Below are 57,671 nucleotides of genomic sequence, written 5' to 3'. Positions count from 1 at the left end.
GTCTCGAAGTAGTTGGTCCGCTCGAAGCTGGTCGTGCCGTTGAGCGAGCCGCCCGCGCCCTGGACCAGCTCGAAGTGGCCGTTGCCCTTGACCTGGGCGGATCCCTGGAACATCAAGTGCTCGAAAAGGTGAGCCAGGCCGGTACGCCCCTTGACTTCGTGGCGTGAGCCGACGTCGTACCAGAGGCACACCGCCGCGACCGGGGTCAGGTGATCCTCGGAGAGCACCACGCGCAGGCCGTTGGCCAGGCGGTGCTCGGTCGCTGTCAGGCCTCCGGAGCCTGCCTGGGCTGTGGCCGTGTGACCCATGGGCATGTACGTCCCTTCGCTCGCTGAGCGGTTGTTCAGACCGCGGATTCCTGCCGGTCCTGCCACTGTATGCAAGCGCGCGAAGCCCTGGTGAAGTTCCCGGCGGCGACCTGGGGCCCGACAGCCCGGGAGGCGTCCTGGACCGGGCCCTGGTCCCGGTTGTCAGTGCGGCGGTCCACAATGGTCGGCGTCAGATCCGGATCGCAGCAGCATGAGCGAGCCGCAGGGGCGGCCGGTGACGAGAGGGCGAGCGCGCACAGGCCCGAAGGGCTGAGTACGGTCGACGTCGCGACACCGACATGAACGCCCCACAGGCGAGCGACCAGTAACAGGAGGAGCCGGCAGCGATGGCCCGCCGCAGCACGAAGACCCCGCCGCCCGACGACTCGTACGAGGAGCGGATCCTCGACATCGACGTCGTCGACGAGATGCAGGGCTCCTTCCTCGAGTACGCGTACTCGGTGATCTACTCCCGCGCCCTGCCGGACGCACGCGACGGCCTCAAGCCGGTGCACCGCCGCATCGTTTACCAGATGAGCGAGATGGGTCTGCGTCCCGAGCGCGGATACGTCAAGTGCGCTCGTGTCGTCGGCGAGGTGATGGGCAAGCTGCACCCGCACGGCGACGCGTCGATCTACGACGCCCTCGTGCGCATGGCCCAGCCCTTCTCGATGCGGGTCCCCCTGGTCGACGGCCACGGCAACTTCGGCTCGCTGGGCAACGACGACCCGCCGGCCGCCATGCGGTACACCGAGTGCCGGATGGCCGAGGCGACGAGCCTGATGACGGAGTCGATCGACGAGGACACCGTCGACTTCAACCCCAATTACGACGGCCAGGAGCGGGAACCGGTGGCCCTGCCCGCCGCCTTCCCGAACCTGCTGGTCAACGGCGCCTCGGGCATCGCGGTCGGCATGGCCACGAACATGGCTCCGCACAACCTGCGCGAGGTCATCGCCGCCGCCCGCCACCTGATCAGGTATCCGGGCGCTGATCTCGACGCCCTGATGAAGCACGTCCCCGGCCCCGACCTGCCCACCGGCGGCCGCATCGTCGGCCTGTCCGGCATCCGGGACGCCTACGAGTCCGGCCGCGGCACGTTCAAGATCCGGGCGACGGTGTCCGTGGAGCCGGTGACGGCCCGCCGCAAGGGCCTCGTCGTCACGGAGCTGCCCTTCACGGTCGGCCCCGAGAAGGTCATCGCCAAGATCAAGGACCTGGTCGGTTCGAAGAAGCTCCAGGGCATCGCCGACGTCAAGGACCTCACCGACCGCGAGCACGGCCTGCGTCTGGTCATCGAGATCAAGAACGGCTTCGTGCCGGAGGCGGTCCTGGAGCAGCTCTACAAGCTGACGCCGATGGAGGAGTCCTTCGGCATCAACAACGTGGCCCTGGTCGACGGCCAGCCGCTCACGCTGGGGCTGAAGGAGCTCCTGGAGGTCTACCTCGACCACCGCTTCAACGTCGTACGGCGGCGCTCGGAGTTCCGTCGCGGCAAGAAGCGCGACCGGCTGCACCTGGTCGAGGGTCTGCTGACGGCCCTGCTCGACATCGACGAGGTCATCCGCCTCATCCGCTCCAGCGAGAACTCCGCCCAGGCCAAGCAGCGCCTCATGGAGCAGTTCTCGCTGAGCGAGGTGCAGACGCAGTACATCCTCGACACGCCGCTGCGCCGCCTGACCAAGTACGACCGCATCGAGCTGGAGTCGGAGAAGGACCGCCTCAGCGCGGAGATCGAGGAACTCACCCGGATCCTCGACTCGGACACGGAGCTGCGCAAGCTGGTCTCCTCCGAACTGGCCACGGTGGCCAAGAAGTTCGGCACCGACCGGCGCACGTTGCTGCTGGAGTCGGGCGGTGCCCACGTCGCGGCCGTGCCGCTCCAGGTGGCCGACGACCCGTGCCGGGTGCTGCTGTCCTCCACGGGTCTGCTGGCCCGCACGGCGAACGGCGAGCCGTTCGCGGAGGACGCCGGCGCCAAGCGCGTGAAGCACGACGTGATCGTCTCGGCGGTGCCGGCCACCGCCCGCGGTGAGGTGGGCGTGGTCACCTCGGCGGGCCGGCTGCTCCGGCTGAACGTGATCGACCTGCCCCAGCTCCCCGAGACCCCGGCGGCGCCGAACCTCGCGGGGGGCGCGCCGCTGGCGGAGTTCGTCTCCCTGGAGGACGACGAGACGGTGGTCTGCCTGACCACGCTCGACGAGTCGTCGCCGGGCCTGGCGCTCGGCACGGCGCAGGGTGTCGTCAAGCGCGTGGTGCCGGACTATCCGGCCAGCAAGGAAGAGCTCGAGGTGATCACCCTCAAGGAGGGCGACCGGATCGTCGGCGCCGTCGAGCTGCGTACCGGCGAGGAGGACCTGGTCTTCATCACCGACGATGCGCAGTTGCTGCGCTTCCAGGCGTCCCAGGTCCGCCCGCAGGGCCGCCCGGCAGGCGGTGTGGCGGGCGTCAAGCTCACCGAGGGCGCGAAGGTCATCTCCTTCACGGCGGTGGACCCGGCCGTGGACGCCGTCGTCTTCACCGTCGCGGGCTCCCGGGGCACACTGGACGACTCCGTCCAGACCACGGCCAAGCTGACACCGTTCGACCAGTACCCGCGCAAGGGCCGCGCCACCGGCGGCGTCCGCTGCCAGCGGTTCCTGAAGGGCGAGGACTGCCTGTCCCTGGCCTGGGCGGGCCCCGTCCCGGCCCTCGCCGCGCAGAAGAACGGCACCCCGGCCGAGCTCCCGGAGATCGACCCGCGCCGCGACGGCTCGGGGGTGTCCCTGGCGAAGACGGTGTCGGTGGTGGCCGGGCCGGTCTAGGCCGGATCGGCGAGATCCTCCTCGGGCCCGCGGACGTACCGCAGGACGCCCCACATGCCGTGTTCGTCGGCGTGTGGGGCCTCGCTCCCGCACGCCTCCAGCTCCTTGCCGAGGGCGGGGACGTCGATCCCGGAGCCGATGAGGACCAGCTGGGTGAGGCGTTCGCCGCCGGCCGGCCAGGGCTCCGGGTAGAAGCGCAGGAACCGCCCGACGGCATGGACGGTGTAGCGGTTGCGGACGTCGTACGGCCCGAAGTCGACGTAGCCCTTGATCCGGTACAGCCCCTCGGGTCGACTGTCCAGGAAGGCCATCAGGCGACGCGGGTCGAGGGGGTCCGGGGAGACGAACGACAGGCTGTCGTAGGCGGCGTGCAGGTGACCGGCGTGATGGTGCGGATGGTCGCCGGGGTGGCCTTCGGTGCGGCCGTCGGCTCGGCCGCATTCGGCTCCACCGCATTCCGTGCGGCCGCGGCCGCCTGCACAGGGGGCGTCTTCACAAAGGACGTCGCCGCAAAGGGCGTCCTTGCAAGGGTCGTCCTCGCAAGGGTCGTCTTCGTGCAGGTCGTCGAAGGACAGCTGCCCGATGCGCTCCTCGGCGGGCCGGCAGTCGAAGAGGAACTCGGGGTCGATCCGGCCGTAGGTGGCCGGGACGACGGCGGCGCGGTCGACGAGGGACCGGACCAGCCCGAGGACGCGTTCGCCGTCGGCCGCGCGGTCGAGCTTGTTGACCACGACGAGGTCGGCCAGGGCGAGATGACGGTCGATCTCGGGGTGCCTGGCCCGGGTGTCGTCGAACTCGGCGGCGTCGACGACCTCGACGAGCCCGCCGTACACGACCCCGGGATGCTCGCTGGCGAGCAGCATCCGTACGAGTTCCTGCGGCTCGGCGAGGCCACTGGCCTCGATGACGATGACGTCGATGCCGAGGGAGGGCTGGGCGAGCCGCTCCAGGTACTGGTCCAGTTCGCTCGCGTCGACGGCGCAGCACAGGCAGCCGTTGCCGAGGGAGACCGTCGAGTCGCCGAGCGCCCCCGCCACCGCCATCGCGTCGATCTCGATCGCCCCGAAGTCGTTGACGAGGGCGCCGATCCTGCTGCCGCCGCTGCGGTGCAGGAGGTGGTTGAGCAGGGTGGTCTTTCCCGAGCCGAGGAATCCGGCCAGGACGACCACCGGGATCTGCTGCGGTTTCGGACTCGGCTGGCTCACCGTGCGACCTCTCTCGCGCCGACGCGTGCACCGGCTCGCGTTCCCGGCACACAGGGGAAATGGGGATGCGGACCCAGGATACGAGCCGTGAGATCCAGACCTGAGTGAACGATTGTTAGCACCACTCGCGGGGCAGACGTTGGGCATGGCGCCGGTTTGTGCGACCCTCGCTTCCCTCCGTGCGCCTCCTCTCCGCCTCCCTGCCGATCAGAGCCGCTCGGCACTCTGGGAGACGGCAAGCGCCGCCCACCGCTCGCCGGTCCCCTCCCGTCGACCCGCACCCCGACGACCGGCGGACGGCCGCCTGAACCGGGGGTTGACATGGCCACACAGAAGTTTGGGTTTCGAGGGCTGAGGGCCACCGCCTCGGCAGGAATGGGCCTGGCGGCGGGTGCCGCCGTCGCCCTGACCCTGCAATGGACCGCGTTCCATGCTTTGCGTGCCCGGATCGAGCACCTGGAACAGGCCGCGCAGGCGCAGCGCCGGACCAACTTCGCGCACCAGCAGCGCCTGCACTGGGAGTTGCTCAGCAAGGCGATGGACGACCCCGAGCTGGCCGAGGTGCTCGACGCCTACGACGGCACCGTCTCCCCCGCCAAGCAACGCCAGTTCCTCTTCGCCAACGCCCTCTACACCAACGCCCTGTGCTACTACCGCATGGGCAACATGACCAGAGAGGAGTTCTTCGGCTTCGCCCGCAGCATGCTGCAGAACCCCCTCTTCCGGGAGTACTGGTACGCCACCCGCCCGCACCGGGCGACTCTCGTCGACACCTCCGACGAGGCCGGGCTCGGACGCATGGTCGACGACCTCCTCGTCCAACTCGAGGAGACTGACCTCGACGAGTGGTGGGTGGTCGGGGAGCCGCCGGGCGAGTAGCTCCACGCTCCGGCCGTAAGCACGGCTCCGCTCGGATCACTCTCCGGAACGCATCACACGGCTGGGCGGTAACGAACCCGTAAACCGGCGCGTTTCCCCAGGTGCCAACAAGGTTGACTACTGCGCATCCCGCGAACCGGGTCGACCACCGCCGAACCGCCGCTCCACGCCGCCCGGTTGTCGAGGCCGCGGCCCCACAGGGCCGCATCGCACCGCAGGCGCAGTGCGCACACGCCTCGAGATCAGAAGGAACGCAAGAACAGTGAGCCACATCATCCGTCGGATCGGCACCCCTCCCAGCGCCCGGGGCAGTGCGACTGGTGCCAACTGCCCCGATATCTTCGAGCTGTCCGACGGCAGGTTCGCTGTGATCGGCACGGACCTCACCGAAGAACTGGACGGGAAGCTCCCCGCCGACGCGTCCAGAGCGGACTACGAGCGCATCGTCGTGGTTTCCCGCAGGACCCTCATCGACGCGAAGGCAGACATTCCCGACGCCTGATCCCGCCGACCCTCCACCGGCCCGGCGCCTGAGGCCCGGCACCTTTCGCTGTCGGGCCTTGTCAGGCTCCCGCGACGCCGTCGCCGGCTTCGCCGCCTGCCGATTGTCGTCACTGCCGTCGCCGGCTTCGCTGCGTAACTGCCGCCGCCGTCGCCGTCGCCGTCGCCGCTCAGACGGGTACCGGCGCCGGTGCCTCCGGGCCCACGTACCGTGCCACCGGCCTGATGATCTTCGTGTCCTCCGCCTGCTCCAGGATGTTGGCGCTCCAGCCCACCGCCCGGGCGGCGGCGAAGGTCGGGGTGAACATCTCGCGGGGCAGGCCGCAGAGTTCCATGACCACGCCCGCGTAGTACTCGACGTTGGTGTGCAGCTCCCGGCCGGGCTTCAGCTCCGCGAGGATCGCCTCGATGTGTCGCTCCACCTCGACGGCGAAATCCACCCGCGGTCCACCGAATCCTTGCGCGACCTCGCGCAGCATCCGGGACCGCGGGTCCTCCGTGCGGTAGATCGCGTGCCCGAAGCCCATGATGCGCTCACCGCCCAGTACCCGCTGACGCACCCAGGAGTCGATGCGGTCCGGGGTGCCGATGGCGTCGAGGGTGTCCAGCGCACGGCTGGGCGCGCCCCCGTGCAACGGCCCCGACAGCGCCGCCACGGCGCCGGCGAGGCACGCCGCCACGTCCGCGCCCGTCGAGGCGATGACCCTGGCCGTGAAGGTTGACGCATTGAATCCGTGATCAATGGTTGAGATGAGGTAATGCTCCATCGCCCGTGCGTGCCGCTCGGCCGGTACCTCACCCGTCAGCATGTACAGGTAGTTCGCCGCGTAGGACAGATCCTCGCGCGGCTCCACCGGTTCGAGCCCTTCGCCCAGCCGGTGCAGCGCGGTGAGGAGCGTGGGCACGGCCGCCGCCGCCTCGATCGCGTCCTGCCGCCGCCGGCCGGGGTCGATGTCGTACACGGGACGGAACCCCTTCGCCGCGCCCAGCAGCGACAGTGCCGTGCGCATCCCCGCGAGCGGGCCGGAATGCCCGCCGGCCGCCGCGATGGCCGGCAGCGCCGCCCGCACTTCGTCCGGCAACCGCCGCAGCGCGGCGGTCTCGGCCGTGAAGGCCGCGCCCTGTGCGGCGTCCGGTAGTTCGCCGTGCACGAGCAGGTGCCAGACGTCCTCGAAGCTGCGGGTCCGGGCGAGGTCGACGGCCGAGTACTGCCGATAGTGGTAGAAGCCCTCCAGGCCGCGGACATCACCGATCCGGGTATCGGTGACCACCACACCGGCGAGTCCCCGAGGTACTTCGACACGAGTGGTCGCTGACCTGTTGTCGGACATGACTTCCTCCTTCGACTTGATTTGACTGTCCATGATTGACTTAACGCGTGTCAATATTGATTAAATCAATGCTTCAGTCAATGGACCACCGACGGATACGGTGACCCCCATGCGCGATCAAGCACCCGCCCCCAGGGACGCGGAACGGCGACTGAGCACCAAGGAGGCCGCCGAGCTGCTCGGCGTGAAGCCGGAGACCGTCTACGCGTACGTGAGCCGCGGCCAGCTCAGCAGCCGACGGGTGAGCGGCGGCCGGGGCAGCACCTTCGACGCCGGGGAGGTCGAGGCGCTCGCCCGGCGCAACCGCCGGGAGAACGCGGGCGGATCCGGCTCCGGCGGCGACCTGTCCGTACGCACCCGCATCACGCTCATCGAGAGCGACCGCTACTACTTCCGCGGCGTCGACGCGGTCGACCTGGCCACCCGGCACACCTACGAGGAAGTGGCCGAGTGGCTGTGGACCGGCCGGATGCGGCCGGGAAGCACCTTCACCGCGCCCGCCGCCTCCGTCACCGTCGCCCGCCGTGCCGTCGACGCACTGCCCGAGCACGCCGCCCCGACCGACCAGTTGCGGGTCGCGACGATTGCCGCCGCGACCGCCGACCCGCTGCGGTTCGACCTGTCCGAGGACGCCGTGCTCGGCACCGCGCGCACCCTCATCCCCACGCTCGTGGCCGCTCTCCCGCCGGCGGGACACCACCGCCGCGACGAAGGCCCCCTGGCCCACCGCCTGTGGACGAGGCTGTCGGTGCACCAGCACCCGGACGAGGCGTCCCTGCGCGCCCTGGACACCGCCCTCGCCCTCCTGGTCGATCACGACCTGGCCGCGTCGACGCTCGCGGTGCGCGTCGCCGCGTCGGCCCGTGCCCACCCCTACGCGGCGGTCTCCGCCGGGCTCGGCGTGACCGAGGGCCCGCTGCACGGCGCGGCCAGCGGGCTCGCCCACCGGCTGCTGCACGACGTCCTCGACCAGGGCAACCCGGCACCCGTGATCGCGGGCGAACTGCGCGCCGGCCGTCGCATCCCGGGCCTCGGCCACCGGCTCTACCCCGGCGAGGACCCACGCGCGCGTGCCCTGTTCGCCCTCCTGGAGCAGATCCCGCGCGCGGAACCCGCCCTTCTCGCGGCGCGCGACATCGTCGAGACCGCGGCTCGCCACGCGCCCCTGCACGCCAACGTGGACCTGGCGCTCGCCGTCCTCACCGCGTCCTGCGGCATGGACCCGGCCGCGGGCGAGACCATCTTCGCCGTGGCCCGGGCAGCGGGCTGGATCGCCCACGCGCTGGAGGAGTACGGCGAACGCCCGCTGCGGATGCGTCCGAGCGGTCTCTACGCAGGTCCGAAGCCGCCACAGCCACTGCCGGAGTAGAGCAGTGCGGGGCCGGAAGTCGCTGTGGCCGAAGTCAGGTTAGGCTCACCTCTGTGAGTACGTGCTCAAGCGTCTCCCGGGACACCGACGAGCCCGTTTCGGGAACCGCCGCCACCGCGAGGACCTGGCTGTTGCTGGAACAGTCCGGTCCGTGGGGTGCCAAGGCGCTCACTTCGAGCCACCTGGACCCCGCTCTGGGGCGTGCCCTGGAGGCGGCCTCGAAGGACACGGGCGTCCGGATCGCGCTCATCCGCCGCCCCGGGCGCCACGCGGACCGCCGCATGCCCGCCACCCGCCGGGTGTACGCCGCCCACGTGGTCCCGGGCAACGTGTGGCTGCGCAGCGCCTCGACCTCGGACCCCGCCGACCTGCTCGATCTCGACTTCGCCGCACTCGGCCGGGGCGACCACCGCGTCTTCGACGCGCGGCTCGGCGGTCGGGCCCACGACGGCGCCCCGCTCGCCCTCGTCTGCACCAACGGCAAGCGCGACCGCTGTTGCGCCCTCCTCGGCCGGCCCCTCGCGGCCGAACTGGCGACGTCCGGAGTCGAGGGCGTCTGGGAGGTCACCCATCTGGGTGGTCACCGCTTCTCCCCGACGGTGCTCGTGCTGCCGTACGGATACGCCTACGGCCGGGCCGAGGCGCACTCCCTCAAGGAGGTCCTGCACGGCGCGCGGGAGGGGCGGATCGTCGTGGAGGGCTGCCGGGGCAGTTCGGCCTGGGAACGGCCCGGTCAGGCGGCCGAACTGGCCGTGCGCACCGCGACCGGCGAGTACACCGCCGAGGCGCTGAGCGTCGTCCGGACCGCCGGCACGGGATCCGGCTGGGAGGTGACCGTCGCCCATGCCGACGGCCGCCGCTGGCAGGTCGACGTGGCCCAAGGCGCGGCGCTCCCGCCCCGCCCGGAGAGCTGCGGGGCGTCCGTCCTGGGCTCACCTGCGCGGATGGACGTGGTGGCGGTGCGCGAGGTGAGGATGACGACGGCGCTGGCCGGCTGACCGCCCGGCTGCCTCTCCGGGCGGCGCGACCGTCCGGCACGGACGCCTCGCCCGGTGTCGTCGCCGCCGCTCCGGACATTGATCACACCCCCCGCGCATTGATCACCCTGTGCGGACATCGATCACGCCTGCGCGGACATTGAATTCGGAGATCCACGCCACACCCGTCTACGGCAGCCGGTCGGCCGCACGTACCGTCTGGGGTATGAGCCGCACTCCCCCCGCACGCCGCCTGCGCCTCGGCCTGCCCCGGCGGGTGTTCTCGCAGGTGCTGCTGATGCAGGTGGCGATCGCCGCGGGAGTCGCGGTCCTCGCGACCGGGCTGTTCCTCGCGCCCCTCAGCAAGCAGCTGGACGACCAGGCGATGCGCCGCGCGCTCGCGATCGCGCAGACGACGGCGCAGCAGCCCGGGCTGGCTGAAGAGGTCCGGGACACTCCGCCGTCGCCGAACGGCCCGGTGCAGAAGGAGGCGGAGCGGATCAGGAAGGCCACCAAGGCCGAGTACGTCGTGGTGATGGACTGGCGGGGCGTGCGTTGGTCGCACACGGACCGCAGGCAGATCGGCGGCATCGTCTCGACCGACCCCGGCCGGGTCCTGGCCGGCGAGGAGGTCATGGAGATCGACAGCGGCACCCTGGGGCGCTCCGCCCGGGGCAAGGTGCCGCTGCGCGACAGCGACGGCACCGTGGTCGGCGCGGTCTCGGTCGGCATCGCCTACGACAACGTCCGGGCCCGCTTGATCCACGCGATCCCGGGACTGTTCGCCTACGCCGGCGGCGCCCTGGCTGTGGGCGCGCTGGCCGCGTGGCTCATCTCCCGGCGGGTCCAGCGCCAGACGCGGGACCTGGCCTTCTCGGACATCGCGGCGCTGCTGGCGGAACGCGAGGCGATGCTGCACGGCATCCGCGAAGGTGTCGTCGCCCTGGACCGCACCGGCCGCATCCGCCTCGTGAACGACGAGGCACAGCGGCTGCTGGGACTCGGCGAAACGGTGGTGGGCCGCTCCCCCGACGAGGCGCTCGGCGCGGGCCGTACGGCCGATGTGCTGGCCGGACGCGTCACCGGCACCGATCTGCTCACCGTGCGTGGACAGCGGGTGCTGGTCGCCAACCGCATGCCCACCGACGACGGCGGTGCGGTGGCCACCCTGCGCGACCGCACCGAGCTGGAGCAGCTGGGCCGTGAACTGGACTCCACCCGCGGTCTGATCGACGCCCTGCGCGCCCAGGACCACGAGCACGCCAACCGCATGCACACGCTTCTGGGCCTGCTCGAGCTGGAGATGTACGACGACGCCGTCGAGTTCGTCGGCGAGGTGGTCGGTGACCACCGGGCCACCGCGGAACAGGTCACCGAGCGGATCGAGGACCCGCTGCTCGCCGCCCTGCTCGTCGGCAAGGCGACCGTCGCGGCCGAGCGGGGTGTCGCCCTGTGGGTGTCGGACCGGACCCGGCTGCCCGACCGGCTGGTCGACCCGCAGGGGCTCGTCACCGTGGTGGGGAACCTGGTCGACAACGCGCTCGACGCCGTCGCCGGCAGGCCGCACGCGCGCGTGGAGGTCGAACTGCGCTCCGAGGGCCGTACGGCGATCCTCAGGGTGCGTGATACGGGGCCCGGGATCCCACCGGAGCACCGGGAGTTGATCTTCACCACGGGTTGGTCCACGAAGGAGCCTCCGGCCCATCGGGAGCGGGGTATCGGACTCTCCCTGGTGCGCAGGCTGGCCGAGCGGCAGGGTGGCAGCGCGACCGTCGGGGACGCGCACGGTGGGGGCGCGGAGTTCACCGTCGTCCTGCCCGAGGCGCTGACCGAGCCGGGCCCGGGACCGGCCGCGCTGACCGTGCCGTCAGCTCCGCAGAACGCCGAGGAGGAGTCGTGTTGATCGAGGTCCTGGTCGTGGACGACGACACAAGGGTGGCGCGGGTCAACGCCGCCTACGTCGAGAAGGTGCCGGGCTTCCATGTGGCCGGGGAGGCCCACAGCGCCGCGGAAGCGCTGAGCCTGATGGAGACGTCGCCGCGGCTGGACCTGGTGCTCCTGGACCACCATCTGCCGGACGCCACAGGGCTGGCGGTCGTCCAGGAGATGCGTCGGCGCGGCCACCAGGCCGACGTGATCATGGTGACGGCGGCCCGGGACGTGTCCACTGTGCAGGCGGCGATGCGGCAGGGCGCGCTGCAGTACCTGGTCAAGCCGTTCGCCTTCGCCGGCCTGCGCGCCAAGCTGGAGGCCTATGCGGAGCTGCGCCGCACCCTCGACGGCGGCGGGGAGGCCGAGCAGGCCGAGGTGGACCGCATCTTCGGGGCCCTGTCGGCGTCTTCGGAACCCGACTTGCCCAAAGGCCACTCCCCCACCACCGCTGAGCTGGTCCGCCAGTCCCTGATGAGCGCGGACGGGCCGCTGTCCGCCCTGGAGATCGCAGAGCGGACCGGGGTGAGCCGCCAGACCGCGCAGCGCTATCTGAAGCTCCTGGAACGCACGGGGCGGGCCAGGCTGACCCTCAGGTACGGCGACGCGGGCCGCCCGGAACACCGCTACGTCTGGGCGACCCGCGGGTAGGACGTCCGTCCGCCGGTCTCCGCGCGACCTCGGAGACGGTGGCCGTCCCGCTCGTGGACCGACGGCACCGACCCTACGCCGCTCCCGCCCCGGTCAGCGACCGCACCTCGGTCTCCGCGTGCTTGGCCTCGTCCGGGACCTCCGTCGAGGTGACGGTGCCCAGCCAGCCCGCGAGGAAGCCGAGCGGGATGGAAACCAGGCCCGGGTTCTGCAGGGGGAAGTACTGGAGGTCGATGCCCGGGAAGAGCGCGTCGGGGCTGCCCGAGACCACCGGGGACAGCACCACGAGGACCACGGCCGGGACCAGACCGCCGTAGACGGCCCACACAGCGCCCCGGGTGGTGAAGCCGCGCCAGAACAGGGAGTACAGCAGCACCGGCAGGTTCGCCGACGCGGCGACGGCGAAGGCCAGGCCCACCAGGAACGCCACGTTGAGATCCCGCGCCAGCAGGCCCAGCGCGATCGCCACCGCACCGACCCCGACGGCCGCCACGCGGGCCACGGCCACCTCACTGCGCGGCTTCCCGCCCCGGCGCCGCAGGGACGCGTACAGGTCGTGGGCCACGGACGCCGAGGACGCGAGCGTGATGCCGGCGACCACCGCGAGAATCGTGGCGAAGGCGACCGCGGCGACGATCGCGAAGAGCACCGTCCCCCCGGTGGATCCCGCCCCGCCGCCCAGATCGAGCGCCAGCAGCGGAACCGCCGTGTTCCCCGCCGCGTTCGACCCCCGTATCGCGTCCGGCCCCAGGATGGCGGCCGCACCGAACCCGAGCACGATCGTCATCAGGTAGAAGCCGCCGATGAGCCCGACGGCCCACACGACCGACCTGCGGGCGGCGCGCGCGGTGGGCACCGTGTAGAAGCGGGACAGGATGTGCGGCAGCCCGGCCGTACCCAGTACCAGAGCCAGCCCCAGGCTGATGAAGTCGAAACGGGCGGTCCAGTCCCCGCCGTACTTCAGTCCGGGCGCCAGGAACGCCGCCCCGTGCCCGCTCCGCTCGGCCGCCGTGAGCAGCAGCCGGTCCACGTCGCCGTGGAAGCGCAGCAGGACGAGCACCGTCAGCACGACGGTGCCGCCGAGCAGCAGGACGGCCTTGACGATCTGGATCCAGGTGGTCGCCCGCATCCCTCCCAACGACACGTAGATCACCATGAGCGCGCCGACCCCGATGACCGTCCAGGCGCGCGCCGCGTCGCTCGTGCCTCCGAGCAGCAGCGCCACCAGGCTGCCCGCGCCGACCATCTGCGCCACCAGATACAGAACGGACACGGTGACCGAGGACGTCCCCGCCGCGATCCGCACCGGCCGTTCCCTCATCCGCGCCGCCACGACATCGGCGAGCGTGAACCGTCCGCAGTTGCGGACCAGTTCGGCGACCAAGAACAGCACCACCAGCCACGCCACGAGGAATCCGACGACATACAGCAGCCCGTCGTAGCCGAACAACGCGATGAGCCCGGTGACCCCGAGGAAGGAGGCGGCCGACATGTAGTCGCCCGCGATGGCAAAACCATTCTCCATGGGCGAGAAGAGCCGCCCACCCGCATAGAACTCCTCCGCCGAGCCACGCCGGTTGCGGCTGACCCACGTCGTGATTCCCAGCGTGACCGCGACGAACACGCTGAAGAGGAGCAGCGCCAGCGTCTGGTGTTCCCCCGTCACGACCCACCCCCGTTCACGCCACGCGTCAGTTCCTGTGTGTCCCAGCGCAGTTCGAGCGCCGCACGGTCCCTGCGCAGCCGCGCGTGCCGTGCGTATGCCCAGGTGAGCAGGAACGTGGACAGGAACTGCCCGAGCCCCGCGACCATCGCGACGTTCACCGCTCCCGCCACGGGCCGCGCCATCAGCTCCGGCGCCGTCGTGGCAGCCACGACGAAGCCCACGTACCAGGCGAAGAAGGCCGTGCACGCCGGCACCACGAACCTCCGGTAACGCCTCCTCACCTCCTGGAAGGCCGCACTGCGCTGCACTTCCAGATACACATCGGCCGCCGCGGCCCCCGTGTCGCCCTCCGCCCGCGCCGACGGAAGCACCACCGGGGCGGGCACCCCGGCATCGGCCGACTCGCCCCAGCCGGAGGCGAGGGCGTCGTACCAGGGATCCTCGTACGTCGGCTGTCCGGCCTCCTCGGCCTGGACCGGGTCATGACCGTCGAGGGGGTCGGCCCAACTCTCCCGACCGGCCCCGCCGCCGCGGGGACGGCCCTTGCTTGGCTGCATGCCCAAGGATGGGCAGAACGGGAAGGTCCCCGACTCTTCTTCCCCTCGCTCTTCACTCCATCAGGTGACCGACCCGCTGGTGGCCGCACACTCCCGCCGCGTGGGCGTAACGCACCGCCCGTGCACGGTCCGTGGCCTCTTCTTGGTCAAGAGGTTGTCGATGCGGTCTCCGGAGCAGCCCCGGGCGAGCAGTGCCGCCGATCGGTCTCCTGCAGCGCCGCACGCACACCGGAGCGTCACGGACGACGGCCGGGACGCACACGCCCCGGCCGTCCCCGACCACAACCCGCCGGACACATGCGCCCTGGCCCGGCTGATGTCACCGCACCGGGCGGCGACCGAGCAGCCGCTGGTGCTGACGGCTACGCGTCGATCCGCGACCGGTCGAGCGTCGCCGCCGAGTTGGAGATGAACTCCTTGCGCGGCGCCACGTCGTTGCCCATCAGCAGGTCGAAGACCTGCTCGGCCGCCTCCAGGTCGGACAGGTTGATGCGGCGCAGGGTGCGGTGGCGCGGGTCCATCGTCGTCTCGGCCAGCTGGTCGGCGTCCATCTCACCGAGACCCTTGTAACGCTGGATCGAGTCCTTGTAGCGAATGCCCTTGCTCTGGAACTCCATGAGCGTGTCGCGCAGTTCACGGTCCGAGTAGGTGTAGACGTACTTGTCCTGGCCCTTCTTCGGCTGGACGATCTCGATGCGGTGCAGCGGAGGCACCGCCGCGAAGACCCGGCCCGCCTCGACCATGGGCCGCATGTAGCGGTGGAACAACGTCAGCAGCAGGGTGCGGATGTGGGAGCCGTCGACGTCGGCGTCGGTCATCATGATGATCTTGCCGTAGCGGGCGGTGTCGATGTCGAAGGTCCGGCCCGAGCCGGCTCCTATGACCTGGATGATCGCACCGCACTCGACGTTCTTCAGCATGTCCGTCACGGAGGACTTCTGCACGTTGAGGATCTTGCCGCGGATCGGCAGCAGCGCCTGGAACTCGGAGTTCCGGGCGAGCTTGGCCGTGCCGAGCGCGGAGTCGCCCTCGACGATGAACAGCTCGCTGCGGTCGACGTCGTCGCTGCGGCAGTCGGCGAGCTTGGCGGGCAGCGAGGACGACTCCAGGGCCGTCTTGCGGCGCTGCGCGTCCTTGTGCTGCCGGGCGGCGATGCGCGTACGGGCCGCGGCGACGGCCTTCTCCATGACGACGCGGGCCTGCTGGGCGGCGTCCCGCTTCGTGGACGTCAGGAACGCCTTGAGTTCCTTCGTGACCACGTTGTTCACGATGCGGCGGGCCGCCGAGGTCCCGAGGACCTCCTTGGTCTGCCCCTCGAACTGCGGCTCGGCGAGACGCACGGTGACCACCGCGGTCAGGCCCTCCAGGGCGTCGTCCTTGACGATGTCGTCCTCGGCGACGCGCAGCATCTTCTTGGCGCGCAGCACCTCGTTCATCGTCTTGGCGACGGCCTGCTCGAAGCCCGCGACGTGGGTGCCGCCCTTGGGCGTGGCGATGATGTTGACGAACGACCGGAGCGTCGTGTCGTAACCCGTCCCCCAGCGCAGCGCGACGTCGACGCCGAGCTCGCGGGTGACCTCGGTGGGCGTCATCTGCCCGTGGTCGTCGAGGACGGGGACGGTCTCCTTGAAGGTGCCCTGCCCGGAGAAGCGGAGGACGTCGCAGACCGGCTTGTCGTTCGCCAGGTACTCGCAGAACTCGCTGATGCCACCGTCGAAGCGGAAGGATTCCTCGCCCTTGCTGCCGCCCTCGCCGAGCCCGTACTCGTCGCGCACGACGATGGTCAGGCCGGGCACCAGAAACGCGGTCTGGCGGGCGCGCTGGTGCAGCGTGTCCAGGTTGAGCTTGGCGTCCTTGAGGAAGATCTGGCGATCGGCCCAGTACCGCACGCGGGTGCCGGTGCGGTTCTTCGGGATCTTCTTGGCCTTGCGCAGGCCGCTCTTGGCCTCGAACTTGGCCTCGGGGCCGTTACCGGCGAAGGCGCCGGGGGCACCGCGCCGGAAGCTGATGGCGTGGGTGTGCCCGTTCCGGTCCACCTCGACGTCGAGTCGGGCGGACAGGGCGTTCACCACGGAGGCGCCGACGCCGTGCAGACCGCCGGAGGCGGCATAGGAGCCGCCGCCGAACTTGCCGCCCGCGTGCAGCTTGGTCATCACGACCTCGACACCGGAGAGACCGGTCTTGGGCTCGACGTCGATCGGGATGCCCCGGCCGTTGTCCCGGACCTCGACCGAGCCGTCGTCGTGGAGGATCACCTCGATGTGGTCGCAGTACCCGCCCAGGGCCTCGTCGACGGAGTTGTCGATGATCTCCCAGACGCAGTGCACCAAGCCACGGCTGTCGGTCGACCCGATGTACATACCCGGGCGCTTGCGTACGGCCTCGAGCCCCTCGAGGACGAGCAGGTGCCGCGCGGTGTAGTTGGAACCGTCCCGGTCTGCTCCTGCCAGCAGAGCTGTGGACGGCACGGACGTCTCGGCGGTCACGCGGTTCGCTCCTCGCTGAATTTCAGATGGGGCCCTCATGGGTAAGGGCGCGGCTTCAGTCACCGGTGAGAGGGTACCGAGGCCTGGTAGAGCCGTTGTAACGCCACCCTCGTCGGAAACTCACACTAGTCCACACTCGCATGTACGTTCGATCCCTCGATGGAGTGAAGTACACATCACGTTCCCTTCCAGGCATGAACCATTTAGGCTCCGGGCACGTCCTCATGAACAACCGGCAACCCAGCCGGGAGGACCGACCACCGATACGACGCGAAGCCCCGTAAGACACATAGACACGCAATACGGCACATTCGCCGCCAACCGGCAGCAGACAGCCGCCTCGCAAAGATTCTTTCGAGGAAAAGCCACGAGCGGGAACGTTTTGGGGCTGGTTGGATGTTGACCCTGGTACGACAGCTCGTCGAGCTAGAGAAGAGGCGACGTGACTACTGTTCTGACCCCCGCGAGCCAGCTGACGGCCGCTGATCGCTGCGACCGCTGCGGCGCCCAGGCGTACCTGCGCGTCGTCCTGGTCAGCGGCGGCGAACTGCTCTTCTGCGCCCACCACGGTCGCAAGTTCGAGCCGGAACTCAAGAAGATCGCCGCTGAGATACAGGACGAGACGGAGCGGCTCACGTCCGCTCCCGCGACTGCCGAAGAAGAGCGCTGACACCTCGCGTCCGACGACGAGCCAGCCCGGCACAGGCCGGTGAACGGGCGGTTGCCTCTGGTCACCAGAGGCAACCGCCCGTCCTCATCCCCGAGCCGGCACCGGGCTTCGTCGGACGCCTCACCTACCTTCCGAAGCCCGTGTCCAGCCGAGCGTCCGCATGATGTCGGACACGCGCGTGTACACCCCGGGGCTGCCGGCCCGGCCGCAGCCGACCCCCCAGGACACGAGCCCGATCAACCGCCCCTGGGCGATCAGCGGCCCGCCGCTGTCTCCCTGGCAGGCGTCCCGGCCTCCCTCGGCCTCCCCGGCGCACAACATGCCGGTGGCGTCGTAGGTGCCGTCGGCACCGCCTGGATACGCCTCCTCACAGAGAGCGTCGGGGAGTACGCGCACGCGTGCCGCCCGCAGACCGCTCGGATAGTCGCCGGCGCCCGAGGTGTCGCCCCACCCGTACACTGTTGCGGCCCCACCCGCCGCATAGGCGGGGTCGCCGTCGGCCGCCATGGGGATGACCGAGTCGCCGGGAAGCGGTTCCGCCAGGGTGAGCACCGCGAAGTCCCCGGCGTTGGTGACTCCGTCATAGGCGGGGTTCACCCAGGTGCTGCGCACGGCGATCTCCCGGCCTCCGGTGCCCGTCTGCAGATCCGTGCGCCCCGCTATGACCCCGAGGTCCCGCACTCGCTCCGGCGGCCCACCGAGCACGCCCTCGTCCAGGCAGTGGGCCGCGGTGAGCACCGTGGTCGGCCCGACCACCGCGCCGCCGCAGAACTGCCCCGCGCGCATACCCCCGAACCGGTCACGACTGGACAGGGCCACCGTCCACGGGCTCTGGGACGCCTCGACGGGGAAACCCCCTATGACCACGCTGTCGGCAGCCACAGGGGCACTGGAGCCCATCGATATGGCGGGCACCGCGGCTGCCAGGGCCAGCGGCAGGATCAGAGCTCGTGCCAGTCGGCGACGCATACGCACTCCTCACTCCGTGATGTTCGTGGGACACCCAGAGTGATCCACCCCGCAGGACCCCGCACCCGCTGCTGGACGGCACCACGAAGGCCCGGCCCCCCTCGGGGGGAACCGGGCCTTGCGTGTCGTGGGACCGCGCTCAGTCGAGGTAGTCGCGCAGCACCTGCGAACGGGACGGGTGGCGCAGCTTCGACATGGTCTTGGACTCGATCTGGCGGATCCGCTCACGCGTGACGCCGTAGACCTTGCCGATCTCGTCGAGGGTCTTCGGCTGACCGTCGGTGAGACCGAAGCGCATCGAGACGACGCCCGCCTCGCGCTCGGAGAGGGTGTCCAGGACGGAGTGCAGCTGCTCCTGCAGGAGTGTGAAGCTGACCGCGTCGGCCGGGACGACCGCCTCGGAGTCCTCGATGAGGTCACCGAACTCGCTGTCGCCGTCCTCGCCGAGCGGGGTGTGCAGCGAGATGGGCTCGCGGCCGTACTTCTGGACCTCGATGACCTTCTCCGGGGTCATGTCGAGTTCCTTGGCCAGCTCCTCCGGGGTGGGCTCGCGGCCCAGGTCCTGGAGCATCTGGCGCTGCACGCGCGCGAGCTTGTTGATGACCTCGACCATGTGCACCGGGATACGGATGGTGCGGGCCTGGTCGGCCATGGCACGGGTGATCGCCTGACGGATCCACCAGGTGGCGTACGTGGAGAACTTGTAGCCCTTGGTGTAGTCGAACTTCTCGACCGCGCGGATCAGACCGAGGTTGCCCTCCTGAATGAGGTCCAGGAAGAGCATGCCGCGGCCGGTGTAGCGCTTGGCCAGGGAGACCACCAGACGGAGGTTGGCCTCCAGCAGGTGGTTCTTGGCGCGGCGGCCGTCCTCGGCGATGATCTCCAGCTCGCGCTTGAGCTTCGGAGCCAGCTTGTCGGCGTTGGACAGCTTGTCCTCGGCGAACAGACCCGCCTCGATGCGCTTGGCGAGCTCGACCTCCTGCTCCGCGTTGAGCAGGGGGACCTTGCCGATCTGCTTGAGGTAGTCCTTGACCGGGTCGGCGGTGGCACCGGCGGCGGCGACCTGCTGGGCGGGCGCGTCGTCCTCGTCCTCGTCGGAGAGCACGAAGCCGGCGTTCTCGGCGGGGGCCTCGGGCTCCTCACCGGCCTTGCCGGGGGCCGCCTCCTCGAGCACCTCCTCCTCGACGATCTCGGCGTCGTCCTTCTTGGCGCTGGTCTTCTTGGCCGCCGTCTTCTTGGCGACGGTCTTCTTCGCGGTCGCCTTCTTGGCGGTCGTCTTCTTGGCAGCCGCCTTCTTGGCGGGCTCCTCCTCCTCGACGGCGGGCTCGGAGGCGGGTGCCGCCGGCGTGGCAGTGGCGGTGGCCTTCCGGGTGGTCACCGCCTTGGCCGCGACCGTCTTGGTGGCGGTGCGCTTGGCGGGACTCTTCGCTGCGACGCTCTTTCGGGTGCGCTTGGGCTCTGCGGCACTGACCATCAGCGTCACACCCTCTTCCTCGAGGATCTGGTTGAGGCTGCGCAGTACGTTCTTCCACTGAGTGGCCGGAATCTGGTCAGCTTCGAAGGCCCGACGCACGTCATCGCCGGCGATCTGCCCCTCAGCCTTTCCCCGCTCAATGAGCGCCATGACAGAGACGGACTCGGCGATCTCCGGCGGGAGCGTACGGGATGTGCTGGCCGACACGAACAACCTCTCGGAACGTTGGAAAACGGCTTCCGGCCCCGTCCACAGAGGACCGGAGCCGACCGCCGGCTTGGGGATGGGCCGACGGCGCGGGCGGGGGCCGGGAAGATGCACAGCGCCGTGAACGGCGTCCGTATTCCCTCCGCGGCTGTCACCTCTTAGGTCATCGCGTTCTTCCCGCGAGCGTTACGCCCAATCCGCGTGGCCCGAGTCACACCCCGTAAGCGAACAAAAAAGGTCAGACGCGGACAGATGGGGTCACATGTGGTAGCGATCCGGCCGTCTCGCCGGGCCCTGAGCCCCTCGCGCCGTCGGACCCCGCAGGATCACGAGGATCCCACGGGGTCCGACGGGAGGCGGATCACCGATCAGGCACTGCCACAGGAGGGGGGTGGCACACCCGGCCGCGCCGCCCGCGGAACGGGTCTCAGTGCTCGCGCGGCGCGGGCACGACCCGTTCCACCTCGGGATGGACCATGAGAAGTTGACGCATGGCCGCTTCGGCCGCCCCTCCGTCGCCGGTGGCGAGGGCGTCACAGATGCGGCCGTGATGCGCCAGCGAGGCCTCGTTCGGCCGGTCACAGCCCGTGACCGGGTTGCCCGAGACCTGAAGGGCCGCGGACACGATCCCGGAGAGATGCTCCAGCATGCGGTTGCCCGCGACCTGGATGAGGAGCGAGTGGAACTCGGAATCGGCGCGGGAGAAGGTGAGCGCATCACCCTGGGCCATGGTGTGTCCCATGATCTCCACCATGTCCGCCAGACGCTGCTGGACATCCTCGCGCCCGTGCCCGGCGGCGAGGCGGGCGGCGAGCGGCTCGATCGTCCACCGCAGCTCGCTCAGCTCGCGGCGCTGGTCGTCGCGCTGTGGCCCGAAGGCCCGCCACTCGATGATGTCCGGGTCGAGGAGGTTCCAGTCACTGACGGGGCGCACACGCGTGCCGACGTTCGGGCGGGCGCTCACCAACCCCTTGGCCTCCAGGACGCGGAGCGACTCGCGGACGACGGTGCGGGAGACCTCGAAACGCTGGCCGATCTCCTCGGGCACCAGCGGGCGGTCGGCGCCCAGGTCGCCGGAGACGATCATCTGACCCAGCTGCTGGACGAGTTGGCCGTGCAGCCCGCGCCCGCGGCTGCCCGCGGCACGTCGGCCCACACGGCCCAGCTCGGGGTCCGCACCCTCCCAGGCAGGGATCCCGACGCGGTCGACGGCGGGCGCCTCGGCGTACGGGTAGCGGTCGAGTTCGCCCGGGCTCGAGAGGCCGGAGTCAGCGGAGCGGGCGGCGGTCATCATGGTGTGCGCAAGGGTACTCACGCATCCTTTGTCGGCGTCGTCTCCAACTCCCTTGAGGTCTTTGGTGAAAAGCACACGAAAGGGTGATCGCTCACCCCGTCGCAATTGACGCCTTATCGGAAAGAAATGGGCGGTCTGCGGGGAGTTGTGCGCATGGCCGGACTAAGGGTTACGGACAGTCGTCACCGGAACCTGCCACGCAACGTGGTGAGGAGATACGCGCAGAGCAGCGCGGTCAGCGACAACGTCAGCGCACCGCCGACCGGTTGGGAGATCACCGCCAGAGCGGCCTCCAGGTAGCGCTCTCCACCGAAGGGCCATCGCGGTAGGAAGACCTCGCGCAGCCGCATGGGGAGTCCGGCCGCGGTTCGCACGGACGGTCCCTCCACGAGCCTGTGCACGACGGGCACGACGAGGAGGGGAACGGCCGCCACGGCGGCGAGCCCGGCGGTGGTGGACCGGAAGACACCCGCGGCCAGTACGCCGGCCCAGGCGCAGCCGACCACGAGCCCGATCCAACTCGCACTCAGCGGCAACCAGTCCGCGGGAACCTGGGCGAGCTCCCGTCCGTAGACGAGATAGAGCACTTCGGCGTCGCAGCCGACGGTGAGGGCGGCCAGCACCAGCGCGGTGGCCGAGGAGACGAGCAGTTTGGCGGCCAGCAGCCCCAGTCGGCGGGGCACTGTGCCGCGATCCGCGGCCAGGGCGGGGTGGCGGAACTCGTCACCGAAGGCCAGCGCGCCGAGCAGTCCCGCGCCCAGCGCCGCGGGCGGCAGGGGCAGCTCGCGCGGCCACGCGGCCAGGAGGCGCGGCTGCGGGGTGTGCCCGATGCGCGCGAGCACCACGGCGGTCACCGCGGACACGACGAGCACGACGGCCCCGGTCAGGAACCCGGTGCCGATCCCGGCGGCACGGCGGATCTCGTACCGGAGGGGGCGAAGAGGGCTGGGGGCGGGGCGGACGGAGATGGGGGGTGGCAGCGGGGGCAGTGCGTCGAGTGTGCGAGGCGTGCGGGCGCCGGTGACGTGAGGTGCCCGCGGCGGGGAGGGTGCCGTATCCGCCGGGGGAACCTTGGTCATGCGGTTGCCCTGGGAGGCGTCCAAGAGCTCGGCGGCGGCCGGCGGCTGCCCCGAGGAGGGCGGCGTCCCGTCCATGACCGGCTCCGGTAGGTCTGAGAGGGACCGCGGTTCAAGCGTGGGGTGCGGTTCGGTCGCGCCCGCTGCCGCAGGGTCCGTGACGGCCGACCTCGACGGGTCGAGAGACAGCGCCTCTTCTCCGGGCCGGAGCGCGAAGGCCGTCCGTCGCGTGTCAGTTGCGTGCTCCGGCTCGGCAAGAGTTCGGTCACCCGGCCCGCTCGCCCGATCGAGGCCCGCGCCGGGACCCATGTCCCCGATCTCATCGGCGAGTTGGTGGACCACGATGCCGTGGCGGAAGGCGATCTCGCCGATGTCCGCGCAGGTACCGCCGTACACGGACAGGCGATTGCCGCCCTCGTGGACGACTTCGAGGGAGCGCTGCGAGGTGCGCGCCTGTTTGGCCAGGAGAGCAGCCAGACGGGCCGCGTGCGGGCTGCGTACGGCGACCCGGGGGCGCAGGCGGGTGCGCGAGAACTCCGCGACCTCCTGGTCGGCCACGAGCCTGCCCTGTTCCAGGGTGACGACGCGGTCGGCGGTCCGCGCGGCCCCCTTGGGGGCGGCCGTGGTGAACAGGACCGTGCCACCCTGAGCGGCGTGGGCGCGCAACATGCCGTGCAGCCACGCGCTCTCGCGCGCGCAGAGCCCGTCGGCCGGGTCGTCGAGAACGAGGGTGTGCGGGTCGGCCAGGAGGACGCAGGCCAGTCCGAGGCGGCGGTCCATGCCCCGGGAGAGGGCGCCGAGGCGCTCGTCGCGCAGGCTCACGAGCCCGACCGCCTCGAGGACTTCGTCGGCACGCCGGGCCGGAACCCCCGCGGCGGCGCACAGCATGCGCAGATGACCGCGGACCGTGCGGGCGGGATGTCCGGGCACATTACCCAGCAGCACACCGACCTCGCGCGAGGGATGGGCGATGCGGTGCAGCGGGCGGCCCCGGAAGTGGGTGATGCCGCGACCCTGTTGGAGCTCGAGCATGAGTCTGAGAACCGTCGTCTTACCGGCGCCCGGTGCTCCGAGCAGCGCGGTGATGCGACCCGCCCGCGCCTCGAAGGAGACGTCGTCGGCTGCGGGCGGTAGCTCTTTGCGGGGATTACTGGTCAGTCCGAAGGCCTGGATCACCCACAGCAAGATAGCGCGCTATGTCCGATTTTCCGGGCATCCCGAGGCCTCCCCGGGGCGGGACGGTCACCTCTTGCCGGGCTGTGACCTGGTCGGGTTCCGGGCCCGGCGAGGGCATGCGCCCGGGCTGCCGCTCAGACCTCGGGGCGCAGCATCGGAGGGTTGAGCAGCGTCGCGCCTCCCGCGCGGAAGAGCTGGGCCGGGCGTCCGCCCTGGCGCGTGGTCGTCCCGCCCGTGGGAACGAGGAAGCCGGGTGTACCCGTCACCTTGCGGTGGAAGTTGCGCGGGTCCAGTGCGACGCCCCACACCGCCTCATAGACCCGGCGCAGTTCCCCAACGGTGAACTCGGGCGGGCAGAAGGCGGTGGCCAGCGACGAGTACTCGATCTTGGAGCGGGCGCGCTCCACCCCGTCCGCGAGGATCTGCGCGTGGTCGAAGGCGAGCGGCGCGACCGGCTCGGCGTCACGCCCGTAACCGCCCTGCCGCAGCAGCTCCTCGACCGGAGCCCAGCGCGCGTTGCTGGCGTCTCCGCCGGCCCTGGGTGCCGGCAGGTCGGGGGCGAGGGCGAGATGGGCGACGCTGACGACCCGCATCCTGGGGTCCCGCTCGGGGTCGCCGTAGGTGGCCAGCTGCTCCAGGTGTGCGCCGTTGTCCTGGGCCGGGGCGGACGGGTCGTGGACGCGCAGTCCGGTCTCCTCGGCCAGCTCGCGTGCCGCGGCCTGAGCCAGGTCCTCGTCGGCCCGTACGAAGCCGCCGGGCAGCGCCCAGCGTCCCTGGAACGGCGGTTCGCCCCTGCGTACCGCCAGCGCGCACAGGGCGTGGCGGCGCACGGTCAGCACGACCAGGTCCACGGTGACGGCGAAGGGCGGAAACGCTGACGGGTCGTAGGGCATGCGGCGATCATAGTCGTCTGCCTGACGATAAACACTCCCTTCACCGCTCACATCGCTTACTGATCCACTTCGGTCGGCTATGAGCTCCGCTGTCCTTCCCTTGGTCCTGAAGCGGCACGTCGTCGAAGGTCATACACCCAGTTGCAGTCCGTCGGCCGCCTCCTCGACCATGGCGAGCCCCAGGCGGCTGACCCGCACGGAGAACGGGGCGCCCGCCACGCGCAGTCCGGTGAAACCGACCTCGCCGAGGGGTGCTCCGCGCACGGGGCGCAGCGTGACCGTCCCTGCCGGGGCGTCGGGGCGGATGCCGACGAGGGTGGTCAGCAGCAGGACTCCACCCGCCGCCGCTGTCGCCGCGGGGCGGCAGGCCGCCGGATGTGGCAGTGGAGCGCTCCCCTCAGGGCGCTGCTCCCCCGCGTACATCTCGGGCAGCCGGTGGGTGAAGCTCTCGGCGGCCGCGAGTACGCCGCGCAGCAGCGAGCCGGCCTCCTTCTCGTAGCCGGCGGCGGCCAGTCCCGCCACGGCGAGCGCTGTCTCCTGGATCCGGACGGCTCCCGCCCGGTGGCCGAACGGATTGAAGCCCGGCTCCTTCGCGCCCAGTCCGCGCAGGCCCCACCCCGAGTCCATGACCGGGCTGCCGAGCAGCCGGGCGAGGTTCTCGGTGCGGACCTTGTCGAGCAAACCCGGAGCTGATTCACCCCCGCCCAGCAGGCCCGTGTCGAGGAGGTGCACGGCGGCCGCGCCCAGGTGAGGCACCGGGCTGCCGTCCTGGGCTCGGGCTGCCGCGGGTCGGCCGCCTCCCCGGTCCTCGACCCAGAAGTCCTCGCGGAACGCGGTCCGTAGGGCCTGCGCCCACTGTCGGAGTGCCGCTCCTCCTGTCCGGCCGCAAGCGTCCAGCAGGTCGGCGCCGAGCAGGGCGGCGCGGTGGGCGTGAGCCTGTGTCTCGCAGCGGACGAGTCCGCCCGGGCTGGGGTCGCGCAGGTATGTGCCGTCGCCCACGGCGTTCCGCAGCCAGGCCAGACAGTGCTCGGCGGCGGGCAGCAGCGCTTCCGTCTCCTGCTCGGGCAGGCCCCAACGGCGGGCCTCGGCGAGCAGGGCGGGGAAGAGCAGGGTGGCCTCCGTACCGGTGCACTGCGGCGGAAGGTGCGGCCCGGCGTCCCTTCTGGGACCGGGGATCATTCCGGCCTGTGCCCCTGGGCCGGCGAGTTGGGTCCGGGCGAGGATCCGCAGCGTTCCAGCGGCGAGGCCGGTGCCCAGCGGCAGCACCATGCGGGCGGCGACGAGTGCGTCGGCAGGGGCGAGACCGCAGCGCCAGGGTGCCCCGGCCGCGAGGTGGGTGTCGGCAGGATGCGCGGAGTCACGCAGGAGAAGGGCCTGGAGGTCCTCGATGCTCGTTCGCAGGAGGGCCGGGACTCTGGGGTCGTCGCCCTCCGCGCAGGCCGCGGCGAGGGGGCTGGTCGCCGCCCGGCCCACGGCTCTCAGAGGCCCCGCGCCGTCCGGCCGCACTCTCAGTTCCACGGTTCTGCTGCCGCCGGGCGGCAGGTCCAGCTCCCATCGCAGCAGCCCGGCCGAGGCCAGGGCGTCCAGGGGAGACGGTTCTGCCGTGACGGACGCGTTGCCGGCCGCGCAGGACCAGCGCAGTCCGGAGCCGTGGACACTGGCCGGCAGCTCGGGCCCGGCGTTGCCGGAGGCGATCGCCCCGAGGTCGGCCAGGTCAGTGCCCAGGACGATCTCCACCGGCAGCCGGAGCGGGCGCGGAACCGCGCTGTGCAGGGTGATCCGCTCCGTGCCGTCCGCGAAGCGGTTGCGTTCCACGATCACGTCCGGATCCGGGCCGGCCTGCGAGGACGTACGCAGCGTGCCCACGAACCTGGCGCGGTCGGCGGAGGCCATCCGGGCCTGCACCGCGAGCGGCTCTCGTCCGGCCACGCGGATCTCGCACCGCGAGAGCACGCGCCGGCCGCCACGGTAGAACCCCTCCAGTCCACGGCCGGTCATCTGGCCTTCCTCGGTGGAGATGGCGAGGCCGGGGAGGGCGACACCGATCATCACGGTGTGGGCGGGTGGCAGGTCGGCGGACCAGCGCAGCCCGGGGACCGTCGCGCCACGGGGAGGGGGCGCAGTCGTATGCCCCGTCGGGGACGGAGCCCGCCCCTGAGCGAAGGGTGCTGAGGTCGGGCCGTACCCGGGACCCGCACCGGGGCGACGACTCTGGCCCGCCCATCGGGGAGATGATCGTCCCGGGCCCGATGGCGACGCCCGGCTCGAGTCGGGGCCGGGGGGTGTGAGCGGGTTCTGGGTGCTGGCGGGGAATCCGGACCCGGAACCGTCACCCCGTGCCGCTGGTCGCGGAGGGGCGGCCCCGCCCGTCGGTGGGGCTCCGGTGCCGGGCGGGCCGAGGCCTGATCCTTGGGGCGGCGCAGACCCGCCCTGGGGGCGGCGGTCGGCGGAGGGCGGAGTCGGCTGGTGCATGGGAAAGCTCCCTCTGCGCTCTGTGTGCCTCTTCGTGTTCGGGCGCCGGTGCCGGTGCCTGTGCCGGAGGCCTCCGACGGGGCAGGGGCGGGGCGGCGTCGCAGCCTGTCCAGCCGTTCCGCCACTCAGGTGAACGGCGTGAGCGTCCTCCGAGTCACGCCCGACCGGTCCCCTGCGCCTCGACGCTGCCCTCTGGAGGCTCATTCCTCGCCGCCCGTGCCGTGTCCGGGCCGCGTGCCCTCCTGGTCCGTGCCCTCGCGGGACACGGCCGCCTTCTTCGGCACACGCGCTCGTGTGCCGCCCGGGCGGACGCTGTCGGGCCGGGCCGCATTCGCCGGAGCCGGACGGCCCGGGCGCGCACCGGTTTCGGTGGCACCGGCAGGGCGCGTCAGGTCCGCCGGTGTGCGCCGACGGGAAGTCCGTGCGGCCAGGTCACGGTCCTTTGCGCCGGTGCCGCTGATCGCGGCGCGGCTGGTGCCGCTGGTGTTGGCGATGCCGGTCGTGCCCGTCGTGCCCGTCGTGCCCGTCGTGCCCGTCGTGCCCGTCGTGCCGGTGGGACAGAAGCGGCGGCGACGGCGTGACGGCACGGCTGCCGATGCGCGCTCGCCGCTCGGCTCGGACTCAGTCGTCACCGCACCCGGCGAGAGTCCGTCGCACGGATCGAACGCGGTCGGGCTGGGGTCGAGCCCGCTGTCCGTTCGGGCTTGTCCCTCGGCTCGGACTCGGTCGTCACCGCTGCCCCTGGGCGCTGGCCGGCCGGAGGCCTGACGTCCGGCGCCGCGGCAGTGCCGCGCCCGGCGGGATCGTCAGCGTCCGCCGGGGCATTCGAGAGCTCGGCCACCGCGTGCCCACGGCCCTTGCGCTCCGCCCGCAGACAACTGCGGATGGACTCCGGGTCGAGACCCTCGTTGCAGGCCTGGTGCAGGAGACGGGCGAAGAGGTAGTCGGGATCGGCACCCAGGGCCATGGCGAGGGCTTCCCGGGCCTCCAGTTCATCGCCGGTGGACCAGGCGACCCAGCCGACCAGAGTGAGCGGCGCCGCGGCATGTTCGCCGTAGGACCCGACGCAGCGGCGGGCAAGCGTCCGCCAGAGGCGAAGGGCGCGTGCGGCTTCGTCGCCCTCCATCCACTCGGCCGCGCGGTCGCGGGTCGCGCGGTCCTGGAGACCGAGGATCAGCCGGGCGGCCTCGTCATGTCCGAGCAGTTCGTCGTCACGCAGGTCCGCCAGGAGCGTTCCGGAGACAGGCTGTGCGTCGGCGAAGCGGTCCAGGATCCTGCCGGCCAGGTTCAGCGTCTCGTCGGCCACGGCGGCGCGGCCCACGTCGTCGAGGATCTTCGGCACCAGAGACATGCTGGCGGTGTCCAGGGCAGCCTCCTGCTCCAGGGCCGCGGCGCTCTCCCAGGGAAGCAGCCTGGCCCGGAGCTCCCGCAGGGTGCCGCGTACCTGGATACCGGCGTAGGTGGCCGCTGCGGCCAGCACGGAGGTGCCGGGCAGACCCATGAGTGCTCCCTCGGGAGAGCAGCATGCCGCGTTGTCGCAGCAGTACGACCAATAGCGGCCCTCCGAGATGCACAGGGCCTCGACCACCACCACGTCCAGGGAGCCACACTCGACACGCAGCCTCTGGGCCAACGGCCTCAGGCGCTCCATCACCTGGCGGCCGGTCTCGCCCTTCTCCGGTTCCTGGCACAGGAAGGCGACCATCGACTCCGGGCGGGCTCCGCGGCACTCGCTGCCCCTCACGAGGCCGTGGGACAGTTGCCGTGCTGCGGACTGCCAGTCGTCCGCGTTCGCCGGGATACCCAGCCGGGCCCGGCCTCCGAACCGCCCTCGTCCGTCCCTGTCGTGCAGAGCGACCAGGACGATGCTGTCCTCGGGGCGGTAGCCGAGGAGATACGGCAGGGCGTCGGCGAGTTCGGCCGGGGTGCGCAGGGTGACCTGGTGCTCGCCGCCGTGACTGTCGTAGGCGGGCCCGGGGGTATGCGGCCCGGACGCGTCGCTTCCCGTGTTCTTCTGCGCACCGGGCTGGCGCCCGCTTCGCGCCTCGGGCCCGGTGATGTCACCGTTGTCAGGGGATCCGGTCGTTTCGCTGTGGTTCGTCATGCGACGACGATCTCGCGGAACCCAAACCTCCGGTTGGCCCTGTGGATAAGTCCGATCAGGGACACGTCACCCAAGGCCGGTGTATCCCCAGCTCTCGGTACGCCGCTCCGGATGTCGGTGCCGTCCTGTTGTATGGGACGCATGGAGCACACGAGCAACGCGGAACTGCGGGCGGCTGCTGACGCGGTCCTCACCCGTCTCGTCGGGGACGTCTCGGGGGAGGTCCGGCTGCGCGAGGACCAGTGGCGGGCGATCCAGGCGCTGGTCGCCGACAGACGCCGCGCCCTCGTGGTCCAGCGCACGGGCTGGGGAAAGTCCGCGGTGTACTTCGTGGCGACCTCGCTGCTGCGGGCGCGGGGCAGCGGTCCGACCGTGATCGTGTCCCCGCTGCTCGCGCTCATGCGGAACCAGGTCGAGGCGGCGGCCCGGGCCGGCATCCGGGCCCGGACCATCAACTCCTCCAACACCGAGGAGTGGGACACCGTCCAGGACGAGATCGCCGCGGGCGAGGTGGACGTCCTGCTGGTGAGTCCCGAACGGCTCAACAACCCGGACTTCCGGGACCAGGTGCTTCCCCGCCTCGCGGCCGCCACCGGGCTCCTGGTGGTGGACGAAGCGCACTGCATCTCCGACTGGGGCCACGACTTCCGGCCGGACTACCGCCGTCTGCGGACGATGCTCGCCGAGCTCCCGCCCGGTGTGCCGGTGCTCGCGACCACCGCCACGGCCAACGCTCGCGTGACGGCCGACGTCGCGGAACAGCTCGGCACCGGCGGCGGCTCGGACGCCCTTGTGCTGCGGGGCCCGCTGGACCGGGACAGCCTGAGCCTGAGCGTCCTGCGGCTGCCGGACGCCGCCCACCGGATGGCCTGGCTCGCCGAGCACCTCGACGACCTGCCGGGGTCCGGAATCATCTACACCCTCACCGTGGCCGCCGCCGAGGAGGTCACCGCTTTCCTCCGGCAGCGCGGGCACACGGTCGCGTCGTACACGGGCAAGACGGAGAACGCCGATCGTCAGCAGGCCGAGGAGGACCTTCTCGCCAACAAGGTGAAGGCACTGGTGGCCACCTCCGCCCTCGGCATGGGCTTCGACAAGCCCGACCTGGGCTTCGTGGTGCACCTGGGGTCGCCCTCCTCCCCCATCGCCTACTACCAGCAGGTGGGCCGCGCGGGGCGCGGTGTGGAACACGCCGAGGTGCTCCTGCTCCCGGGCAAGGAGGACGAGGCGATCTGGAAGTACTTCGCGTCGCTCGCCTTCCCGTCCGAAGACCTGGTGCGCCGCACGCTCGACGCCCTCGCGCACACGGAGAAGCCGTTGTCGCTGCCTGCCCTGGAACCTCTGGTGGAGCTGCGCCGCTCCCGTCTCGAGACCATGCTCAAGGTTCTCGACGTGGACGGGGCGGTGAAGCGGGTCAAGGGCGGCTGGATCGCGACCGGACAGCCGTGGTCGTACGACGCCGAGCGGTACGCGTGGGTGGCGCGTCAGCGTGAGGCCGAGCAGCAGGCCATGCGCGCGTACGCGTCGACGACCGACTGCCGTATGGAGTTCCTGCAGCGCCAGCTGGACGACGAGGCCGCCAAGCCGTGCGGTCGCTGCGACAATTGCGCCGGCCCGCGTTTCGCCGCCGACACGTCCGAGGAGGCGCTCGACGCCGCGCGCGTGGACCTGGGCCGGGCGGGTGTCGAGGTGGAGCCCCGGCGGATGTGGCCCACCGGCCTGCCGGCGATCGGATTGGACCTCAAGGGACGCATCCCGGCCAGTGAACAGGCCGCGTCCGGACGGGCGTTGGGGCGCCTTTCGGACATCGGCTGGGGCAATCGGCTGCGGCCCATGCTGTCGCCCCAGGCCCCCGACGGGCCCGTGCCCGACGACGTGGCGCAGGCCGTGGTGGGGGTGCTGGCCGACTGGGCGAAAGGCCCCGGCGGCTGGGCCCCGGGAGCGCCGGAGGCCCAGCCGCGTCCGGTCGGCGTCGTCACGGTCGCCTCACGCACGCGACCGCAGCTGATCAACTCCCTGGCGGCGCGCGTCGCGGAGATCGGCCGGCTGCCGCTGCTGGGCGCCGTCGAATACACCGGCGACGCCCACCCGGGGTCCCGGAGCAACAGCGCCCAGCGGCTGAAGGCACTCGACGGCGCCCTGACGGTGCCGCCGGCCCTCGCGTCCGCCCTCGTCGAAGCACAGGGTCCGGTCCTCCTGCTGGACGACTACACGGAGACCGGCTGGACCCTGGCGGTCGCGGCCCGCATGCTCCGACGCTCCGGTGCGCAGGCGGTGTTGCCGCTGGTACTGGCCGTGCAGGGCTGACGGCTCATCCGGCATCGGGCGACTGCACCGGCGCACACCTCTGGACGCCGCGGGCCCCCATGACGTACGAACGTGTCGTGCTCGAACGCCCCATGGGTGGTCCGGCGACACAGACGGTGGGGATATTAGCCGCGCATCATCTGATAACGGTCGGCTGCCTCAATTGCTCGTTGCCGCATTCAAGTTCGACAGGAAGAATTGAGGTCCGCTCCCGCACGGCTCGTCCGCCGCTTTGGCAGGGCTTCGCTGCGGTGCGCGCTCCCAGGAATCCGACCCCGCCCGCAGTGTGGGCGCGTAGCCGAAGGGAGGACCGTGACCTTCGGATTCGCTCCGGCCTCGGCAGCGGCGTCGACATCCGCCGCTGCCGCCAACCGCTTGCTCGAACCCGCGGAATGGGCCGCCGCCGGGATCCCACTCCTGCGCAACCCCCGCGAGATCGTCAGTGGACTGCACGCCCGGCACCACCCGCAGCCGGCGACCGCTGTCGTGGCCGTGCTCGACCCTGACGAGCGGCTGTGCGCGAGCGCCTCGTTCGTGCGCCGTTCGGCCCCGGCCGACGGCTGGATGTTCCGCAATGCGCTGCTCGCACAGCTGCGCCGGGTCATACCGCACGATCTGCGCCGCCGCACGCCGGTCCGCACCGCGGTGCTGCTCTACTGCCGTGAGGGCGACGCGCGTTGGACGGAGGAGGACGGCGCGTGGATGTGGGGGCTGCGCGACGCGTGCACCCTGCACGGGCTGCGCTGCGGGGCGTACATCACACTGACCCGTGACGGCTGGCAGGTCCTCGGGGAAGGACGCGGCGGACGCCGCCCTCACTCGGCCTCGGCACCTGAGCCGTTCGCCACGTCGGAGGCGCCGCCACCCATACCCCGCACCGGCGGCGCCTCCGAGGTACTGCGCCGCGCAGCGGCAGCACGCTGAGCTGAGTCCCGGACACACCCGTGCCGCCGTAGCGGCGGCGCGCTGAGTCCCGGACACACCCGTTCCGCACAGGCCCCGGACCACGCCCCGGCCCATCAGGATCCCGGGCGGACAGCCGGAGAAGAGCACACCGCACCGCCCCGGCCGGGCCGCAGGCACGGCAGTCCGCCATCGCCACGGAAGTGTCGGCGAAGCCGGGGAAGCCTTCGCGCAACCTGGGCTTCGCGTCCTCCGGGCAGCGCGACGCACCCGTCGTACGAAACCGCGCCAGCGGCTCCTGAAGTGAGCGCCCTGGCACCCTGCCGGGTGCTACGGCACGGCTCAGACGCCCGCGCCGAGCACCGAGTTGATCCGCTGCGGGTCGCCGCAGACGATCAGCAGGGCGCCTGCCCGGGAGTGGGCCAGGGACAGCGCGCTCACGGCTGCGGCCTCGGGGCCGCCGTTGACGGCCACCACGACCACCGGTCGTGACGCGGCGCGGGCCGCGATTCCGGCGTCCGTGCAGAAGACGTCGTCACCGGCGTCGTGCTGGGCCCAGTAGGAGGTTTCACCGAAGGACAGCTCGTGGGCGGCCCACGGGTGCTGCTCCCCGGTCGTGATCACCAGGATGTCGCCGGGTGCACGACCGGAGTCCAGCAGCAGGTCCACGGCCTCCTCGGCGGCGTCGAGAGCGCCTTCCACGGAGGCCGGGATCAGCTGGATCTGCGGGGTGACCGGAGCCGCGGCACCGGGTGCGGGACCCGACGGAGCGGGCTTGGTGGCCACCTCGCGCGGCGTACGTTGCACCGGCGGCGCAGGCCGGAGAGGGCCGGGACGACCGGGACGCGACGAAGCCGCGGGGCGGGGGCCGGGTACAGGACGGGGGGTCGGCGCGGTGCGGCCACTGGCCGGAGTAGCGCGGGGACCCTGGGCGCTCTCGTGAATCTGAGGCTCCTCGGGAATGAGAGGCATGAGTTGATATTTATCAAACGTTAGTACGGCCCGCGATAGCGGGTGGCGCATGCGTGCGAACGAAACCGTCAGAAATCGAAGCCGAGCTGACCCTCGATTTCCGGAACGCTTCCGTCCACCCAGGTGCGGACCTTCTTGAGGTGCCGCCACTGGGGCAGCGCATCAAGATACGCCCACGACAACCGGTGGTAGGGGGTGGGGCCCCGCTCCGCCAGTGCGGCCTTATGCACGGGGGATGGATACCCGGCGTTGTCCGCAAAACCGAAGTCTGCATGGTCGATACCCAGTTCGGCCATCATTTTGTCGCGCTGCACCTTGGCGATCACCGAGGCCGCGGCGACCGCCACGCAGGACTGATCACCCTTGATCACCGTACGGACCCGCCAGGGGGCACCGAGGTAGTCGTGCTTGCCGTCGAGGATGACCGCGTCCGGACGGACCGGGAGGGCGTCCAGCGCCCGCCCCGCCGCGAGCCGCAGCGCGGCCGTCATCCCCAGAGCGTCTATCTCCTCCGGCGAGGCATGCCCCAAGGCGAACGACGTCACCCAGGTCCGCAGTTCCTCGGCGAGGACGGTGCGTCGCTTGACGGTGAGCAGCTTCGAGTCCGTGAGCCCCTCGGGCGGCCGGCGCAGTCCGGTGATCGCCGCGCAGACGGTGACGGGGCCGGCCCAAGCGCCACGCCCCACCTCGTCGACACCTGCAACGATCTTCGCTCCGGTCGTGGCTCGAAGGGAGCGCTCGACTGTGTGAGTAGGCGGTTCGTACGGCATGGCGCCCCTAGATTACGCCGCCCGAATCCGCCCGCGACACCCCGGTCCGCCCCGGCGGCGTCGCGCCCCTCGCAGGCCCCCGCCGAGCGCCCGCCCGACGAAGGGCCCGACACCCCCGGCCTGAGCGTCAGGCGCCGTCGGCCCGCAACAGCGGAACCATCAACTGGTCGATCATTTCCTCGACTTCATGATCCTCCCATTCACAGCCGCACATCTTGGAGCGGTACATCATCATCGCCGGTACGGCGTCGAAGACATAGCCGTTCGCAGCCTCGGGACGCACCTCGCCTCGCTTGATCCCGCGCTCGACAACCTCCCGGAGCATCTTCATGGCGGGCTCCACGACTCCCTCGAAGATCACACCGTGGAAGCGTTCGGCCTGCGCCGTGTCGCATTCGTGAATCACTGAGCGAAGCGCCGAACCCGGGCGCGAGAACATGGCGTCACGCGCCCGCAGACACAGCGCCAACAGGTCCTCCCGCACTCCTCCTTCGTCCGGGGCCGCGTCGAACCGCGGCAGCCCGGCACGCAGGGCGTCGGCGACCAGATCCTCCTTGGACGGCCAGCGCCGGTAGACCGCCGCCTTGCCGGTCTGGGCACCGGCGGCGACACCCTCCATCGTCAGGCCGCTCCAGCCGACCGTGCTGAGTTGCTCGAGCGCGGCCTCGAGGATCGCGCGTTCGAGTACCGCGCCGCGTCGGCGGGCGGCCGTCTGAGCGGGAGCATCCGCCCAGCTGCGGGTAACCATCTGACTCTCTCCAACGAGCAGAGCAAGCGGGCATTGCGGGGGTGGAAGCGCGCCGGACGGCCACACAGGGGGACGTGCCGAACGACGGCGCCGTAAGTGAACGCTTGCGTTCCCTGTCGCGGACTCACTACCGTTGACGCGGCAGTGAACGCCAGCGTTCACTAACACACTCGTGGGGGACTCATCGTGACAACCTCTCCATTGCTCCAAGATCGGAAGCCAGGCGCGGCACGCCGGGAGGGACGCCCCGGCATCGCGCTCACCGTCATCGCGGCCTGTCAGCTCATGGTGGTGCTCGACGCGACGATTGTGAACATCGCACTCCCGCACATTCAAGACGCGCTCGCGTTCAGCACCACCGACCTCACCTGGGTCGTCAGCTCCTACACACTCACCTTCGGCGGCCTGCTGCTCCTCGGCGGCCGCGCCGGTGACATCCTCGGACGGCGCCGGGTCTTCATGACCGGCATCCTGCTGTTCACCTTCGCCTCGCTGCTCGGCGGGCTCGCCCAGGAGCCCTGGCAGTTGCTGGCCGCCCGGGTTCTGCAGGGCGTGGGAGGTGCGATCGCCTCGCCCACCTCGCTGGCGCTCATCACCACCACGTTCCCCGAGGGCCCGGAACGCAACCGGGCCTTCGGCGTCTTCGCCACGGTCTCCGCGGGCGGTGGTGCCATCGGCCTGCTCGCCGGCGGCATGCTCACGGAGTGGCTCGACTGGCGCTGGGTGCTCTTCGTGAACGTGCCGATCGGCGTGCTGATAGCCGTGCTCACTCCGCTCTACATCAGCGAGTCCGAACGGCACACCGGCCGCTTCGACATCGCGGGTGCGGTGACCTCGACCGCAGGCATGGCGTCCCTGGTCTACGGCTTCATCCGCGCGGCTGACGAGGGGTGGCGGGACAGCCTCACCATCGGGTCCTTCGTCGCCGCGGTGGTGCTGCTGCTGGCGTTCGCGCTCATCGAGTCCCGGGCCAAGGAGCCGATCACCCCGCTGCGGTTGTTCGCCGACCGCAATCGCTCGGGCACGTACGTGATCATGTTGAGCCTGGCCGCGGCGATGTTCGGCATGTTCTTCTACATCGTCCTGTTCGTGCAGAACGTGCTCGGCTACAGCCCGATCGAAGCGGGACTCGCCTTCCTTCCGGTCACGGTCGTGATCGCACTCGGCGCGGGCCTGTCGCAGCGGTTCCTGCCGGTGCTGGGCCCCAAGCCCTTCATGCTCGTGGGCTCCGCGCTCGCGATGATCGGGCTGGCCTGGCAGGCGCTCATCAGCTCCGACAGTTCGTACGTCGGAGGGATCCTCGGCCCGATGCTGGTGTTCGGCTTCGGCATGGGGCTGAACTTCGTGACGCTGACCCTCACCGCCGTCTCGGGGGTCGCACCGCACGAGGCGGGCGCGGCGTCCGGGTTGCTCAATACGACACAGCAGGTGGGTGGAGCGCTGGGTCTGTCCATCCTGACGACCGTCTTCGGCACGGCGTCCAAGGACGAGGCGGAGAAGCAGCTTCCGCGGTTCATGGCCGAGGGGTCCGCGGCGCAGAAGGCGGAGTTCGCCAAGACGCAGCAACTGCCCGCGCCCTGGGGGCACGAGGTGCTGGCCCAGGGCATCTCGACGGCGTTCATCCCGGCTGCCGCGATGGCCGTGCTCGCCCTGGCCACGGCCTGGTGGGTGATCCGAGTCCGCAAGAGCGATCTGGAAGCACTCTCCGGCTCGGCCGGACCGGGGCTCGGCTGACACAAGAGCACCGCGAACCGGCTCGGCGGCGGGTGTGGCAGCGGCCCCAGCGGCCCGTCCGCGGTCGTCGGGCCGGTTCGCGACGGACGGACGCCGGACGGGGCGCGCACCGGGGACGGACGACTCGGGCAGCGCTCCGGCCGTCCGCATGCGGCCCCCGCGCTGTGCGACAGCGCCCCACCAGCGGATGAAAACAGCCGGCAGAACCTCCATGACCACCCCCCTCAGCACGCCGACACGGACCTCCGGCCTGTGCCGGGCCTGGCGGCTCGCACAGCGGATGTCGGGACAACGAGCGGCCGGTCACGGAGAGTTCCCGAGGTGTACGGAGAGTTTCCAGCGGGGCGAACGTCCCGGCCGTCAGGCGGAGGCGGGCACCCAGTCCGGGAGGGGTTCCGTCCGCTCCATCCACTCGGCGGGCGGTGCCCCCGCCTTCCCCGACGCGATCACGCCGCCGACGATGGCGCAGGTGGTGTCGACGTCCCCGCCGACCTGGGCGGTCGTCCAGAACGCCTGCTCGTAGTCGCCGAGGCTTCGGGCTGCCGACCACAGGGCGAAGGGCACGGTGTCGTGGGCGGTCGTACGCCGTCCGCACCCCAGTACCGCCGCGACCGTGCCCGGGTCGCCGTAGTCGAGCATGTCACGGGCACGGCGCAAGCCCGCACCCACGGCGCTCTTCGGCACCAGGTCGATGACCCCGTCGAGGAGGGCTTCGGCGCCGGGCGGTCCGTCGGGCGCGGCGGCGAACGCGGCGGCCGCGGCGACGGCCATGGCCCCGACGACGGCCTCGCGGTGCTGGTGGGTGGTGTAGGCCGAGATCTCCGCCTGGTGGGTGGCCTGCTCGGGGTCGTCCGCGTACCAGGCGCCCAGCGGGGCGATCCGCATCGCCGCGCCGTTGCCCCAGGACCCCTGGCCGTTGAAGAGCGCGGCGGCGAGTTCCCGCCAGTCGCCGCCCTCCCGGACGAGCCGCAGCATGCGATTGACCGCGGGGCCGTACCCCCGGTCGAAGTCGTGGTGCTCGGCGAAGGAGTGGGCCAGGGCGTCCTGGTCGATGCGGTGGTGGACGGCCAGGACGGCGACGACCGAGCCGGCCATCTCCGTGTCGTCCGTCCACTGCCACGGCCCGGAGGGCACCTCGCGGCGCTTCAGCAGCGGATAGTTCACCGGCACGAAGTACTGGGAGCCCAGGGCGTCCCCGACGGACAGTCCGCGCAGGGAGGCCAGGGCGCGCTCCAGGCGCACGTCGGGGGAGGAGTCAGCGGTCATCGCCCTGCCACTCTATCCGGTGATCCCGTACGGCTCGGGATCTCGCCAGCGGTCGAAAGGCCGGTCAAGCGTGTACTTGCCGTCGTCCCCCAGAACGAGCATCCGCACCTCGCCGTTCCCCGGGTTCGACAGCGACTCGAACTCCGCGACCGTCCAGTGGAACCACCGCATGCAGAACAGCCGCATGGCCAGTCCGTGGGTGACGATGAGGACGTTCGGCGGGTGGTCGGGGTCCTCGAAGCTGCGGAACAGGCTCTCCAGGAAGCCGCCGACCCGGTCGTAGACGTCTGCACCGGACTCGCCCTGGACGAAGCGGTAGAAGAAGTGGCCGTAGGCGTCCCGGTAGGCCTTCTGGAGGCGGACCTCGTCCCGGTCCTGCCAGTTGCCCCAGTCCTGCTCGCGCAGTCTGGGCTCCTCGCGCACCCGTATGAGTCCGGGGTCGAGGTGGAACGCGCGCAGAGTCTCGTGCGTGCGGCGGTACGGGGATACGTACACGCTGACCTGCTCGTCGCCGAACAGCTCGCGCAGGTGCTCGCCGGTCGCCTCCGCCTGCCGCCGGCCGCGCTCGGTCAGCGCCAGGGCGTGGTCGGGTTCCCGCTCGTAGACGGAGTCATCAACATTGCCCGTTGACTCGCCGTGCCGGACAAGGACGATGCGCCGTGGTCGTGCCATGCCAAGACCCTAGATCGGGCGAGGCCCTGTCGAGGACTCCCACCGCGCCCATACGGCGTAGGTCACACGATTCCTGCACCACAGGTCACAGCGCGTCGCACGCTTGTCCGATCGTAACCACTCTCTCCGCAGCCACCCGGAGTTATGACCTCCGGATCCAGGGCGTCCGGGGGACACGCTGCCGCCACGCGGGATCAGACCGTCCAGCTCGATTCCATGTCCACCACGTCCCCGGTGATCGCCGCCACATCCGCCTCCGTCTGGGCTCTCAGGGCGAGCCGTTCCACGCGTTCGGTGCGGTACTTGCCGTGTTCGGCGGCCGACCGCCACATCGACAGCACCAGGAACTCGTTCCCGGGTGCCTCGCCGAACAGCCCGCGCACCATACCGGGCGAACCGGCCATCGCCGGATTCCAGACCTTCTCCTGCATCAGCACGAAGTGCTCTGCCCGCTCCTCGTGGATGCGGCACAGCGCCACGCGCAGCAGGTCGGCGTCCGTGAAGCGCGGCTCGAAGCCGGTCTTCACGTCGAAGCGGTAGTCGAAGAGTCTGACCTGCGCGTCCTTGAACGTGCCCGCCTGGGCCGACGCGAGCCGGTCGTGGGACCGCGCCATGAAGGAGTCGTAGAAGGCGCGGCTCTCCCAGAAGGCGAAGAGGTGCGCCACCTCCGGCCGCCTCCGGCTCCAGCCACCCCCCTGCCCGCGAAACCCCGGCTCCCCCAGAAGCCCCGCCCACTTTCGCTGCCCCCGCTCGAAACCACGGCGGTCCACCACGGTGCAGCGAATCCACTTGACCAGCACCGCGCCATGGTAAGGCCCTGGAGCGTGGCGTCGGTCACTCTCGGCTGGACCACTCCCCCACGCGCGCACCGCTGCGCGTGGCAGGATGGACAAACAGTCATGACGGCCCGGCAGTTGAGGCCGACGGACGGCTCGGTACGGGGAAGGGGACTTGGGTGGACGGGCTCAACAAGGGGCTTCGCAAGGTCGAGATCGCGGTGCGGTGGGATCCCAGCCCGGCGGGGCAGCCGTCCACCGACCTGGACCTCGTCGCGGCGACCTATGCGGTGGACGATCCGCACGGCGACCCCGCGTACGTGGTGCACTTCGACAGCCGCTCCCCCGACGGCACCATCACGCTCAACCGGGACAGCAAGGACGGCCAGGGCTTCGGCTACGACGAAGTCATGACCCTGGAACTCGACCGGCTCGACCTCCGGTACGCGCGCGTGGTGGTCGGTGTCGTCATACAACAGGGCCCGGCGGAGCGCACCTTCGTCAGTGTGCGCAATCCCGGGCTGCGTATCCGTGAGGGGTACACCGTGCTGGCGGAGGACGACTTCGGCGGTGTCCTCGGGGCCACGGCCGCGGCGGTCGCGGAGTTCGTGCGAGACGGATCCGGCCCCTGGGTCATGCGCCCCGGCCTCCGCGGATTCGAGGGCGACCCCGTGGACTTCACCAGGACGATGGGCGCCGCACAGCACCCCTGACCAGCCACCGGCGAGGCAGGTACGACGAGAGGGGCACCGCCCGCAGGCGGTGCCCCTCCGTCATCGGCTCAGGCGCTCGGGGTCAGCTGCAACCGCTGGTCGAGCCGCAACCCTCGCAGATGTAGCAGGAACCGGCGCGCTGCATCTTCGTACCGCAGGAGAAGCACAGCGGGGCGTCGGCCTGGATGCCGAGCTGCATCTCGACCAGCTCGGCGCTCGTGTGGGCCTGCTGCGGGGCCTGCTTGGCGGCCTCGACTTCGGCCTTCGGCGTGGCGACGGCCTTCAGCTCTTGGGCGCGCGGCGCGGACTGCGCCAGGCCCTCGACGTCGACCTCGTCCTCGGACGGCTCGTAGGAACCGGTCTCGAGGTGACGCTGACGCTCCTCGGCGGAGTGGATGCCGAGCGCGGAGCGCGTCTCGAAGGGCAGGAAGTCCAGCGCCAGGCGGCGGAAGATGTAGTCGACGATCGACTGCGCCATCCGCACGTCCGGGTCGTCCGTCATGCCGGCCGGCTCGAAGCGCATGTTGGTGAACTTCGAGACGTACGTCTCCAGCGGCACGCCGTACTGGAGGCCGACGGAGACCGCGATGGAGAAGGCGTCCATCATGCCCGCGAGGGTCGAGCCCTGCTTGGACATCTTCAGGAAGACCTCGCCGAGACCGTCGTCCGGGTAGGAGTTGGCGGTCATGTAGCCCTCGGCGCCGCCGACGGTGAAGGACGTGGTGATGCCGGGACGTCCCTTCGGAAGGCGCTTGCGGACGGGGCGGTACTCGACGACCTTCTCGACCGTCTCACGGATGGTGGCCTCGGCCTTCTCCGTGACCTCGGCCTTCTCCTTCTCCTTGGTCTTCGCGGAGAGGGGCTGGCCGACCTTGCAGTTGTCGCGGTAGATGGCGAGCGCCTTGACGCCCATCTTCCAGGCCTCGAAGTAGACCTCCTCGACGTCCTCGACGGTCGCCGACTCCGGCAGGTTGACCGTCTTGGAGAGGGCGCCCGAAATCCACGGCTGGATCGCGGCCATCATGCGGACGTGGCCCATCGCGGAGATGGAACGCTCGCCCATGGCGCAGTCGAACACCTCGTAGTGCTCGTGCTTGAGGCCGGGGGCGTCGATGACATTGCCGTGCTCGGCGATGTGGGCGACGATCGCCTCGATCTGCTCCTCCTGGTAGCCCAGGCGGCGCAGGGCCTGCGGGACGGTGCCGTTGACGATCTGCATCGAGCCGCCGCCGACCAGCTTCTTGAACTTGACCAGGGCGAGGTCGGGCTCCAGGCCGGTGGTGTCGCAGGACATCGCCAGACCGATGGTGCCGGTCGGGGCGATGACAGACGCCTGCGAGTTACGGAAACCGTTCTTCTCGCCGAGGCGCAGCACGTCCTGCCAGGCCTCCGTGGCGGCGGCCCAGATCGGCGTGTCGAGGTCGTCCATGCGGACCGCCTCGGTGTTGGCGTCGGAGTGCTGCTTCATGACCCGCAGGTGGGGCTGCGCGTTGCGGGCGTAGCCGTCGTACGGGCCGACGACCGCGGCGAGTTCGGCGGAGCGCCGGTACGACGTGCCGGTCATCAGGGAGGTGATGGCGCCGGCGAGCGCACGGCCGCCGTCGGAGTCGTAGGCGTGGCCGGTCGCCATCAACAGGGCGCCGAGGTTGGCGTAACCGATGCCGAGCTGGCGGAACGCGCGCGTGTTCTCGCCGATCTTCTGGGTCGGGAAGTCGGCGAAGCAGATGGAGATGTCCATCGCGGTGATGACGAGCTCGACGACCTTGGCGAAGCGCTCGACCTCGAAGGACTGGTTGCCCTTGCCGTCGTCCTTCAGGAACTTCATCAGGTTCAGCGAGGCGAGGTTGCAGGACGTGTTGTCCAGGTGCATGTACTCGCTGCAGGGGTTCGAGCCGTTGATACGGCCGGACTCCGGGCAGGTGTGCCAGTGGTTGATGGTGTCGTCGTACTGGATGCCGGGATCGGCACACGCCCAGGCGGCCTCGGCCATCTTGCGGAACAGCGACTTGGCGTCGACCTCTTCGATGACCTCACCGGTCATGCGGGACGTCAGGCCGAACGTGCCGCCCTGCTCGACGGCCTTCATGAACGTGTCGTTCACACGGACCGAGTTGTTGGCGTTCTGGTACTGGACGGACGTGATGTCGTCGCCGCCCAGGTCCATGTCGAAGCCCGCGTCACGTAGGGCGCGGATCTTCTCCTCTTCCTTCACCTTGGTCTCGATGAAGTCCTCGATGTCGGGGTGGTCGACGTCGAGGATGACCATCTTGGCCGCGCGGCGGGTGGCGCCACCCGACTTGATCGTTCCCGCGGAGGCGTCGGCACCGCGCATGAAGGAGACGGGACCCGAGGCGTTGCCGCCGGAGGACAGCAGCTCCTTGGAGGAGCGGATCCGGGAGAGGTTCAGGCCGGCGCCGGAGCCGCCCTTGAAGATCATGCCCTCTTCCTTGTACCAGTCGAGGATCGACTCCATGGAGTCGTCGACGGACAGGATGAAGCAGGCGGAGACCTGCTGCGGCTGGGGCGTGCCGACGTTGAACCAGACAGGGCTGTTGAAGCTGAAGATCTGGTGCAGGAGGGCGTACGCGAGCTCGTGCTCGAAGATCTCGGCGTCGGCGGGCGAGGCGAAGTACTTGTAGTCCTCACCGGCCTTCCGGTACGTCTTCACGATGCGGTCGATGAGCTGCTTGAGGCTCACCTCGCGCTGCGGGGTGCCGACGGCACCGCGGAAGTACTTGCTGGTGACGATGTTGACCGCGTTCACCGACCAGAAGTCGGGGAACTCGACGCCACGCTGCTCGAAATTGACCGAGCCGTCGCGCCAGTTGGTCATGACGACGTCACGGCGCTCCCAGGCCACCTCGTCGTAGGGGTGAACCCCAGGCGTGGTGTGGATGCGCTCGATACGCAGGCCCTTGCTCGCCTTGGCGCTCTTGGCGCGGGAACTCCGTGCCGGACCGCTCGCCGTCTCTGTCATGCCGCCTCCCTGGTACGGGCGAAAACGCCCTGAAGTGCCCCGTTGTTCCCGTGGCACGGTGTTCTGTCTGGTGTTGCGGGCACCCACTCACGTCGCCCGCAACGGGTCTCCACATCGCCGCCGTCCGGCCGGTCCGGAGCTGCCTTCCGGATCCGGCCGCCTGTCAGTCGGCGGCGCCTGCGGGCTCGGGGACGTGGTCCGCCCCTGCGCGCCCGCGTTCGTCTTCCTGGCTCCGCGCAGCCTCGTCCTCACGGCCGCCGTCATCGGCGTCGGGTTGTCCCGTCTGGGCCCTGAGCTCCTCGATGGCCGCCTCGAAGTCGTCGAGCGAGTCGAAGGCCCGATAGACCGAGGCGAACCGCAGGTAGGCGACGAGATCGAGCTCCTGCAACGGGCCGAGTATGGCCAGCCCCACGTCGTGGGTGGTCAGCTCGGCGCTTCCGGTGGCCCGCACCGCCTCCTCGACCCGCTGGCCGAGCTGAGCCAGCGCGTCCTCGGTGACGGGCCGCCCCTGGCACGCCTTGCGCACCCCATTGATGATCTTCGTACGGCTGAAGGGCTCGGTGACTCCGGACCGCTTCACCACCATGAGCGAGCACGTCTCCACGGTCGTGAAACGACGGGAGCAGTCGGGGCACTGGCGGCGCCTGCGGATCGACGTGCCGTCGTCGGTCGTACGGCTGTCGACGACACGGCTGTCGGGGTGCCTGCAGAAGGGGCAGTGCATGAACTCCCAACCCTCCTCACAGCGGACTCAATAGCCTCGCCGGGCCTCTTGCGCCCCACGAAGCAGCCCCCAGCATAGGCGATGACCATGGGCCTCAAGACCCGGGGGACCACAACTTCTGGGCTGCTGATGCAATCCAACCACTAGATGTGGGGATTGGCTCATACATCCAGGCCGTTAGCGCGTGTCGCACGCGTAGGGGCAGGTGGCGTACGGCAGGCCGCGCCGCACGGGTCCCGCACACCCGCGCAGACACCGCCGCGAGCGGCTCCCCCGGGGATACCGCCGTTGTCCGTTTCGGCACAGCCGTATCGCCCCGGCACATGCGGAGATACCGTGGGCGCCGCGAGGAGGGGACGTGGGACTCCCGCACAGATGGGGGCTGGTCCCGGGCCGAGGGAATGGCGGATGGCAGACTGGGGCACCAGTCCACGAGCGATCACCCCGGCGGTGAAGAGTACAGCAATGGGCCCATTTGCCCGCCAGGTGGCGCGGCCGCCAATACACCCAGACACATGATCGCGTCCGATGATTCGCGATTTTTCACTCGAACGTGTGTTTGGCGCAACCTTTCGAAAGCAACTACCGTTGTCCAGCAGGGAGACCATCGAGAGGGGCCGACGTGACCACCACCGCAGACAGTGCCGCCATTACTGCCCAGGACCGCTCCCAGGGCCGACTGGAGCCGGTGCATGCGATGAACGAAGCCACGAACCCTGAGGGGCACAAGCGCTCCCTGCCGGGCCGACCTCCCGGCATCCGGGCGGACAGCTCGGGACTCACCGATCGCCAGCGCCGCGTGATCGAGGTCATCAGGGACTCCGTGCAGCGACGCGGCTACCCGCCGTCGATGCGGGAGATCGGTCAGGCCGTCGGCCTCTCCAGCACCTCCTCCGTCGCACATCAGCTGATGGCCTTGGAGCGCAAGGGCTTCCTGCGCCGTGACCCGCACCGCCCTCGCGCCTACGAGGTGCGCGGGTCCGACCAGGCGGCGTCAGTGCAGCCCACAGACACCGCGGGCAAGCCGGCCGCGTCGTACGTGCCGCTGGTCGGCCGGATCGCCGCCGGCGGCCCGATCCTCGCCGAGGAGTCCGTCGAGGACGTCTTCCCCCTCCCCCGCCAGCTCGTGGGCGACGGTGAGCTGTTCGTCCTGAAGGTCGTCGGTGACTCGATGATCGAGGCCGCCATCTGCGACGGCGACTGGGTCACGGTGCGCCGCCAGCCGGTCGCCGAGAACGGCGACATCGTGGCCGCGATGCTCGACGGCGAAGCCACCGTCAAGCGCTTCAAGCGCGAGGACGGGCACGTCTGGCTCCTGCCGCACAACGCGGCCTACGAGCCCATCCCCGGCGACGACGCGACCATCCTCGGCAAGGTGGTGGCCGTCCTGCGGCGCGTCTGACAGCGCGCGCCGCGTCAGGCCGGCCCGCGAGGCCGCCCTCAGACCGGGCCCCGGAACCCCTGCGCCGGTTCCGGGGCCCTGCGCTGTCTGGAGGCGAGTGCCGGACGCGTCAACCGAGGTGGCGAGGCAGGCAAGGGGGCGGCGTCTGGCTCCCGCTCCGCAAGCCTCCCCCGCACCTTCATCCGTCTTCCGCCTGCCGGGCGACCGCGCACCTCACCCGTCTTCCGCCTGCCCGGCGACCGCGTCGATCGCCGCCAGCGACTTGCGCACCTGGTTGCGGTCCGTGGTGAACCAGAAGTCGGGCAGTGACGCCTTCAGATAGCTGCCGTACCGGGCCGTCGCGAGACGCTGGTCCAGTACGGCGACCACACCGCGGTCACCCGACGCCCTCACGAGGCGGCCGGCGCCCTGAGCCATGAGGAGCGCGGCGTGCGTGGCGGCGACCGCCATGAAGCCATTGCCGCCCGCGTCCTCGACGGCCTTCTGCCGGGCGCTCATCAGCGGGTCGTCCGGGCGCGGGAACGGGATCTTGTCCATGACGACCAGCTGGCAGCTGGGCCCCGGGACATCCACGCCCTGCCAGAGCGACAGGGTGCCGAAGAGACAGGTCTTCGGGTCGGCGGAGAAGTTCTTGATGAGTTCGCCCAGCGTCTCCTCGCCCTGGAGGAGGATCGGGAACTCGGGGATCCGGGAACGCAGCTCCTCGGCGGCCAGCTGGGCGCCCCGCATCGATGAGAACAGGCCGAGGGTGCGGCCGCCCGCCGCCTGGATCAGTTCTGTGAGCTCGTCCAGCATGTCGGCGCGGTCGCCGTCCCGCGCCGGGCGGGCCAGGTGCTTGGCGACATAGAGGATGCCCTGCTTGCGGTAGTCGAAGGGTGAGCCGACGTCGATGCCCTTCCACTTCGGTACGTCGTCGCCCTCGGTGCCCTCGGGGGCAAGCCCCAGGGAGGCGCCCACTCCGTTGAAGTCGCCACCCAGCTTCAGTGTCGCGGACGTCAGGATCACGGAACGGTCCGCGAAGAGCTTCTCCCGCAACAGCCCGGAGACGGACATGGGGGCGACGCGCAGGGAGGCACCGAAGCGGTCGTGGCGCTCGTACCAGACCACGTCCCACTCGGAGCCGTTCGTGATGCGCTCCGCCACGTCGTGGACGTTCTCCACGGAGGCGAGGGCCTGCTTGCGGACGGCGTCCTCGTCCTGGACGGACTTGTCGCGGGTCGTTCCGATCGCGGAGATGACGGTGCGGCACGCGTCACGCAGCGCCATGAGGGCGTACCCGAGATCCTCCGGGATCTCTTCGAGGCGGCCCGGCAGCGCCAGCTCCATCAATCGCTCGAAACCCTCGGCGGCGGTCTGGAGCTGGTCCGCGGCCTTCTCGTTGACGAGTTTCGCGGCTCGGCGCACCGCGCGGTTGACCTGGCCGGGGGTGAGTTCGCCCGTGGCGACTCCGGTGACCCGGGAGACCAGTTCGTGCGCCTCGTCGACGATCAGCACCTCGTGCTGCGGGAGAACCGGGGCGCCCTCGATGGCGTCGATGGCGAGCAACGCGTGGTTGGTGACCACGACCTCGGCGAGCTTGGCCCGCTCGCGGGCCATCTCGGCGAAGCACTCGGCGCCGTACGCGCACTTCGATGCGCCCAGACATTCCCTCGACGACACCGACACCTGGGCCCAGGCACGGTCCGAGATGCCGGGCGTGAGGTCGTCACGGTCGCCGGTCTCGGTCTCGTCGGCCCAGTCGCGCACCCGCAGTAGGTCCTGGCCCAGCTTGCTGGTGGGTGCGGCGGCCTCGAACTGGTCGAACAGACCCTCTTCCTCGTCCTGCGGGACACCCTCGTGCAGCCGGTGCAGGCAGAGGTAGTTCGACCGGCCCTTCAGCATCGCGAACTCGGGGCGGCGGCGCAGCAGCGGGTGCAGCGACTCGACCGTTCTCGGCAGGTCGCGCTCCACCAGCTGGCGCTGCAGGGCCAGAGTGGCGGTCGCGACGACCACTCGCTCCCCGTGCGCGAGCGCGGGCACCAGGTAACCCAGCGACTTGCCGGTACCGGTGCCGGCCTGGACCAGCAGGTGGGAGCTGTCGTCGATCGCTTCCTCGACGGCTTCGGCCATGGCCACCTGACCGGGGCGCTCCGTACCGCCGACGGCAGTGACGGCAGCGTGCAGGAGTTCGGGGAGTGAGGGCTTCGTCATAGCCCGACCACCCTACGACCCTGCACTGACAAACGGGCGATCAAGGCGAGGGCGGGGGACGGGATCAAGAGCTGGGCTCCTCGGCGGGTGGGGTGGTGGGGGCCGGACTGCTGCTGCCTGAGCGAGGCCGTGACGGAGCTGCCGGAATTCCGGGTCGCGGGTGGGAACTGCGGAGGCACGGCCCGCGTTCGATCAGTGACGGCGCAGTGACAAAGCGCTACAACACGTGCCGGAGAGACCGGTCTCGCACCATGAGGCCGACCCGCTTTGCAGGCAGGTCGACCTCGGCGGAGAACCGGAAGCCGGCGGTCAGGAAAGCGGCGATGGAGGGGGTGTTGCGAATGTCGGGTTCGGCGATGAGGCGTGCGCAGAAGGGCCGCCGCGCGAGAACGAGATCGGCCACGGTCCGCAGCAGCAGACCACCGAGACCGCGTCCGCGGTCGGCGATGGGGCCGACCAGGAGGTGGACTCCCGTGTCGTGAGGCCGGGCGGGGTAGTGACGGGCCAGCGGGTCCAGATCCGCCCGGTAGATCTCCCAGTAGCTCATCGGGGCTCCGTCCAGCACACCGATGCACGGCACGCTGCGCCCGTCACCGGCGAGCTGGGCGCACAGATGGCCCTCGGTCACGGACCGCGGTCCGGACAGCTCCCAGAAGGCCGCGGCCGCGGGGTCGTTCATCCAGCGGCTGATGAGCGGGAGGTCGCGCTCTAGGCGTGCGGGGACGAGGTGGAACACGCCCGCTGGTGTGTCGACCGGGCCCCAGTCGGCGACACCATCGAGGAGATCCTCGTGCCGCGGGACGAAGGAGGGTCGGCACGGGTCACGGGTCGCGGCGGTGGAGACGGCGGGCACCGACGGAATTGCCGGATTCCGACCGAGGCCCCCGGTATCGACCGCGCCACCAGAGTCCGACCGAGGCACCCGCTGCGTCGTGCTCTGGTCCCGCCTCGTAGCCGTGTGGCCGTCGAGCGGGTCTTTCGCGGCGAGAGCGGTGAGTTCGTCGGGGAGCCTCAGATCCATGGTGTCCTCGCCGTGCCCATCCGCCTCGGGCTCACTGGGATCCGCGTGGGTTCCGCCGCGGGAGTCGACGCGACCGAAGCCGCCGGCGGCGGTGAGGCCACCTGGGCAAGCGCCTGTGCCGATTCGGGCGTATGCGCCGGACTCCGCACCGACACCGGTCCAGGCACCTGACTCAGCCTCGTATGCGGCGCTCGGCCTGGCGTCGGAGGCGGCATGTGGCTCGGCGCCGACGCCGACGCCGTGGGTTACGTCGGCCGTGCGGGGGACGGCGGGTCCGCTCTCGGTGATCGGGTCGGCAGGAGGCACCGAACGCTCCTCTCGGAACAGGGGGGCATGTCCTCAGAGATGAAGGAGGTCAGTCGTGGGCGCAGGGGACGATCAGAGGGATCAGCAGTGCAGGGGGTTGGCGATGGTGACGTAGACGGACTGGGTGTCGACCGGGCCGACGAGTTCGTCGAGGCCGTGCAGCCGGGTCAGCAGGTTGGCCTTGCAGCGCAGGACGGGTGAGTCGAGCAGCCGCGCGGGCAGCGAGGCGCGCAACCGGGCCGGACCGGAGGCCACGTTTTGGAGGAAGCGCCGGAAGGCGGCGAGCAGCAGCCGCTCATCGGCCAGCCCCTGGGAGCCGAACGCTCCGATCAGGCCGAACACGTTGTTGACCGCCAGGTAGTACACGAGTCGCTCGTCGGTGACCTCGTCGCCGACGAACGTATCGCTCCGCTCCCCGATTCCGGGCAGCCGGGCATCGAGATCCGCACGCCGGGACTCGCGGAAGTAGTACCCCTGGTTGTCTCGATATCGGCCGCCTGTGGGCCAGCCGTCCTCGTCCAGCAGGAGCAGGGTGTTCTGCTGATGCGCTTCCAGGGCGATGCCGGCCTCACCGTCCAGCCACAGGACGGGGCGTACGACGTGCTCGAGGTAGCGCAGGAACCACTCGGCGGCGACGGCGCCGCGGGGTCGGCCGGTGCGGCGGGCGAGAGACGTGACCACCTCGGCCAGCCGGGACCGCGAGGTCGGACCGTGCCGAGCTGGGCGCCCCGGTGCGCCCTCCGGCGGCGCCGGAGAGCGTGGGTGCGGCGAGACGAGTCCGGCGACGCAGGAGACATCGTCCGAAGGGCTGAACGGGTTGTGGCGGATCACCACGTCCAGTCCGGGCACCGGGTCCCCGCCCTCGGTGTCGACGGCGAGCCACGCCGGGTCCCTGACGATGTCGAAGCCCGGGTGCGCGGCCCGCCACTGCCGGGCGAGGCCGCCGCGGAGCAGGCGGTGGACCTCGACTCCGCGATAGAGCTCCTTACGGAGGTTTTCGCGGCGGGAGTTGGTGATGCGCAGGCCCAGTGAGAGCTTGAGCATCGCAGGTGCATGGGCGCGGTAGACAGTGCGTACGGAGGAGGTGGGGTGCCAGGGAGTGCCATGGGTGCCGAGGTCATGGAGCAGTCCGCTGTCGAGCAGGGCAGCGGCCTCCGGGCGGTGCCGGATCTCGTGGGCCTGCCAGGGGTGCAGGGGCAACAGGGCATACCCGTCCGGCAGTGCCGGTCCGGTCCCGGTCAGGCGGGCGGTGAGCCGGGGTGCGTCGACCGGGCGGCCGCGTTCGGTCCAGGAGGAGTCGGTGGCGAGGACGGAGGGTGCGACAGTCATCCAGTGCAGCGGGAAGGACCCGCGTGACTCGGGCGAGTACAGCAGTGCTTCAGCGTCGGAGAGGCCCTCGCGGCTCTTCGGGGCGGGGTGCAGGGGGTGCCCGAGGACGAGTGCCTGTTCCGCGGAGAGGAAGAGGTCGAGGCTGTCGGCCGAGCGTTCCTGGCGGTCGGTGACGAAGCGGGCGACACGTCGCAGCGAGTCGGCGACATCCGCGACCAGTTCCGCGCCGTGACGGCCGTCGGCGCCGGGGGAACTGGGGGTGTCCGTGCGTCCGGGTCCGGGTCCGGGTCCTGGGCCGGAACCGGGGCCGGGGGTGCGGCTGGTGGGAGAGCCGCCTGCGGAGGTCTCCCTGGCGAGCAGCGCAGCGATCGTGACGGCGTCGGCCGGTGGGGCGTACGCGGGAGCACCCGCGAGACGGGCAGGGCCGAAGCGGTGCCAGCCCGTCGGGGACCAGTAGCGGACCGGGGCGAGGAGGGCGGTGCCGCTGGCGGGAAGGGGGATGTGGAGGACGCCGTCCACCGGGGCGGGCTGGTCGGTCTCACGCGTCCAGCAGCGGAGCAGGTTCTCCACGCCGGCGGCCTGGGCGACGGTGTGCGGATCGGCGTGTTCCAGAGGGTCGTTGCCCTGGCCTGTACGCGGCCCCCCGGCCGGTCGCGCAGCCGGTCGCTGACGAGGGACACCCGGGTGCGGTGGCGACCCCGGGTTCCGGGTGCCGGGGGAGCCTTGTCCCGGCGTCGGCGCGTGGTCGTCGGGGTGGGGGGTGACGTTCAAGGCAGGTCCTCGTGGGGGTCGGACGAAGCGGTTGGGAGGTGCGAGCCGAGGGGCTTCACCCGGCGGACGGGGGTGCGAAGGAGGTGAGGTGCGGGCCCGTGACGCCCAGGCACCTGGGTGCCTCACAGGCAGCGGACGCCGGTGGGCAGGCGGCCTGGCCTGGGCGTAGGGGAGTGTTGGCGGGGAAGGTCCTGGCGGGCCTGCGTTGTCACGCCGGAGAGGCTCACCGTGTTGACGGTGCGGCTGCCGTGCCATCCCCGCGACAGCGGGCGACCGCACGGACCGCGTCGGCCAGACGGTCCACTACAGCGGTCGCTTGTTCATCGGTGATGGTCAGGGGAGGCAGCAGTTGCACGACGCTCGCGTGACGGCCCCCGAGTCCTACGATGAGGCCGCGCCGCAGGCACTCCTGCTGGACCGCGGCGGCGAATCCGGGAGCCGCGGGGAAGGCCAGGGGTCCGCTGCCCGGCATCACCGACGCCCCCGCGCCTGCCTCTGCGCCCGCGTCCGCGCACGGCCCCTCGGGCTGCCGCTCCGGATCCACCAGCTCAAGCCCGATCATCAGCCCCCTCCCCCGCACGTCCCCCACGCACGCGAACTCGGTCACGAGGTTCTGGAGTTGGCCCAGCATGCGCGCCCCCAGGGTTGCCGCCCGTCCGGCGAGGGCGTTCTGGCGGACATGGGCGAGGGTCGCCGTGCCGGCGGCCATGGCGAGTTGATTGCCCTGGTAGGCGTCCTCGGGGGTGCCCGGTTTCCCGGTGTGGAGGTCGTCGCGGTAGACGACGACGGACAGCGGCAGGCTGCCGCCGATGGCTTTGGAGAGGACCATCACGTCGGGGGTCACGCCGCTGTGCTCCACCGCCCAGAAGGCGCCGGTCCGGCCCACCCCCGTCTGGATCTCGTCGGCGATCAGAGGGATGGACCGGTCGGCGGTGATCTGTCGCATGCGCCGCAGCCAGGCGCCGGGTGCGGGGATCACGCCGCCCTCGTACTCGACGGGCTCGACGATCATCCCGCCGGGCAACGGCACCGCGGTCCCGGGGGCGCCGAGGAGGGATTCGGTCCAACGAGCGGCGAGCTCGGCACCGTGCTCTCCTCCTACACCGAAGGGGCATCGGTAGTCCTGCGGATAGGGCAGGCCGGTGGCCCACGCGTCACGGGTGTGCACGGACGCGGCCTCGACAGCCCCGATGGTCCTTCCCCGACCGGCGCCCGTGAAGGCCAGGAGACCGCTTCGCCCGGTCGCCGCGCGGACCAACGCGAAGGCGGTTTCGACGGCTTCGCTGTCGGCCGGTCCGCAGAACCGTACGCGCGCCCGGTCGGCGAGTCCCGGCGGCAGAGTGCGGAACAGTTCGGCGAGGAAGGCGTCTTTGACGGGTGTCGCCAGGGCGACAGCGCTCAGGGGTGCGCCGGAGTCGAGGACCTTGCGGATGGCCTCCAGAACGACCGGGTGGTTGTGTCCGAGGGCGAGTGTGCCGGCACCGGAGAGGCAGTCCAGATAGCGGCGGCCGTCCGCGCCCTCGATGGTCAGCCCTCGGGCCCGCACCGGCACGATCGGCAGGGCACGGGCGTAGGTGCGGGCGGCGGATTCGCGTGCGGCCTGGCGGCGCGGGACTCCCTCGTGCGTCGCACGTGCCGCGGGGAGCGCGGTGGCCACGGTGTCACCGGCCCCACCCGGGTATGTCACCTGCGTACGCCCCACAGCGGCCTCCTCTGACGCACAACTCCCCTGGGTGGATTCCGCCACGACTTCCCTGACCTTCCACTGGGCACGGGCACAGGAGACCGCGCACAGACAGCAGGCTCCCCACCGCTACCAACCTCGGATCACTCACCGGGTTACGGGTTGCCTCAAGATCCTTTCCGTAACGGAACTGTTGCGGATCCGTCGGAACGCCCCCACAGCCACCGCATAGTGTGTGGTGCCGTTCCCGGACACAGTGAGGCGGCCCGAACGTCCCGAGTGTCAGCGGAAATCGGGGCCTAAGCGCCGGTTCGTCCACGTTCGTTTCACATCAGGGGGAGTCAGATCATGCGATCCACACGGCCGCGGTCCACCATCGGTCGAAAGGGGAGGGCGCGCCGCAGGAACTCCCCCGTACTGGCCGCCGTGGCCCTCGCCTCGGTGCTCGCGCTCACCACCACGGCCTGCGATTCCGGCGACGCCACGGCGGACGGTGAGGCCTCCGCGTCCGCCACGGCCTCCGACGACGGCAAGTTCAGGATCCCGGCCGATCTCAGGGACCGGCTCCGCGAGCACGGGATCGACATCGACAAGTGGAAGAACGGCGCCTGGAAGAACTGGGACCGGGACGACTGGCTGCGCGAGGCCAACGAATACATCAACCCGATCATCGAGGGCCTGTGGAACCCGGACCGCATGCGGGAGGCCGAGGAGCCCGACCAGGGTGTCGAAGCGGGCGACCTCTCCGGTGACCGGGGCGTGACCGACCCGACGCCGGAGCCGGTCGAGGCGCAGGCCGTGCCGCCGTCGTACCACGCCAACGACGCCACGGCCGGGAAGGTGTTCTTCGACTCCCCCGCGGGCTCGGCCGTCTGCTCGGCGACCGTGGTGAAGGACCCGGCACACCCGGGCAAGTCCAACCTGGTGTGGACGGCGGGCCATTGTGTGCACGCGGGCAAGAAGGGCGGCTGGTACCGCAACATCGCGTTCGTGCCGTCGTACAACGACGACGGCAAGCCGGTGGAGGAGCTGGAGAACGCCACCCGTGAGGACGTCGCTCCCTACGGCGTCTGGTGGGGCGACTGGGCGCAGACCTCGGACCAGTGGATCGAACAGGGGGGTTCGACGGGCGGCGACGGCGCGCCGTACGACTTCGCGGTCATCCATGTGACGCCGGAGAAGGGCAGCGGCGGCAAGTCGCTGGAGGAGATCGTCGGTTCCGCACTGCCGGTCGACTTCAAGGCGCCCGCGGTGCCGCGAGTGAAGAGCGTCACGGCGATCGGCTACCCGGCCGCTCGGCCCTACGACGGGCAGAAGCTGTACCGGTGCCAGGACCGGCCCGGACGGTTGTCGGTCACCGCGTCGGATCCCACGATGTACCGCATCGGCTGCACCATGACCGGTGGATCGTCCGGCGGTGGCTGGGTGGCGACGGGCGCGGACGGCAACCCGGCGCTGGTGTCCAACACCTCGATCGGCCCGGTGACGTCGGGCTGGCTGGCCGGACCTCGTCTGGGCGATGTGGCCAAGGGCGTGTACGACTCGGTCAGCAAGAAGTTCGCCGGTCGGTGACGGCCGGCTGAACAGCGGCGTCGGTGCGGTGGCGCACCCGGCGCACCCCTCGGAACCTTCACCGCCCCACCCCGGTACGCCCTCAACTCCGCGGGCATAGTGGGGTGGCGCGGGGCGCCGGGGGCATAGTGGGGTGGCGCGGGGCGCCGGGGGCATAGTGGGGTGGCGCGGGGCGCCGGCGAGCCCGCACATCCGTGGCATGCGCACGCGTCAAGAACCGGTGTCGGCACCCTGCGCAAAAGCACTACAGACACACGCACCACGCGTACACGCACCAACGGGGGTCATCGCACCATGCGTTCCACACGTACGCCCGCAACGAGGCGCGGGCAGCGCGCCGTTCTCGGCTCCGCCGGGCTCGTCACCGCCCTGACGCTCACCGCGACCGCTTGTGGCGGCTCGGCCGACCCGGCGAGCGACAAGCCCGACGCCACCTCCTCCCGGGCAGCCGCGGACGCCGGCGGCAAGGTCAGGATCCCGGCGGACCTCGCGGGCAGGCTCAAGGAACACGGCATCGACGTCGACCGCTGGAAGGACGGCGGCTGGAAGAACTGGGACAAGGACAAGTGGCTCAGGGACGCCAAGGACTTCGTCAACCCGGTGATCGAAGGCCTCTGGAAGCCGGAGCGGATGCGGTCCGCCGAGGAGGCCGACAAGACGGTCACGACGAAGGACGCGTCGGCCGGCCAGGGCGTCAGCGACCCGGCTCCGACACCGGTCAGGGCACAGGCCGAGAAGACGCCGTACCACCGCAACGCGGCGCCGGTCGGCAAGGTCTTCTTCGACTCCCCCGACGGCCCGGCCGTCTGCTCCGGCACGGTCGTCAAGGACGTCAACCACCCGGGCAAGTCCAACCTGGTGTGGACGGCGGGGCACTGCGTGCACGCCGGTGGCAACGGCGGCTGGTACCGGAACATCGTCTTCGTGCCGGCCTACAACGACCTCGGCAAGTCCGAGGCGGAGCTGAGCAACGCGAACCCGCCGGAGATCGCCCCGTACGGCAACTGGTCGGCGAACTGGGTCTCGACCTCGAACCAGTGGATCCAGGGCGGTTCGGAGACCGGCGGTGACGGAGCGGCGTACGACTACGCCGTGCTCCACGTGAAGCCGGAGCGGGGCGCCAAGTCCCTGGAGGAGACGGTCGGCGCCGCGCTGGACGTGGACTTCTCCGCTCCGTCCGCGGCGGAGGCCGCCGAGATGGGCGCCTGGGGCTACCCGGCCGCGCCGCCCTACAACGGCCTCGACATGTTCAAGTGCATCGACGCCCCCGGCCGGTTCTCGCTCAGCCCGAGCCTGCCGACGATGTACCGCATCGGCTGCAGCATGACCGGCGGTTCCTCCGGTGGCGGCTGGTTCCGGGTCCTGAACGGCAAGTCGGTGCTGGTCTCCAACACCTCGATCGGCCCGGCCGACAACACCTGGCTGGCCGGTCCGCAACTGGGCCGGGACGCCGAGGCGCTCTACCAGGAGATGAGCAAGACCTACGGCGGTCAGTGACCCGCACATGCGGAAGGCCCGCTCCCCGGTGGGCGGAATCCAGGGATCGTCGCGACACTCTCAGTGTTGCGACGCCTCCCAGCCAGTGCCGTATGAGGCAACGATCGTCCTGTAGTCCCGACCGCGTCTACGAGTGGTCCTGGTCCGTGAGGACGGGCACTCGTTCGCTGAGGTGGCTCCAGATGAGGCAGTCGTGCCAGGAATCGTGTTGGGCGTTCTCGGGTGACCAGTCCCGGCAGTGCCGGGGAAGGCGTCGTTCGAAGTGGTAACCGACGCGCTGAGCAAGGTGCAGCGAAGGCTCGTTGCGGGGGTTGATCTCCAGCCAGATCCTGGCGGTGTCGAGGGCGTTGTGTGCCCACAGGGTGACCGCGTGCACCGCTTGTGAGGCGATGCCACGGCGTCGTTCCTCCGGCCGGACCCAATAAGCCGGCTCCATGCTTCCGGGGCCGTCCGGCATCAGTCCGACAGCGCCGAGCAGACGTTCTTCGCGCAGGTTCCTACGGAGAAATGTCCTTGTGCGGCGGGATCCCACAGCGACAAGACTGCCTGCGCGTCGTGAAACGCGTAGGGTTCCACAGGTCGGGCTGCCCACAAGGACCGTGCCGTCTCCCGATGGGTGGCTTCGACCAGCAGCGCTGCGTCGTCCACGGACAGGATGTGCGCGTGCAGGTCATCTCCGAGACTCAGATCGAGGTCCATGGGCTGTATCCAAGCTTGACGGCAGTGGCTCGGCGAGCGGGTTTTTCTCCGCTCGCATCACGCCGCAAGAAGCCTGGACAGACGCTCGGCTGGAGTTGCGCAGCCCAGCCGTTTCGACCAGGGCGCGCGGACCAGTTCGGTGCCCGGCCGTGGGGCAGGTGCAGGAGCATCACGTAGCGGATGGCGCGTTCGACGAGCGTGTCGATCGCGGAGGCCCCGTCCTTGCCGATGATCAGGTCGCCCTCTCAGTGGCCGAGCACGGCTCGGTCAGCTGCCTCGGCAGGACGCTCGCTGATCATCACTATCGGGTGGCGGAAGCGTGCTGACGCTGCTGGGCCTGGCGGCGGGGCTTGCGCCGGACGCGGCCTGTGCGCGCAGGTACCTGGACGTGCCAGAAGGCGGCACCGCCGGCCGAACCGGAGGTGCCGCCTTCTGCTTGCGGTCGGGCGGCAACCGTTACGCCACCGGCGGCCCGTCTGCCGTTGATGCCGACGATCCGGCACGCCTGGTTGTTGCTCAGCCCCTGCTGCGTGAGCAGGAAATATGTCTCCTGCTCACGCAGTGGCCTCTTCCGCCCCTGAGCCGTCCGGATCTCCTGGGTCTCGAAGTCCATCGCATCCCCTGAGTGGGGTGTCGCGACGACCACTGGAACGGAAGGTGACAGGGGGCGGGCCTTCTCGCGTCACACGTCACACGAGACGCACGCTCGGATCAGGCTCAGAGCGCCGGCGCCGGAACGTGCGGTGTGAGTTCCGCCGCCAGTTCCTCGTGCACCCGCACCTTGAGCAGGGTGCCCTCCGGGGTGTGCTCCTCGGAGATCACCTCACCCTCGTCGTGGGCACGGGCGACCAGCTTGCCGTGCGTGTACGGCACGAGCGCCTCGATCTCGACCGACGGACGCGGCAGCTCGTTGTCGATGAGCGCGAGCAGTTCCTCGATGCCCTGGCCGGTGCGGGCCGAGACGGCCAGGGACCGCTTCTCGACGCGCAGCAGCCGCTGCAGGGTGAGCGGGTCGGCCGCGTCGGCCTTGTTGATCACGACGATCTCGGGTACGCCGTTGGCCCCGACGTCCCTGATCACCTCGCGCACGGCGGCCAGCTGCTCCTCCGGGAACGGGTGCGAACCGTCTACCACGTGCAGGATCAGGTCGGACTCGCCGACCTCCTCCATGGTGGAGCGGAACGCCTCCACCAGGTGGTGGGGCAGGTGGCGTACAAACCCCACCGTGTCGGCCAGCGTGTACAGCCGTCCGCTCGGCGTCTCGGCCCGGCGTACGGTCGGGTCCAGGGTGGCGAACAGGGCGTTCTCCACCAGCACGCCCGCGCCCGTGAGTCGGTTGAGCAGCGAGGACTTGCCGGCGTTGGTGTAGCCCGCGATGGCCACGGACGGCACCTTGTGGCGCTTGCGCTCCTGGCGCTTGATCTCGCGGCCGGTCTTCATCTCCGCGATCTCCCGGCGCATCTTCGCCATCTTCTCGCGGATGCGGCGCCGGTCCGTCTCGATCTTGGTCTCACCGGGTCCACGGGTGGCGAGGCCGCCGCCCTTGCCGCCGCCCATCTGCCGGGACAGCGACTGACCCCAGCCGCGCAGTCGCGGCAGCATGTACTGCATCTGCGCGAGTGCGACCTGCGCCTTGCCCT

At 70.8% G+C, this 57,671-nt stretch carries 44 protein-coding genes and 1 pseudogene (2 of these 45 cut by a window edge); 15 read left to right on the top strand and 30 right to left on the bottom strand.

Annotated features, from left to right (window positions below):
• A protein-coding gene (locus tag QNO09_RS26955; protein WP_283972842.1) for a M16 family metallopeptidase crosses the window boundary here: on the bottom strand, positions 1 to 314 show its 5' end (the start). 1,057 nt of this gene lie to the left of the window's left edge; the window shows 314 of its 1,371 coding nt (coding positions 1-314); it begins with the start codon at positions 312 to 314; its stop codon lies beyond the left edge, outside the window.
• 341 nt (positions 315 to 655) lie between these two features.
• On the opposite strand from QNO09_RS26955, the gene QNO09_RS26950 reads away from it, so the two are divergent.
• Positions 656 to 3,112, top strand: a complete 2,457-nt coding sequence (locus tag QNO09_RS26950; protein WP_283972841.1) for a DNA gyrase/topoisomerase IV subunit A — start codon at positions 656 to 658, stop codon at positions 3,110 to 3,112.
• On the opposite strand, the gene QNO09_RS26945 is transcribed toward QNO09_RS26950, so the two are convergent.
• Entirely contained in the window at positions 3,109 to 4,317 is a 1,209-nt protein-coding gene (locus QNO09_RS26945) for a CobW family GTP-binding protein (protein ID WP_283972840.1), read from the bottom strand. The two genes, QNO09_RS26950 and QNO09_RS26945, sit on opposite strands and share 4 nt — an antisense overlap.
• Positions 4,318 to 4,638: 321 nt before the next feature.
• Here QNO09_RS26945 and QNO09_RS26940 point away from each other — a divergent pair, with 321 nt between their 5' ends.
• Together QNO09_RS26940 and QNO09_RS26935 are read left to right on the top strand one after the other, a co-directional pair.
• Positions 4,639 to 5,196: a DUF6082 family protein gene (locus QNO09_RS26940; RefSeq protein WP_283972839.1), complete on the top strand. Its 558-nt coding sequence runs from the start codon at positions 4,639 to 4,641 to the stop codon at positions 5,194 to 5,196.
• Between the two features lie 262 nt (positions 5,197 to 5,458).
• Positions 5,459 to 5,698 carry a hypothetical protein gene (locus tag QNO09_RS26935; RefSeq protein WP_283972838.1) on the top strand — a complete coding sequence of 80 codons (240 nt, stop codon included), beginning with the start codon at positions 5,459 to 5,461 and terminating at the stop codon, positions 5,696 to 5,698.
• A 169-nt stretch (positions 5,699 to 5,867) separates the two neighbouring features.
• Here the strand turns inward: QNO09_RS26935 and QNO09_RS26930 are convergent, their stop codons facing one another.
• On the bottom strand, positions 5,868 to 7,028 hold the full coding sequence (locus QNO09_RS26930; RefSeq protein ID WP_283972837.1) for a citrate synthase/methylcitrate synthase: 1,161 nt from the start codon (positions 7,026 to 7,028) through the stop codon (positions 5,868 to 5,870).
• Between the two features lie 109 nt (positions 7,029 to 7,137).
• Between QNO09_RS26930 and QNO09_RS26925 the strand changes: the two genes are divergently transcribed.
• The 4 genes from QNO09_RS26925 (at position 7,138) to QNO09_RS26910 (ending at position 11,954) form a co-directional block, all read left to right on the top strand.
• Entirely contained in the window at positions 7,138 to 8,397 is a 1,260-nt protein-coding gene (locus tag QNO09_RS26925; RefSeq protein ID WP_283972836.1) for a citrate synthase, read from the top strand.
• Positions 8,398 to 8,450: 53 nt separating this feature from the next.
• Positions 8,451 to 9,395, top strand: coding sequence for a ferredoxin family protein (locus QNO09_RS26920; protein WP_283972835.1), 945 nt, complete (start codon positions 8,451 to 8,453; stop codon positions 9,393 to 9,395).
• A 205-nt stretch (positions 9,396 to 9,600) separates the two neighbouring features.
• Positions 9,601 to 11,277 carry a sensor histidine kinase gene (locus QNO09_RS26915; protein ID WP_283972834.1) on the top strand — a complete coding sequence of 559 codons (1,677 nt, stop codon included), beginning with the start codon at positions 9,601 to 9,603 and terminating at the stop codon, positions 11,275 to 11,277.
• Positions 11,274 to 11,954: a response regulator gene (locus tag QNO09_RS26910; protein WP_283972876.1), complete on the top strand. Its 681-nt coding sequence runs from the start codon at positions 11,274 to 11,276 to the stop codon at positions 11,952 to 11,954. The genes QNO09_RS26915 and QNO09_RS26910 overlap by 4 nt, the downstream gene beginning before the upstream one ends.
• Positions 11,955 to 12,027: 73 nt before the next feature.
• Here the strand turns inward: QNO09_RS26910 and QNO09_RS26905 are convergent, their stop codons facing one another.
• The 3 genes from QNO09_RS26905 to QNO09_RS26895 all read right to left on the bottom strand — a co-directional run bounded on the left by QNO09_RS26905 (position 12,028) and on the right by QNO09_RS26895 (position 16,663).
• The gene (locus tag QNO09_RS26905; protein ID WP_283972833.1) at positions 12,028 to 13,620 is read right to left on the bottom strand and encodes a monocarboxylic acid transporter; all 1,593 of its coding nucleotides are present in this window, start codon (positions 13,618 to 13,620) and stop codon (positions 12,028 to 12,030) included.
• On the bottom strand, positions 13,617 to 14,177 hold the full coding sequence (locus tag QNO09_RS26900) for a DUF485 domain-containing protein (protein WP_283972832.1): 561 nt from the start codon (positions 14,175 to 14,177) through the stop codon (positions 13,617 to 13,619). The genes QNO09_RS26905 and QNO09_RS26900 overlap by 4 nt, the downstream gene beginning before the upstream one ends.
• A gap of 362 nt (positions 14,178 to 14,539) precedes the next feature.
• Positions 14,540 to 16,663, bottom strand: coding sequence for a DNA gyrase/topoisomerase IV subunit B (locus tag QNO09_RS26895; RefSeq protein ID WP_283972831.1), 2,124 nt, complete (start codon positions 16,661 to 16,663; stop codon positions 14,540 to 14,542).
• A gap of 442 nt (positions 16,664 to 17,105) precedes the next feature.
• On the opposite strand from QNO09_RS26895, the gene QNO09_RS26890 reads away from it, so the two are divergent.
• Positions 17,106 to 17,333, top strand: coding sequence for a DUF7455 domain-containing protein (locus tag QNO09_RS26890; RefSeq protein WP_283972830.1), 228 nt, complete (start codon positions 17,106 to 17,108; stop codon positions 17,331 to 17,333).
• A 120-nt stretch (positions 17,334 to 17,453) separates the two neighbouring features.
• Here QNO09_RS26890 and QNO09_RS26885 read toward each other — a convergent pair whose 3' ends face one another.
• From QNO09_RS26885 to QNO09_RS26850, 8 genes are all read right to left on the bottom strand, one after another.
• The gene (locus QNO09_RS26885; RefSeq protein ID WP_283972829.1) at positions 17,454 to 18,302 is read right to left on the bottom strand and encodes a S1 family serine peptidase; all 849 of its coding nucleotides are present in this window, start codon (positions 18,300 to 18,302) and stop codon (positions 17,454 to 17,456) included.
• A 139-nt stretch (positions 18,303 to 18,441) separates the two neighbouring features.
• On the bottom strand, positions 18,442 to 19,983 hold the full coding sequence (locus QNO09_RS26880) for an RNA polymerase sigma factor (protein WP_283972828.1): 1,542 nt from the start codon (positions 19,981 to 19,983) through the stop codon (positions 18,442 to 18,444).
• Between the two features lie 427 nt (positions 19,984 to 20,410).
• Positions 20,411 to 21,298 carry a FadR/GntR family transcriptional regulator gene (locus tag QNO09_RS26875; protein WP_283972827.1) on the bottom strand — a complete coding sequence of 296 codons (888 nt, stop codon included), beginning with the start codon at positions 21,296 to 21,298 and terminating at the stop codon, positions 20,411 to 20,413.
• 161 nt (positions 21,299 to 21,459) lie between these two features.
• A complete protein-coding gene (locus QNO09_RS26870; RefSeq protein WP_283972826.1) occupies positions 21,460 to 23,529 on the bottom strand; it encodes an ABC transporter ATP-binding protein in 2,070 nt (689 codons plus the stop codon).
• Positions 23,530 to 23,663: 134 nt separating this feature from the next.
• Positions 23,664 to 24,422, bottom strand: a complete 759-nt coding sequence (locus QNO09_RS26865; protein ID WP_283972825.1) for an NUDIX hydrolase — start codon at positions 24,420 to 24,422, stop codon at positions 23,664 to 23,666.
• 129 nt (positions 24,423 to 24,551) lie between these two features.
• Positions 24,552 to 26,471 carry a glycogen debranching N-terminal domain-containing protein gene (locus QNO09_RS26860; protein WP_283972824.1) on the bottom strand — a complete coding sequence of 640 codons (1,920 nt, stop codon included), beginning with the start codon at positions 26,469 to 26,471 and terminating at the stop codon, positions 24,552 to 24,554.
• Between the two features lie 623 nt (positions 26,472 to 27,094).
• The gene (locus QNO09_RS26855; protein WP_283972823.1) at positions 27,095 to 27,526 is read right to left on the bottom strand and encodes a hypothetical protein; all 432 of its coding nucleotides are present in this window, start codon (positions 27,524 to 27,526) and stop codon (positions 27,095 to 27,097) included.
• Entirely contained in the window at positions 27,523 to 28,998 is a 1,476-nt protein-coding gene (locus QNO09_RS26850; protein WP_283972822.1) for a DUF4192 domain-containing protein, read from the bottom strand. Before QNO09_RS26850 ends, QNO09_RS26855 begins: the two co-directional genes overlap by 4 nt.
• A 141-nt stretch (positions 28,999 to 29,139) precedes the next feature.
• On the opposite strand from QNO09_RS26850, the gene QNO09_RS26845 reads away from it, so the two are divergent.
• Positions 29,140 to 31,305 carry a RecQ family ATP-dependent DNA helicase gene (locus tag QNO09_RS26845; protein WP_283972821.1) on the top strand — a complete coding sequence of 722 codons (2,166 nt, stop codon included), beginning with the start codon at positions 29,140 to 29,142 and terminating at the stop codon, positions 31,303 to 31,305.
• Positions 31,306 to 31,617: 312 nt separating this feature from the next.
• Complete coding sequence (locus tag QNO09_RS26840; protein WP_283972820.1) at positions 31,618 to 32,229, top strand: hypothetical protein; 612 nt, start codon at positions 31,618 to 31,620, stop codon at positions 32,227 to 32,229.
• Positions 32,230 to 32,550: 321 nt separating this feature from the next.
• Here the strand turns inward: QNO09_RS26840 and QNO09_RS26835 are convergent, their stop codons facing one another.
• From QNO09_RS26835 to QNO09_RS26825, 3 genes are all read right to left on the bottom strand, one after another.
• Complete coding sequence (locus QNO09_RS26835; RefSeq protein WP_283972819.1) at positions 32,551 to 33,180, bottom strand: hypothetical protein; 630 nt, start codon at positions 33,178 to 33,180, stop codon at positions 32,551 to 32,553.
• Between the two features lie 68 nt (positions 33,181 to 33,248).
• Entirely contained in the window at positions 33,249 to 33,950 is a 702-nt protein-coding gene (gene rnhB, locus QNO09_RS26830; RefSeq protein ID WP_283972818.1) for a ribonuclease HII, read from the bottom strand.
• Between the two features lie 127 nt (positions 33,951 to 34,077).
• On the bottom strand, positions 34,078 to 34,698 hold the full coding sequence (locus QNO09_RS26825; RefSeq protein ID WP_283972817.1) for a TetR/AcrR family transcriptional regulator: 621 nt from the start codon (positions 34,696 to 34,698) through the stop codon (positions 34,078 to 34,080).
• A gap of 186 nt (positions 34,699 to 34,884) precedes the next feature.
• Between QNO09_RS26825 and QNO09_RS26820 the strand changes: the two genes are divergently transcribed.
• On the top strand, positions 34,885 to 36,432 hold the full coding sequence (locus QNO09_RS26820; RefSeq protein WP_283972816.1) for an MFS transporter: 1,548 nt from the start codon (positions 34,885 to 34,887) through the stop codon (positions 36,430 to 36,432).
• Positions 36,433 to 36,792: 360 nt separating this feature from the next.
• Here QNO09_RS26820 and QNO09_RS26815 read toward each other — a convergent pair whose 3' ends face one another.
• The 3 genes from QNO09_RS26815 to QNO09_RS26805 form a co-directional block, all read right to left on the bottom strand.
• On the bottom strand, positions 36,793 to 37,698 hold the full coding sequence (locus tag QNO09_RS26815) for an ADP-ribosylglycohydrolase family protein (protein ID WP_283972815.1): 906 nt from the start codon (positions 37,696 to 37,698) through the stop codon (positions 36,793 to 36,795).
• Positions 37,699 to 37,710: 12 nt separating this feature from the next.
• Positions 37,711 to 38,370, bottom strand: coding sequence for a histidine phosphatase family protein (locus QNO09_RS26810; RefSeq protein ID WP_283972814.1), 660 nt, complete (start codon positions 38,368 to 38,370; stop codon positions 37,711 to 37,713).
• Positions 38,371 to 38,564: 194 nt separating this feature from the next.
• Complete coding sequence (locus QNO09_RS26805; protein WP_283972813.1) at positions 38,565 to 39,170, bottom strand: YdbC family protein; 606 nt, start codon at positions 39,168 to 39,170, stop codon at positions 38,565 to 38,567.
• 155 nt (positions 39,171 to 39,325) lie between these two features.
• Between QNO09_RS26805 and QNO09_RS26800 the strand changes: the two genes are divergently transcribed.
• Complete coding sequence (locus QNO09_RS26800) at positions 39,326 to 39,859, top strand: TerD family protein (protein ID WP_283972812.1); 534 nt, start codon at positions 39,326 to 39,328, stop codon at positions 39,857 to 39,859.
• 82 nt (positions 39,860 to 39,941) lie between these two features.
• Here the strand turns inward: QNO09_RS26800 and QNO09_RS26795 are convergent, their stop codons facing one another.
• Both QNO09_RS26795 and nrdR read right to left on the bottom strand, forming a co-directional pair.
• Positions 39,942 to 42,836 (bottom strand): vitamin B12-dependent ribonucleotide reductase, encoded by a 2,895-nt coding sequence (locus QNO09_RS26795; RefSeq protein WP_283972811.1) that lies wholly within the window; start codon positions 42,834 to 42,836, stop codon positions 39,942 to 39,944.
• A gap of 163 nt (positions 42,837 to 42,999) precedes the next feature.
• Positions 43,000 to 43,560 (bottom strand): transcriptional regulator NrdR, encoded by a 561-nt coding sequence (gene nrdR, locus QNO09_RS26790; RefSeq protein WP_283972810.1) that lies wholly within the window; start codon positions 43,558 to 43,560, stop codon positions 43,000 to 43,002.
• A 622-nt stretch (positions 43,561 to 44,182) separates the two neighbouring features.
• Here nrdR and lexA point away from each other — a divergent pair.
• Complete coding sequence (gene lexA, locus QNO09_RS26785) at positions 44,183 to 44,962, top strand: transcriptional repressor LexA (protein WP_030845416.1); 780 nt, start codon at positions 44,183 to 44,185, stop codon at positions 44,960 to 44,962.
• A gap of 213 nt (positions 44,963 to 45,175) precedes the next feature.
• On the opposite strand, the gene QNO09_RS26780 is transcribed toward lexA, so the two are convergent.
• From QNO09_RS26780 to QNO09_RS26765, 4 genes are all read right to left on the bottom strand, one after another.
• A complete protein-coding gene (locus QNO09_RS26780; RefSeq protein ID WP_283972809.1) occupies positions 45,176 to 47,152 on the bottom strand; it encodes an ATP-dependent DNA helicase in 1,977 nt (658 codons plus the stop codon).
• A gap of 217 nt (positions 47,153 to 47,369) precedes the next feature.
• On the bottom strand, positions 47,370 to 48,173 hold the full coding sequence (locus QNO09_RS26775; RefSeq protein WP_283972808.1) for a GNAT family N-acetyltransferase: 804 nt from the start codon (positions 48,171 to 48,173) through the stop codon (positions 47,370 to 47,372).
• A 387-nt stretch (positions 48,174 to 48,560) separates the two neighbouring features.
• Positions 48,561 to 50,579 carry an IucA/IucC family protein gene (locus QNO09_RS26770; protein ID WP_349636988.1) on the bottom strand — a complete coding sequence of 673 codons (2,019 nt, stop codon included), beginning with the start codon at positions 50,577 to 50,579 and terminating at the stop codon, positions 48,561 to 48,563.
• A gap of 223 nt (positions 50,580 to 50,802) precedes the next feature.
• A complete protein-coding gene (locus QNO09_RS26765) occupies positions 50,803 to 52,281 on the bottom strand; it encodes an aminotransferase class III-fold pyridoxal phosphate-dependent enzyme (protein WP_502962350.1) in 1,479 nt (492 codons plus the stop codon).
• A gap of 330 nt (positions 52,282 to 52,611) precedes the next feature.
• Here QNO09_RS26765 and QNO09_RS26760 point away from each other — a divergent pair, with 330 nt between their 5' ends.
• A complete protein-coding gene (locus QNO09_RS26760; protein ID WP_283972806.1) occupies positions 52,612 to 53,835 on the top strand; it encodes a trypsin-like serine peptidase in 1,224 nt (407 codons plus the stop codon).
• 294 nt (positions 53,836 to 54,129) lie between these two features.
• Positions 54,130 to 55,332: a trypsin-like serine peptidase gene (locus QNO09_RS26755; RefSeq protein ID WP_283972805.1), complete on the top strand. Its 1,203-nt coding sequence runs from the start codon at positions 54,130 to 54,132 to the stop codon at positions 55,330 to 55,332.
• A 127-nt stretch (positions 55,333 to 55,459) separates the two neighbouring features.
• On the opposite strand, the gene QNO09_RS26750 is transcribed toward QNO09_RS26755, so the two are convergent.
• From QNO09_RS26750 to hflX, 4 genes and pseudogenes are all read right to left on the bottom strand, one after another.
• A complete protein-coding gene (locus QNO09_RS26750; protein ID WP_283972804.1) occupies positions 55,460 to 55,768 on the bottom strand; it encodes a GNAT family N-acetyltransferase in 309 nt (102 codons plus the stop codon).
• Positions 55,769 to 55,788: 20 nt separating this feature from the next.
• The gene (locus tag QNO09_RS26745; RefSeq protein WP_283972803.1) at positions 55,789 to 56,031 is read right to left on the bottom strand and encodes a hypothetical protein; all 243 of its coding nucleotides are present in this window, start codon (positions 56,029 to 56,031) and stop codon (positions 55,789 to 55,791) included.
• 143 nt (positions 56,032 to 56,174) lie between these two features.
• A pseudogene (locus QNO09_RS26740) lies at positions 56,175 to 56,404 on the bottom strand (IS30 family transposase); the annotation flags it as partial.
• Between the two features lie 344 nt (positions 56,405 to 56,748).
• Positions 56,749 to 57,671, bottom strand: the 3' portion of a protein-coding gene (hflX, locus tag QNO09_RS26730; protein WP_283972802.1) for a GTPase HflX. 571 nt of this gene lie beyond the right edge of the window; 923 of the gene's 1,494 nt are visible here — the last part of the coding sequence; its start codon lies beyond the right edge, outside the window — the gene reads right to left on this strand; the stop codon is at positions 56,749 to 56,751.

Source organism: Streptomyces sp. 378 (assembly GCF_030124145.1).
In the GTDB taxonomy this organism is placed as follows: Bacteria; Actinomycetota; Actinomycetes; order Streptomycetales; family Streptomycetaceae; genus Streptomyces.
This window is presented reverse-complemented; position numbering and strand designations above follow the sequence as displayed.

Coding starts and splice junctions, on each gene's coding strand:
- QNO09_RS26950 (WP_283972841.1), top strand. CDS start 656: ATGGCCCGCCGCAGCACGAAGACCCCGCCGCCCGACGACTCGTACGAG.
- QNO09_RS26940 (WP_283972839.1), top strand. CDS start 4,639: ATGGCCACACAGAAGTTTGGGTTTCGAGGGCTGAGGGCCACCGCCTCG.
- QNO09_RS26930 (WP_283972837.1), bottom strand. CDS start 7,028: ATGTCCGACAACAGGTCAGCGACCACTCGTGTCGAAGTACCTCGGGGA.
- QNO09_RS26925 (WP_283972836.1), top strand. CDS start 7,138: ATGCGCGATCAAGCACCCGCCCCCAGGGACGCGGAACGGCGACTGAGC.
- QNO09_RS26915 (WP_283972834.1), top strand. CDS start 9,601: ATGAGCCGCACTCCCCCCGCACGCCGCCTGCGCCTCGGCCTGCCCCGG.
- QNO09_RS26900 (WP_283972832.1), bottom strand. CDS start 14,177: ATGCAGCCAAGCAAGGGCCGTCCCCGCGGCGGCGGGGCCGGTCGGGAG.
- QNO09_RS26885 (WP_283972829.1), bottom strand. CDS start 18,302: ATGCGTCGCCGACTGGCACGAGCTCTGATCCTGCCGCTGGCCCTGGCA.
- QNO09_RS26865 (WP_283972825.1), bottom strand. CDS start 24,422: ATGCCCTACGACCCGTCAGCGTTTCCGCCCTTCGCCGTCACCGTGGAC.
- QNO09_RS26860 (WP_283972824.1), bottom strand. CDS start 26,471: ATGATCGGTGTCGCCCTCCCCGGCCTCGCCATCTCCACCGAGGAAGGC.
- QNO09_RS26850 (WP_283972822.1), bottom strand. CDS start 28,998: ATGACGAACCACAGCGAAACGACCGGATCCCCTGACAACGGTGACATC.
- QNO09_RS26845 (WP_283972821.1), top strand. CDS start 29,140: ATGGAGCACACGAGCAACGCGGAACTGCGGGCGGCTGCTGACGCGGTC.
- QNO09_RS26835 (WP_283972819.1), bottom strand. CDS start 33,180: ATGCCTCTCATTCCCGAGGAGCCTCAGATTCACGAGAGCGCCCAGGGT.
- rnhB (WP_283972818.1), bottom strand. CDS start 33,950: ATGCCGTACGAACCGCCTACTCACACAGTCGAGCGCTCCCTTCGAGCC.
- QNO09_RS26825 (WP_283972817.1), bottom strand. CDS start 34,698: ATGGTTACCCGCAGCTGGGCGGATGCTCCCGCTCAGACGGCCGCCCGC.
- QNO09_RS26815 (WP_283972815.1), bottom strand. CDS start 37,698: ATGACCGCTGACTCCTCCCCCGACGTGCGCCTGGAGCGCGCCCTGGCC.
- QNO09_RS26810 (WP_283972814.1), bottom strand. CDS start 38,370: ATGGCACGACCACGGCGCATCGTCCTTGTCCGGCACGGCGAGTCAACG.
- QNO09_RS26795 (WP_283972811.1), bottom strand. CDS start 42,836: ATGACAGAGACGGCGAGCGGTCCGGCACGGAGTTCCCGCGCCAAGAGC.
- nrdR (WP_283972810.1), bottom strand. CDS start 43,560: ATGCACTGCCCCTTCTGCAGGCACCCCGACAGCCGTGTCGTCGACAGC.
- QNO09_RS26780 (WP_283972809.1), bottom strand. CDS start 47,152: ATGACGAAGCCCTCACTCCCCGAACTCCTGCACGCTGCCGTCACTGCC.
- QNO09_RS26775 (WP_283972808.1), bottom strand. CDS start 48,173: ATGGATCTGAGGCTCCCCGACGAACTCACCGCTCTCGCCGCGAAAGAC.
- QNO09_RS26760 (WP_283972806.1), top strand. CDS start 52,612: ATGCGATCCACACGGCCGCGGTCCACCATCGGTCGAAAGGGGAGGGCG.
- QNO09_RS26755 (WP_283972805.1), top strand. CDS start 54,130: ATGCGTTCCACACGTACGCCCGCAACGAGGCGCGGGCAGCGCGCCGTT.
- QNO09_RS26750 (WP_283972804.1), bottom strand. CDS start 55,768: ATGGAGCCGGCTTATTGGGTCCGGCCGGAGGAACGACGCCGTGGCATC.
- QNO09_RS26745 (WP_283972803.1), bottom strand. CDS start 56,031: ATGGACCTCGATCTGAGTCTCGGAGATGACCTGCACGCGCACATCCTG.